Genomic DNA, 57,167 nt, shown 5'->3' with positions numbered 1-57,167 from the left:
CGCGGCGGCGAGGTAGAGCCCCGCGCCCACGAGGACCGTGCCGCGCGGCGAGAGCAGCGCGATCAGGAGGCCGCCGGCGGCGAAGCCGCCGATCTGGCAGATGCCGACGGCCATGTTGGTCACGGAGCGGCCCAGCAGGAACGCCTCGCGGGGCAGGATCTCGTTGAGGAGCCCGTACCGCACCCCGCCGCCGAGGGAGGCGGCGAGCCCCTCGGCGAAGAGGATCGCGAAAACCGCCCAGGTCGGCAGCCCGGGGATCGCCAGGGCGGCGGTGCCCAGGGCGAAGAAGAGCCCGATCCCGGCGATCGCGGCGCGCGGCGGCAGCCGGTCGGCGGCGGAGAGCAGGGTGGTCGCGCCGAGCAGCTGGGCGAGCGAGGGCCCGAAGAGCGCGAGCGCCGCGAGGAACGGGGAGCCGGTCGCGCGGTAGACGAGCGTGGCGAGACCGAGCCCGGCGACGGTCTGGGCGGCGATGTGCACGGAACCGGTGAGGAAGAGCGGGGTGAACTCGGGGATCCGGAAGAGATCGCGGTAGCGGGGCATGCGGGGAGTCTCGGGCGGGGACCCGGGTCCCGATATTGTTTCGCGGAGGAGCGAAACGACGGGGGCCGGTATGGGCTGGTGGCAGATCGGCACGGACTCCCTCGCCGGGAGCAGATTCGTCGTCTCGCCGCTCGCCGAGACGGTCGCCGCGCTCAAGACCCTGCACGCGGCCAGCGGTGCCCACCCGGGCGAGCGGGCCTGGCTGACCGCCCGTCTGCCCGCCTACCGGGCGCGGCTGGCCGCCGAACCGCTCGACGCGCTGCTCGTCCGGGCGGCCATCGGGCCCACCTGGAACGCCGACTTCCTGACGCCGACCCCGACGGGTGACCGCGAGCGGTCGTTCGAGGAGGAGGTCGAGGCGGTCCGCGCGGTCGAACCCACCTACGCCGTACCGCAGTTGGAGGTCGCCGTCGGGGGTCCCGTACCGGAGCCGCTGCGGTCGGCGCGGGACCTGCCGCACCGGCTCGCCGGCGTCCTGGAGTGGGTGTGGCGGGAGACGGTGCTGCCGGACTGGGCGCGTCGGCGCCGGGTCCTGGAGGCCGATGTGGTGGCGCGGACCGCGCAGCTGGCGCGGGACGGGTGGGCGGCGGCGCTCGACGAGCTGTGCCCGGGGAAGATGCGCTGGCTGGGCGACGGGCGGCTTCAGGTCAACCCGCGCGCGTATCCGCCGAGACGGTTCGACGGCGGCCGGCTGCTCTTCGTGCCGGTGACACCGAACAAGGGCTGGGTGTCCTGGGAGGGCACGGAACGGTCCGCGATCGTGTACGCCTGCTCCGGCGCCCTGGCGGACGCGACGGGACCGGTCGCACCCCAGGCGCTCGGCGCGCTGCTCGGAACGGCGCGCGCCGGAGTCCTCGTACGGCTCGAGTCACCCAAGTCCACCAGCCAGTTGGTGGCGCTCACCGGCCAGGGCCTCGGCTCGGTGGGCCGCCATCTGAAGGTGCTGCTCGACGCCGGGCTCGTACGGCGGGGGCGGGCGGGCCGCTCGGTCCTGTACGAGTGGACGGAGGCGGGCGCGGTGCTCGTACGGGCACGGGGGCGAGCGGCAGGCGCGTGAACGCCGGACGGCCCCCGCCCCGGTGCTCGTCGGGGCGGGGGCCGTGTCACGTCTCACGGATCGTCCTGATGCGGCCTGCCCGGCAGATCGGACGGCTTCGGCCGATCAGACCTGGAGGGCCTTGATCGCGGTCGGCGCGTGGCCGGGCTCGGTGGCCAGGTCCTCGAACTCGGTGACGTCGCTCATGTCGACCGTCTTGCTCATCGCGATGTTCGTGATGCGCTCCAGGATGGCCTCGACGACGACCGGGACCTGGTGCTCGACGGCCAGCTTCTTGGCCTCCTCCAGCGCCTCGCCGAGCTTGTCCGGGTCGGTGACGCGGATGGCCTTGACGCCCAGGCCCTCGGCGACCTTGACGTGGTCGACGCCGTAGACGCCGATCTCCGGGGTGTTGATGTTCTCGAACTCGAGGTTGACCTCGAAGTTGATCCCCAGACCGCCCTGCGCCTGACGGATCAGACCCAGGTAGGCGTTGTTCACGAGGACGTGGACGTACGGGACCTTGTGCTGGGCGGCGACCGCCAGCTCCTCGATCATGAACTGGAAGTCGTAGTCGCCGGAGAGCGCGACGACCGGGGTGTCCGGGTCGGCGGTGGCGGCGCCGATCGCGGCCGGGATGGTCCAGCCGAGCGGGCCGGCCTGGCCGCAGTTGATCCAGTGGCGCGGCTTGTAGACGTGCAGGAACTGGGCCGCGGCGATCTGCGAGAGACCGATGGTGGTGACGTAGCGCGTGTCCGGGCCGAAGGCCTTGTTCATCTCCTCGTAGACGCGCTGCGGCTTCATCGGGATGTTGTCGAAGTGCGTACGGCGCTGGAGGGTGGCCTTGCGCTCCTGCGCGGAGGCGGCCCAGGCGGAGAAGTCAGGCAGCGTGCCGGCGGCCTTCAGCTCCTTGGCGATCTCGATGAAGAGCTCCAGGGCGACCTTGGCGTCGGAGGCGATGCCGTAGTCGGGGGCGAAGATCTTGCCGAGCTGGGTGGGCTCGATGTCGACGTGGACGAACTTCCGGCCCTTGGTGTACGCCTCCAGGTTGTAGCCCGTGTGGCGGTTGGCCCAGCGGTTGCCGATGCCGAGGACGAAGTCCGACTCCAGGAAGGTCGCGTTGCCGTAGCGGTGCGCGGTCTGGACGCCGACCATGCCGGCGGCCAGCGCGTGGTCGTCCGGGATGGTGCCCCAGCCCATCAGGGTGGAGATGACCGGGATGCCGGTCAGTTCGGCGAACTCGACGAGCAGGTCGGTGGCGTCGGCGTTGATGATGCCGCCGCCGGCGACGATCAGCGGGCGCTCGGACTCCAGGAGGAAGCTCAGCGCCTTCGCGGCCTGGGCGCGGCTGGCCCGCGGCTTGTAGACCGGCAGCGGCTCGTAGGTCTCCGGGTCGAACTCGATCTCGGTCAGCTGGACGTCGATCGGCAGGTCGATGAGGACCGGGCCCGGACGGCCGGAGCGCATCAGGTGGAAGGCCTGCTGGAAGACGCCGGGGACCTGCGCGGCCTCCAGGACGGTCGTCGCGGCCTTGGTGACCGGCTTGGCGATCGTGGCGATGTCGACGGCCTGGAAGTCCTCCTTGTGGAGCTTCGAGACCGGGGCCTGGCCGGTGATGCAGAGGATCGGGATCGAGTCCGCGATGGCCGAGTACAGGCCGGTGATCATGTCGGTGCCGGCGGGGCCGGAGGTACCGATGCAGACCCCGATGTTGCCGGCCTTGGCACGGGTGTAGCCCTCGGCCATGTGGGACGCGCCCTCGACGTGGCGGGCCAGCGTGTGGCCGATGCCGCCGACGTTCTTGAGCTCGCGGTAGAAGGGGTTGATCGCCGCGCCGGGCACGCCGAACGCGGTGGTGACGCCTTCGCGCTTGAGGATCTCAACGGCCGCTGCGGCGGCGGTCATACGAGGCATGGGAGTGCTCCTGCTTCGGCCGGGCGGATCCAAGCCCACCGGTCGGCTCAGGGAGCCCGGACGGCTTGTTTCCGTAATGCGGAAATACTGTTCTGCTATACGGAAGCAATGTAGGTCGGGCTCCGGAGAACCGTCAAGAGAGGTCCGCGCAACGGACTGCCACGGACCACGGAAGTGGCCGAACACCCTCCCCCAGGCGTCCGACGGGTGGACGATGGGACCGAGCGACAGGGGGATGGTTGTGGGCGAGTCGGTACCGGTGCGCTGCCCGGAGTGCCTGCGGACGCAGGCGTACGCGGCACCCGTCTTCCCCTGCGCGTGCGGAAGCCCGGTGGCCCCACCGGTGACGGCCGGCGCGACGGCGGAACCGATCACGCACCGCAACTGGACGGACGCATGGGTCGCGGTCCGCTGCGGAGCCTGCGGGCGCGAGGACGACTGGCCGCACCCGGAGGTGGGCTGCCCGTGCGGGACGGTACTGCGGGTGCCGGTACGGGCCATGGGGGAGGCCGCGGAGCCGGGGACGGGTTCCCCCTCGGACTCGGGGTCGGGATCCCGTACGGGTACGGGATCTCCTACTGGTGCGGGTGCGGGTGCGGGTGCGGGTACGGGCTCCGCCACCGGTACGTCCGGGGCCGCCACCGGTACGTCCGGGGCCGCCACCGGTACGTCCGGGGCCGCCACCGGTACGTCCGGGGCCGCCACCGGTACGTCCGGGGCCGGGACCGGTACGTCCGGGGCCGGGACCGCCGGCCGGGCGGCGAGGCCGACCGGCTCGGAGTGGTTCGGGCCGGGCCCCGGGAACAGGCGCGACGCGCGCGCGGGCGGGGCGTCCGGTACGCCCGGCGCATCGGACTCCTCCGGCACCACGGATACGACCGGGGGCACACCCGGGGGCATATCCGGGGGTACGACCGCTGCCGGACCGGCTCCCGGAGCAGCCCGTACGGGTTCCGGGTCCGGGTCCGGGTCCGGCTCCGGGTCACAGCCCGGCCCCGGGTCCGGGTCCGACCCCGCCCGGCCGCCCCGAGCCGCCCCGCCCCGGCCGTTCGCCGAGCGCTACCCCGCGCACATCCCGCTGCCGCCCACCGCCCCGCGACCCGCTCCGGTGCGCGGCGCCTTCCGGCCCGTGACCATCCGGACCTCGCGGGACGCGGTCGCCGCGGCGGCCGGGTATCTTCGCTGGCTCGGCTTCCGGGACGTGGTGCAGCCCGAGGACCGGCCTGCGTCCGGGGTGGATCTGCGGGCGCCGGGGCTCGTCGCGCAGGTCGACCCGAGCACCCGGCCCACCGGGCTGCGGGCGGTCGAGTGCCTGTGGCTCAACGGGCTCAGCGCATCCGCCGTGAGCGTCTTCTTCTCGCTGGCGGGCTACACCCCTGAGGCACGTTCGCGCGCCGCCGAGATCGGGCTGCCGCTCTTCGTGCTCGACCTGACCGGCACCCCGCAGCCGGTGAACAACGCCGCCGACGAGCTGGCGGCGGACGGCGCCTGATCCGGATCCGGCCATTCACGCGTGATGATCACGCTCTCCCGGGCAGAACACCCTCGGGGGTGGGCGTCATGCCGACGGGGATGTGGTGGTTCATCGGAGCGGCCTGCGGGCAACTGCTGCTCGGCGCCGCGCTGTTGCGAACGCGCAGCCGGGAAAGCGGAACGGACGATCCGCCTCCTCCGCAGGCCCTCGCGCTGCTGCGGGGCGGACGGCGGGCGGCCGTCACCGTGGCGCTGGTGGCACTGCACCAGCGCGGAGCGGTCGCGGCGGGCCGCAAACATACGATTCGGGCCAACGGCGGTCCCGGGCGCACCCGGGACCCCGTGCAGCTGGGCGTGCACGGGGCGCTCCACCGGGCGTTCCCGCTGCGGGACCTCGTGGTGCGCCCCGAGGCGCGGCGGGCGGTGGACGCGCTGCGCGGGGAGCTGCGCGGGGCGGGGCTGTTGCTGCGGCCGCTGCGGCTTTGGACGGCGAGGGCGCTGCTCGGCTGCGTACCGCTGACGATAGCGGCGGGGGCGTACGCGACGGGCGCGCCGGGAGCCGGTCCGTCGGTGGCGCTCGTGACGGGGACGGTGCCGGTGCTCCTGGCGGTCGTACTGCTGCGGCTGCCACCGGCGACCCCGGCGGCGCGGCACCTGCTCGCCGGGCTGCGGGAGCGGTATCCGCTGCCGACGCACCGGCGCGAGGTGACGGACGGGTGGCTGGTCCAGCTGTACGTGGCGCTGTACGGCGATCCGGCGCTCGCGCTGTTCCTGCCGCGTTTCTCACGGGACGGCGGGCTGCTGGCCCGGCCCGGGGAGGTGGACCGGAACCGGCCTCCGGGAAACCGCGGACCGGATTCGGGGGACGGTCGGCGGTGAGGCCGCGCCATACTGTCGTATGCGCATCAGAGCGGCCGTACCGGCCGAACTCCCGCTGCTCCAGGACATCGAACGGGCGGCGGGCGAGCCGTTCCGCACGCTCGGGATGGCAGCGATCGCGGACGACGACCCGCTGCCCCTGGACGTCCTGGAGTCCTACCGCTGTGCCGGCCGGGCGTGGGTGGCGGTGGACGCCGCCGACCGCCCGGTCGCGTATCTGCTGACCGACACCGTCGACGGCGCCGCCCACATCGAGCAGGTGTCGGTGCATCCGGACGCCGCGCGCCGGGGTGTCGGCAGGGCGTTGATCGAGCACCTGGCGGCAAGCGCCGGGGAACAGGGCCTGGCGGCGCTGACCCTGACGACGTTCACCGAGGTGCCGTGGAACGCCCCGTACTACTCGCGCCTCGGCTTCCGCCCGCTCACCGACTCCGACCCGGCCCTCACGGAGGGCCTTCGGGCGATCAGCCGGGCGGAAGCGGCCCACGGCCTCTCGGTCTGGCCCCGCGTCTGCATGCGCCGGGAGGTCGTCTAGCACGGCGGGGCGCCTGGCCGGGGCGGTCGTCCGACGGGGAGACCGCCTGGCCGGGGCGGTCGTCCGACGGGGTGGCGCGGGGGCGTCCAGGCGCTCGGCGGTCCAGCCGGGAGGCTCCTACGGCCTGTCCTCCCCGTACCTCTGCCGCAGTTCCACCTTCCGCACCTTGCCGCTCACCGTCATCGGGAACCCCGCGAGGATCTCCATCCTGCGGGGGATCTTGTAGTGGGCGAGGCGGTCGCGGCAGAAGGCGGTGATGTCGTCGAGGGTCGGCGGGGCGGCCGGGTCGCGCGGGATGACGCAGGCCAGGATCTCCTCGCCGTAGCGCTCGTCGGGGACACCCACGACCTGGACGTCGGCGATCGCGGGGTGCCCGTAGAGGAACTCCTCGATCTCGCGCGGGTACACGTTCTCCCCGCCCCGGATGATCATGTCCTTGATGCGGCCGACGATCTGGACGTAGCCGTCGTCCCGCATCACCGCCAGGTCGCCGGTGTGCATCCAGCGGCCGGAGTCGATCGCCTCGGCGGTCTTCTCCGGCTCCTCCCAGTAGCCGAGCATCACGCTGTAGCCCCGGGTGCACAGCTCGCCCGCCGCGCCGCGTTCCACGGTCAGGCCGGTCGCCGGGTCGACGACCTTGACCTCGACGTGCGGCATCACCCGGCCGACCGTGCCCGTGCGGCGTTCCAGGTCGTCGTCGCGGCGGGTCTGGGTGGAGACGGGCGAGGTCTCGGTCATGCCGTAACAGATCGACACCTCCGCCATGTTCATCTCGGCGACCACCCGCTTCATCACCTCCACCGGGCACGGCGAGCCCGCCATGATGCCGGTGCGGAGGGTGGAGAGGTCGTACGCGGCGAAGTCGGGGAGGTTCAGTTCCGCGATGAACATCGTCGGCACCCCGTACAGCGAGGTGCAGCGCTCCTCCTGGACGGCCCGGAGGGTGGCCGCCGGGTCGAACGAGGGCGCGGGGATCACCATGCAGGCGCCGTGGGAGGTGGCTGCCAGGTTCCCCATCACCATGCCGAAACAGTGGTAGAAGGGCACCGGGATGCAGATCCGGTCCTGCTCACTGTAGGCGATCATCTCGCCTACGAAGTAACCGTTGTTGAGGATGTTGTGGTGGGAGAGGGTGGCCCCCTTGGGGAAGCCCGTCGTCCCCGAGGTGTACTGGATGTTGACGGGCTCGTCGCAGGACAGCGGCTCCGGTCTCAGCTCCCCCGGCGTACGCGCGAGGAAGGCGTCCCAGCCGGGGTCGCCGAAGTAGACCGCCTCCCTCAACTCCTGGCATTCCCCGGAGACTTCCTCGACCATCGCCCGGTAGTCGCTGGTCTTGCGGGCGAGCGAGGCGAACAGCAGGCTGATGCCCGCCTGCCGGAGGACATAGGCCAACTCGTGTGAGCGGTAGGCCGGGTTGATGTTGACCATGACCGCACCGATGCGGGCGGTGGCGTACTGGACGAGCACCCACTCGGCGCAGTTCAGCGCCCAGATGCCGACCCGGTCACCCTTGCGGACCCCGCTGCCGAGCAGCGACCCGGCCAACCGGTCCACGTGCGCGCCGAGTTGGGCGTACGTCCAGCGTCGGCCCGACGGCACGTCGACGAGCGCCTCGCGGTCCGGCCAGGCGGTGACCGCCCGGTCCAGGTTGGCGCCGATGGTGTCGCCCAGGAGCGGCGTCCCCGACACCCCGTGGGCGTAGGCGAGTTCCCCGGCGGCGCTCATGCGAGGTCCCCTTCCACGTACTCCGTGCCGCCGCCCTCGGCGGTGAGCCGTCGCAGCTCCACGCGCCGGATCTTTCCGGAGACGGTCTTGGGCAGCTCGGCGAACTCGATGCGCCGGACGCGCTTGTACGGGGCGAGGACCTCGCGCGAGTGGGCGAAGAGGACCTTCGCGGTCTCCGCGTTCGGCTCCCAGCCCGCCGCGAGGACGACGTACGCCTTCGGAACGGCGAGCCGCAGCGGGTCGGGCGCGGGGACGACGGCCGCCTCGGCGACGGCCTCGTGCTCCAGGAGGGCGCTCTCCAGCTCGAAGGGGCTGATCTTGTAGTCGGAGGCCTTGAACACGTCGTCGGCGCGCCCGATGTACGTGATGTAGCCGTCGGCGTCCCGGGAGCCGATGTCGCCGGTGCGGTAGTAGCCGCCCGCCATCGCCTCCGCCGTGCGCTCCGGGTCGCCGTGGTAGCCGGTCATCAGGCCCACCGGGTTGGCGGACAGGTCGAGACAGATCTCGCCCTCCTCCACGTCCGGCCGGCCGCTCACCGGGTCGACGAGGGTGACCCGGAAGCCGGGGCTCGGGCGCCCCATGGAGCCCTCCTTGAGGCGCTGGCCGGGGCTGTTGGAGACCTGGACGGCGGTCTCGGTCTGGCCGAAGCCGTCCCGGATGGTGACGCCCCAGGCGCGCCGTACCGACTCGATGACCTCGGGGTTCAGGGGTTCGCCGGCGGCGACGACCTCGCGCGGCGGGGTCTTGAGCTGGCTCAGGTCGGCCTGGATCAGCATCCGCCACACGGTCGGCGGGGCGCAGAAGCTGGTGACGCCGTTCCGGTCCATCTCGTCCATCAGCCGGGCCGGGTCGAAGCGCGTGTAGTTGTGGATGAAGACGGTCGCCTCCGCGTTCCACGGCGCGAAGAGGTTGGACCAGGCGTGCTTGGCCCAGCCGGGCGAGGAGATGTTGAGGTGCACGTCGCCGGGCTTGAGGCCGATCCAGTACATCGTCGAGAGGTGGCCGACGGGGTACGAGGTGTGGGTGTGCTCGACCAGCTTGGGCCGGGCGGTCGTGCCTGAGGTGAAGTACAGCATCAGGGTGTCGTCGGCGAGGGTGACGCCGTCGGGCTCGAACACGTCCGACTCGTCGGCGGCGTGCTCGTACCCCAGCCAGCTCACCCCGTCGCCGCCGACCGCGATCCGCGTGTAGTCCCCGGGGACGTCGTCGAACTTCGCGGTGTCCTCGGCGCGCACGATGACGTGCCGGGCCCGCCCCCGCTCGACGCGGTCGCGCAGGTCGGCGGGGCCGAGCAGCGGGGTGGCGGGGATGAGGACGGCGCGCAGCTTCATCGCGGCGAGCGCGGTCTCCCACAGCTCGGCCTGGTTGCCGAGCATGACGACGATCCGGTCGCCCGCGCGGACGCCCTGGGCCCGCAGCCAGTTCGCGACCCGGCTGGAGCGGGCGGACATCTCGGCGAAGCCGACCTTCGTCTCGGAGCCGTCCTCCTCGACGAGGTGCAGGGCGGTCCGGTCGTTGCCCTCGGCGATGACGTCGAACCAGTCGAGCGCCCAGTTGAACCGGTCGGACCGGGGCCAGGCGAAGCCCTCGTAGGCCGTCTCGTAGTCCTCGCGGTACTGGAGCAGGAAGTCCCGGGCGGCCCGGAACCCCTCCGTCGCGCTGGTCGCGCTCGTAGCCGTCATGCGTCCTCCTCGTTGCGGGACCGGTCCCGGACATCGTGTAATCAGTGACCCAGGTCTCACTACCCCCGTTCGGGGGTGAAGGAGTGGTTCCGTGTCCGAGCGGATGGAAACGGTGGAGCTGCGTACGGCGCTGCTGCGGCTGCGGCGCGCCAGCGGGCTGCCCGTCGTCTTCGGCGGACTGCTCCAGGAGGGCCGCACGATGCGGATCGCCGAGCTGAGCGGGGCGGTGACGCCCGCGCTGTGCGGCCTCGCGATCTCGACCGGCTCCGGCCTGGGCGGAAAATGCCTGGCGCTGTCGCGGCCCTGCGCGGTCACGGACTACCCGTCGGCGCGGCACATCACCCACGAGTACGACCTCCCGGTCTCGGCGGAGGGCCTGCGCTCGGTGATCGCCGTCCCCGTCGTCGTACGGCGCAAGGTGCGGGGCGTGCTGTACGGGGCGCTGCGCGAGTCCCTCCCGATCGGCGAACGTGTGTTCGATGCGGCGATGGCGGCGGCCCGCGACGTCGAGCAGGCCCTCGCGGTACGGGACCACGCACGGCAACTGCCCGCACCGCCGGACCCCGGGCCTTCCTGGGAGGAGGTCCGCCAGGCGTACGGGGAGCTTCGCGAACTGGCCCCGCAGGTGGTCGACCCCGGCCTGCGGGACCGCCTCCTGGCAGTCTGCGGCCGTCTCGAATCGGCCTCGGGCGCGGCTCCCACGACCCCCGGCATCTCCCTGACCCCACGCGAGACGGACGTCCTGGCAGCGGTGGCCTCCGGCGCGACGAACGCGACGGCGGCCGACCGCCTGGGCCTCCGCCCGGAAACGGTGAAGGGCTATTTGCGCTCGGCGATGAGGAAGCTGGGCGCGCACACACGGATGGAGGCGGTGGTGGCGGCACGGCGGGCGGGGGCGCTGCCGTAACGGCCGGGGCGGGGGGGGGAGCCGGGACGGGGAGGCGTGTCGCGTCAGGACCCGGGGGGCCGTCGTGCGCGGCGGTGCCGCTACGGACAGCACCGGCAGCGGTGTCAGACAAGGTAGTCCCGCGCTTCCCGCTGGGGGCCGCGCAGCAAAGCGCTGATGGCCTCGTACGGGTTCGCTCCCAGGAAATAGGGACCGGTGTGGTGCATGGGGAAGAGGCGTCCGGTCTCGTCGATGAGGACCATGGCCCCGTCGGACGTCTCGAATCCGACGGGAAAGAGCTTCCTTCCCACATTTCCCGCGAGTTCGGCGACGTCCTCGCCGCTCTCCTCGTAGATCCAGTGCGGGGTGCATCCGACGGCGTCCGGCGGCGTTCCCGGAATCACCAGGCTCAGCCCACCGAATTCCCGGACGAAGTCCTGGGCGGCCGGGAAGGCCTCGACCGGGTGCCCTTCCTCGGCGAACCGGTCGATGACGAGACCGAGGAGCCCGGGCAGCTGCGCTCCGATGTCGCGCCCGCGTGACCAGCCCGCCTCGGCGAGGACCGTCTCGACTTCCTCGGTTGTCATTCTCGGCATGTGCGGGCTCTCTCTCAGTGGTGCGCGATGACGTCGGCGAGGGGGAATCCTCCTACAGGACCGACAGGGCGGTTCGTACTCGCCGTGCAGCAACCGATCTGCTCCGGGGCGCACGGTGCCGATCTGAACCGAAGGGACGCTGGCCCCTTCCATGGCCTTCTTCACGCCGTCCGGTGCGACGGTCTTCACGCCGTCCGGTGCGACGATGCCGGTGCCGTCCGGATCCGGCACCCGTCTCCCCGTACCGTTCGTCAGCTCTCCGCGTGGACGATGTCGTACGGAGTGCCGGGAGGCGTCATGAGCCGGAGGATCCGCTCCGCCTCGGAGGCGAGGGCGGCGCGTGCCGCGCGCGGCACGCGTGCGAAGGGTTCGATGGTGAGCGTGGTGCGGTCCTTGCCCTCGTCGAGGTGCCAGATTCCGGCGAGGAAGCCGTCGACGAGGAAGACCCGGTGCGCCTGGTTGCCGGTCCAGCTGCGGGAGCGGTACTCGGCCGGGACGACCCGGGTGCGGTCCGCGTGCGAGAGGAGGAGGTTGTCGAACTCGGGCAGGAACCGGGGCGGGGCCGGGGTGTCCTCGGCGGGGCGGGGCGCGTCGGGCAGGTCGAAGAGTTCGGTGCCGTGCTCGTCCTGGAAGACGAGCAGCCCGGGCCTCAGTCGCTCGAAGGCGGGGCGGAGCCGGGTGAGACCGCACCAGGTCTGCATGTCCTTGACGGAGGCGGGCCCGAAGGCGCCGAGGTAGCGCAGCACGGTCTCGTCGAGGTCGGCGGCGTCCCCCTCGGGCTCGCCGAACCACACGTCGGTGGTGGTGAGCGCGACCTGCCCGCTGCGCCGCCAGAGGCCGCGCGGGGTGACCTGCACCATCAGCAGCAGACAGCGGGCGGCGATGCCGAGCGACTGCGGGTCGGCCTCCGGCCATTCCTGGAGCAGGTGCTCCCGCAGCGCCTTCAAGGTCCGGGGCTGCTCCTCGACGTACGCGGTCGCCAGGGCGGTGAGCCGGTCGAGGTCCACCCCGTCGAGCCCCTTGCGGAACATCTTCAGCTCCCGGTCGATGGCCCCCGCCTGGACGAGGCGGCGCAGCCCGACGGCGTCGCGGGGGGTGTGGGTGTGGACGGTGGACCGCAGGGAGACGATCCGGGCGACCCGCCGGGACTCCATCACGGCGGACAGGTCCTCGGGCCGGAACCCGTCGAGCCGGGCGGCGAGCGCGTAGTACGGGGGCTTCGTGTTCTGCGCCTGAAGCCCGACGAGGTGCCCGACGGCCTGCTCGACACCGAGCGGGGCGGGGCGCAGGAGCAGCTGCCGGTAGAGGGTGGCACGGTTCAGGGCGCGGGGGCCGAGCACGGGGTGGGTCGTCTTGGGGGCCATGACGAGCACGCTATCGAGGGATGAGGACGGGTTCTGTCCGCAATGAGAAGTCGGGGGCGGGGCTGAGCGGGGGGCGGGGTCCGAGGCGACCCGCACGGACCTCACGGAACCCGACCGACGGAACCTCGCGGAACCCCACAGGGGCGATTCACCCCATATATCCTGCTCTCGGCCCAAAGATTCAGGAGGTGTACGACGATGTCCGACCGCCGCCCTCGCCCGGCGTGGCGCCGCCGGCCCGAACCGCCACCCGCGGCCTCGTCCGCACCTCCGCCCCCGGAGCCGCGCGCGGAGGGGGAGCCGAGCGTGGTGCAGTCGACGCTGTACCGCGACGGGCACCGGGTCTCCTCCCCCACCACGCTCGCGGAGACCTTCCGCCAGCTGCGGGAGCACCCCGACGGCATGGCGTGGATCGGCCTGCAGCGCCCGACCGCGCAGGAACTCCACTCGCTGGCGGCCGAGTTCGACCTCCATGAACTCGCGGTGGAGGACGCGATGGAGGCCCATCAGCGACCGAAGCTGGAACGATACGGCGAGACGCTGTTCGTGGTCCTGCGGGCGGCCCGCTATCTGGACGCCCAGGAGGAGGTCGACTTCGGCGAGCTGCACGTCTTCGTGGGCCCGGACTTCCTGATCACGGTCCGCCACGGGGCGGCTCCGGACTTCTCGACGGTCCGGCAGCGCATGGAGCAGGATCCGGCCCTCCTCGCGCTGGGCCCGGAGGCGGTGCTGTACGCGATCCTCGACGCGGTGGTCGACGGCTACGCGCCGGTGGTGGCGGGCGTCCAGAACGACATCGACGAGATCGAGACGGAGGTCTTCGGCGGCGACCCGGCGGTCTCGCGCCGCATCTACGAACTCTCCCGGGAAATGGTCGAGTTCCAGCGGGCGACCCGCCCACTGGTGGGCATGCTGCACGGCCTGATGGCCGGCTTCGCCAAGTACGGCACGGACGAGGAACTCCAGCGCTACCTCCGCGACGTGGCCGACCACGTGACCCACACGAGCGAACGCGTCGACGGCTTCCGCCAGGCCCTCACGGACATCCTCACGGTCAACGCGACCCTGGTCACCCAGCAACAGAACGCGGAGATGCGGGCACTGGCGGAGGCGGGCTTCGAACAGAACGAGGAGATCAAGAAGATCTCGGCCTGGGCCGCCATCCTCTTCGCGCCCACGCTGGTGGGGACGATCTACGGCATGAACTTCGACTCCATGCCCGAGTTGCACTGGGGGCTCGGATACCCCTTCGCGATCGGTCTGATGGGGGTGGTCTGCGTCAGCTTGTACGCGATCTTCAAGCGGCGGGACTGGCTGTAGGAGGCATGGGGGCGCGGCCCGCACGGTTCGCTCCCGCGCCATCCGCACGAACCGCCCCTTTCGAAGTCGGCCGATCGTCAGCCTGCGTCCGACTGCTCGCTCGATGGAGTGCCTCGCCAAGGACTTCGTCAACTGGCGGCTGGCGGAGGTAGCCGATTCTCCTACCCCCACGCCGACGCCGCCACCGCGGCGCAGATGATGGGGTGGTACTTCCTGCCGTTCGACGACCAGCTGGACGGGGAGCTCGGCCGCGATCCGCGACGGGTGGCGGAGTCTGCGGAGCGCTGATCGACACCGTGCACGGGTGCCCGGCGCGGAGCGCCATCCCCCCCACCGTGCGGGCGTTCACCGATCTGTGGAGCCGGATGAAGCGCGACTACGCCGAACTGGCCGGCCGCGAGATCGGGGCCGTCACCGCGTCCTGGCACAAGGGCCGGGTCCTCGACGTCTACCCCGTGATGCAGGAACTCGCCCTGCGCATCACCGTCGCGACGCGCTGGCGCCTCGTGCCCGCCTCCACCCGCGCGCCCCCCGAGGTGGCCGGTGCGGCGCTCTCCCCGGACCTCCTGGTCATGACCCCGCGGCCCCGGGCGGACCACCGACCGGCGTGATCCGCCCCTCCCCCGAACCGCCTGACGCAAGAGGACACCATGCTCGGACAGGTACAGAAGACCAACATCGACCGGGTCTTCGACACCCTCGACGTCACCCGCGACGGCGTCATCGGCGTCGACGACTTCCAGATCACGGCCCAGCGCATGCGCTCGCTGCGCCCGGACATGGACGCGCGGCTCCTCACGGAGATCGAGGAGACCTTCGCCGCGTGGTGGGAGACGATCCGTGAGGCCGCCGACGCCGACGGCGACGGACGGAGCACCCGCGAGGAGTTCGTCGCGGCCTCCCAGCGGGGTCTGGACAAGGGCCCGGCCTACGTCGACAAGATGATCAAGGTTTCGGAGGTCACCTTCCGCGCGGCCGACGAGGAGGGCGACGGCCGGCTCACCCCGGTCCAGGTCGAGCGGATCTACCGGGCCTTCGGCGTGGACGGGATCCCTCAGCGCGGAGACTCGCCGCGGGCCGGCCGGCGCCGGGGTGGTGATGAGCTTGGCGCCCGGGGCCGGCGGAAGCGGGTAACGTCCGGTGAATCCGTAAATCACTTCACATCACCACCGGGAGAACCCGTGACCGACAGCAAGAACATCAACAACCCCGTGGGCCAGGGCGGCGGCCCGCGCAAGAAGCTCTCCCGCGCCGAACGGCAGAACAACGGTCCGCACCGCAACCGCGACCGCCAGGGTGCCGCCGACCAGAAGGCGGAGCTGGTGCGCAAGATGCGCGAGAAGGTGCACGCGGCCGAGGGCGCCGAGCAGGCGGACGAGGACACCGCAGCCGGCTGACGGACCCCTGCACGGGGCGGCACCACACGGGCCAGCGAGCCGGTCACCCCGTCTCCTCCACACCGCCGAAGGCCAGGGCGAAGATCCGGCGCCATCTCACCGGCGGTACGGCCACGGGGACGCCCGGACGGTCGCGGGGCACCAGCACCCGCAGGGCCCCCGGGCGCAGGGTGCACACCACCGGAGTGGGCATCCGCAGGGCCTCGCCGTCGACCGCCACCGGGATCTCGGCCTTCTCGGCGGTCACCTCGACCCGCTGTGCGCTCATGACGGTCAGCCCCGTGGACTGCGAGCCCCGTACCGCCAGGTCGGCCGCCTGAGCCGCGTCCTCCACCCGGATGCCGAGCACGCCCAGCTCGCCGTCGTCGAGGCTGGACCGGCGGCCCGAGCCGCTGAGTTCGTCGGGTGAGACATACGGGTTGTTGCTGATCAGCAGCGCCTGCTGGGAGGAGAGCGCGGTGTCGTCGACCCGCGCGTCGAGCCGTCCCACCCCGTCGCCGAGCAGCAGGTCCGGCATCAGGGCCAGCGCCGTGCCCGTCTTGTCGTCGCGGTACTCCGGGTGCTGGACGACATCGGCGTACACCCCGAAGGACACCGTGTTCACGAACGCCCGGCCGGACACGTCGCCGAGGTCGATCCGCAGTTCCTCGCCGTCGGTCAGCGCGTCCAGACAGCGGGAGGGGTCGGAGCGGTCGAGGCCCAGGTCCATGGCGAAGTGGTTACGGGTACCGGCGGAGACCACCAGGAACGGCAGGTCGTGCTCGGCGGCGACCGCCGCGACCAGCGCCTGCGTACCGTCGCCGCCCGCGACCCCCAGCAGGTCCGCGCCCCCGGCCACCGCCTCCCTGGCCAGCTCGGCGACGTCTGCGGGGGCGTCCGGGTCGAGCAGGATCACCCGCGCGCCGAGACCCACCGCCCGTTCCACCAGATGGAAGCGGCCGACCTTCCCTCCCCCGGACTTCGGATTCATGATCAGGACCGGTCGTCCCGGCGGGGCCGCGGGGGTCGCCCGCGACGCCTTATCCGGTCGCGATCTGCGCAGCGCCGCCCGTGCGCAGAACAGCGCCACGGCCCAGCACAGACACAGGAACACCGCCGTCAGCCACAGACCCTTGTAGGTGAAGAGCACCACGACGGCGGCCGGGGCCGCCGCCGCGACGAGCGCCCCGAACAGCCGCACGGCCCCTCGGTGCGCCACGAACCACCACACACCCGCGGCGCAGGCGACGAGCCCGAGGAGTCCGGTCCCGACGACCAGCAGCCCGCCCCTCCCCACCGCCAGTACGAGCGCGAGCAGCGAACCGACCACCGCGAGCAGGGCGAGACGCGCGAGCAGTCGCGCGGCCCCACTGCCGTCGGAATCCGCCGCGCGCGTACCGCCCCTGCCCATGGCGTCCTCTCCCTCTCACCGGCGGCGCCCGGACACGAGCCCCGCCCGAGCGCGGGCATCACCCGGATGCGAACCCCGCCCGGGACACCAGCCTGCACACTCCTGGGCGCGGCGGCATCCCGGTGGGGCCGTGGGTATGACACGGATGGCCGGATCGGCGGAGGGAGGGAGGGAAGGAAGGGAGGGAGGGAGGGAGGGAGGGAGGGGACGAAGAGGGATGGATCGGATCGGATCGAATCTACGGAGGGAGGGAAGTGTGGGCGGACGGGCCGGCGCGCGCCGCGCCGGAGCCCTCGCCCCTCGACCCTCGCCCCTCGCCCCGCGCTCCTCGCTCCTCGCTCCTCGCTCAGATGACGCCCTGCGCCGCCATCGCCTCCGCGACCCGCAGGAAACCGGCCACGTTCGCGCCGAGCACGTAGTCGTCCGCGTTGCCGCCGTACGCCTCCGCCGTCGCCCGGCAGTCGGTGTGGACATCGCGCATGACGGCGGAGAGGCGCGCCTCGGTCTGCTCGAAGGTCCAGCTGTCGCGCGCCGCGTTCTGCTGCATCTCCAGGCCTGAGGTGGCCACGCCGCCCGCGTTCGCGGCCTTCCCGGGGCCGAAGAGGACGCCCGCCTCGCGGAACAGCTCCACCGCCTCGGGGGTACAGGGCATGTTCGCGCCCTCGGCGACGGCGCGGACCCCGTTCTTGACCAGGGCCACGGCGTCCTCGCGGCGGACCTCGTTCTGGGTCGCGCAGGGCAGTGCGATGTCGCACGGCACGTCGTAGACCGTGCCCCGGTCCGAGAAGCGCGCGCTCGGCTTCGCCTCGGCGTAGTCGGAGATCCGGGCCCGGCGCACCTCCTTGACGTCCTTGAGCAGCTCCAGGTCGATGCCGTCCTCGTCGACGAGGTAGCCGGAGGAGTCGCTGCACGCGACCACGCGACCGCCCAGGGCGTGGACCTTCTCCACGGCGTACACGGCCACGTTCCCCGAACCGGAGACGACCACCCGGCGCCCGTCGAATCCCTCCCCGCGTATGGCGAGCATCTCCTGCGCGAAGTACACCGCGCCGTACCCGGTGGCCTCGGTGCGCACGTGCGAGCCGCCCCAGCCCACCGCCTTGCCGGTGAGGACGCCGGCCTCGTAGCGGTTGGTGATCCGTTTGTACTGGCCGAAGAGGTAGCCGATCTCGCGCCCGCCCACGCCGATGTCACCGGCCGGAACGTCGGTGTGCTCGCCCAGGTGACGGTAGAGCTCGGTCATGAAGGACTGGCAGAACCGCATGACCTCGCCGTCCGAGCGGCCCTTGGGGTCGAAGTCGGAGCCGCCCTTGCCGCCGCCGATCGCCATCCCGGTCAGCGCGTTCTTGAAGATCTGCTCGAAGCCGAGGAACTTCACGATGCCGAGGTTGACGCTCGGGTGGAAGCGGAGGCCGCCCTTGTACGGGCCGAGGGCGCTGCTGAACTCCACCCGGAAGCCCCGGTTGACCCGTACCTTGCCCTGGTCGTCCACCCATGGGACTCGGAAGATCAGCTGCCGCTCGGGCTCGACCAGTCGTTCGAGGATGCCGGTCTCGGCGTACTCGGGGTGCCGTTCGAGGGCTGGGGCCAGGGAGTCGAGCACCTCGGCGGCTGCCTGATGGAACTCCGCCTCCCCGGGGTTACGCCGGCGGACCTCTTCGTAGACGGCCTCGATGTGTGAGCTGACGTTCATGGCGGAGTCTCGCCTTCCCTGTGTCCGATGGTTCCCTGGCTCCTGTCGCGCGATACGCGCATCTTGCCGGAGACCCGGCCCGAGCCGCCGAGGGGTCCGGCATCCGGTCCCCCACCGCCCCAGGCCGCCGTCGCCTCGGGCCGTCGTCCCCTCGGGCCCCACCGCCCCAGGCCGCCGCTCCCGGCCCCCACCTTCCCCGTCAGCGCGTCGTCGGCACGGTCGGCGCCGCCGCCCCGCGGTGCCTGATGTTGACGACCGCCGCCCTGGCCAGCGCCGCCGGGCTCAGGAAGCGCAGGGGGCCGATCAGCCGGGAGGCGAACAGATACATGTGGCGCGCCACCGCCTCGTCGCGGGCCGCCGCCGAGAACACCAGCCGCTCCATGGGGTTGAACGGGCGCCCCTTCGCGAAGTCGGCGGCCAGGTACTGGTGCGGGCGCAGCCGGCGCCGGTGCACGCGCGCGTACCGCAGGAGCGACCGGTCGAGGTCGCCGCGACCGGCCGCCGCCGGGGCGACCTCCTCCGCCAGCCAGCGCGCGGACTGCAGGGCCCATCCGCATCCCACGCCCCACAGGGGGTCGCCGGTCAGGGCGGCGTCACCGATGAGCGCGAGGCCCGGCGCGGTCGGTTCGCGGCTGAGGAGCGGGTGGTCGATCGTGCCGATGATCTTCGATACGCGCTCGGCGGCGTCGACGGGCGGTGCTTCGGGCAGGGCGCGGACGAAGTCGAGGAAGCTGCCCTCCAGGTCCTCCCGGAAGGCCGGCAGGCGCGCCTTGTCCGGGAGGACGGCGAGGACGGTCACCCCGTCGTCGTTCGGGAAGGCGTACGCCATGTCGGGTTCGAGGAACCACGTCTGGCCGATCCCACCGCGCAGCGGAAGGCCTCGGAAGTGGGCGAGATAGCCGAACCGCCCGTTCTCGTACGTCCGGGTGGGCACTCCGGCGAACTTCGCCACGGGCGAGTCCTTGCCGTCGGCGCCGACCACGAGGCGGGCCCGGATCTCCCGCTCGCCCCCGGACGTCGACGCGCGCACCCCGACCGTACGCCCCCGGGGCCCGTCCTCCCGGAGCAGCCCGGTCACCTGGTGACCGAGGAGCAGATCGACGCCGGGCGTCTCCGCCGCGCGGGACCTGATGAGCGGATCGAGGACGCTGCGCCGGATGTTGTACGCGTACGGAAGCTCGGGTCCGGTCGGCGCGGCCCTCGGTTCGATCCACCCCCAACGGGTGTACCAGCGGGCCTCGTTGCGCACGGCTCCGGCCTTCTCCAGGGCGGGCAGGAGGCCGAGTTCGTCCAGGACCGGGTGGGCGTTGGCCGTGAGGGAGTGGGTGCACAGCACCTTGTACGCGGCCGGGTCCGAGCGGCGTTCCAACAGGGCGACACGGACGCCGCGGCGGGCGAGCAGGATCGCCGCGGCGCTGCCGGCGAGGCCGGCTCCGCCGATGACGACGTCGTACTCGTCCCCCGCGGTCCCAGGCTTGGTCATGCGCTGATCTCCCCCTCGGCTTCGTGGCACCGTTCGTGAGAACGGCGTGGCGCACCAGAGCTGTCAGGAGCATGACCGATTGTCAAGGGCGGGGTCGGGTGCGGCGGGGCCGGCCGGACGGCCGTTCTTGCCGGTCGTCGGCAAGAACGGAGGCGCCCGGGTGCGCGTCAAGAACCTGTCAACGACCCGTACGGGACCCGTAAGTTCGCTGGCGGTGCGCCGGAAAGCCAGGTCGGCGCCCTGGCCCGGGGAGTACGCGGTGAACGACGACGAACCCGTCTTCGAGAAGAGCAAGTGGGGTGCGAACCGCTACTGCTACAACCCCCGCAACCCCATCGGCTTCGGCCTGATCATCGCCAGTTCGGTCTTCGCGATCCTCATGATCGTCCTGATGGAGAACCGCGCCGACCCCTTCGAGCCCTCGCCCGAGCCGACGTGGAGCCCTTCCACGTACACCTACGATTTGTTGTTCCCCACACCGTCACGGAAGCCTTCGTGAAGCCGCGACGCCGTCACCGAAGCCTTCGTGAAGCCGCGACGCGGTCAGCGGCCCGGCGTCCCTGACGAACACCAGGCCGTCCATGGTCGGCAGGTGGGCCGGGTCCAGTGGGGCGTAGCCGAACCAGGGGGATTCGCGGGGCTGGGGTCGTGCGTCGGTCAGGGTGGCGGCGAGCCGGGACGCGTCGACGACCGCGCGGTCCTCCGGGAGGGCGTACAGGAGTCCTTCGACGGTGTCCGGCGGCGGTGCGCCGACGCCCTGGTGCCGGATCGTACCGAGGGCCGTCGCCACGAAGGCGTACTCCTCACCGAGCCGCGCGTTCACCAGCGCGCCCGCGCCCCACCACTCCAGCGGCGTCCCGCCGAACCGCATGCCGCTCTTCTCCCGCTGGAGATGGGTGTTGTGACCGTGGACGAACACCGGGCCGCGGGCGACGAGGGCGAGGAGGTTGTCGGCCATCATCCGGTCGCGCAGGCCCACCAGGCGGGTCAGCCGGGCCGGGGAGTCGTCGGCCATCCATGAGTGGTAGCGCAGCAGGCCGATGGCGGTGCGCCCGTACAGGCGCGCCCGGTCCCACTCCTCCGGCGAGCTCTCCGCGATCAGATGCGGTGTTCGCTCGTCGAGCAGCGCCACCAGATCGTCGGCGAGCAGCCGCAGTTCCCCCGCCTCGGCCGACCGTCCCACGGACCGGGCCGGGTCCATCATCGCGGCGGGTTCGGTCCACCGGTCGTCGGGCCCGAGCAGACGGTCGAGGGCCTCCGCCGTACAGGGGAGCAGGTACGCGTCCACCCGGGCCGCGAGATATCCGTGGAGTGCGGTGAGGGCCTGCCGGGGAGCGGCGGCGGCGGTGATCTCCAGTGGGCCGTCGAAGCCGGCGAAGCGAAGCTTCTCGGAGGCGGGCCGGCCTTCGTTGTGGGCGCGCATCCACCGCACGAGTGCGCGGTTGGCGGGGAAGTCGCCCCAGCCGTGACTGAACCCGTTCTCCATGACCTCGTCGAGGGTGCCGGCGCCCGAGGTGACGTGGTCGTCCACGGCCAGGCCCCGCAGGCAGTCGGTCTCCAGGGCGATCGTCCGGTGGCCCTCGTGCTCGACGAGGTATCGGAACAGCTCGTTGCGGATGTCGAGGAGGGCTTCCTCGCCGTGGGTGGGCTCGCCGAGGGCGAGCAGCCGGGGCCGGGCGGGGAGCAGCCTCATGACGGCGGCTCCGTCGAAGGGAACGGAGAGGGAGGTGTCGGAAGCCATGACTTCAACCGTATCGTTGAAGCTTCGATGGAAACTTTTCCCGCGAAACGGGCGGTGTCATGGGGCAGAGCCTTCAAAACCCTCAAAGCCTTCGAAGCCCGCGCGGCGGTGCGCGGCTCAGGCCGGTGGATCTGGCTCGCGCGCACGGCCTGTCCACGCAGGCGGTCAGGAACTACGAGGAGGCCGGCATCCTCCCGGCCGCCGCCCGCACCCCCCACGGCTACCGCACCTACACACCGCTGCACGCGGGCGCCCTGCGCGCCTTCCTCGCCCTGGTGCCCGGGCACGGCCACCGAACGGCGTCGGCGATCCTGCGGGCCGTGAACGAGGGCGCGGCCGACGAGGCCTTCCGCCTCATCGACGAGAGCCACGCCCAGCTCCTCGACGACCGGCGCACCCTCCAGGCGGTGGAACGCGCCCTCCGCGACCTGGACCCCACGGCGGCCGTGTCCGCCCCGGCCGTCTCGTCCCTGTCCGGGCCCGGCGGTGTGTTCATCGGGCCGCTCGCGGCGAAGCTCGGGATCCGGCCCGCGACGCTGCGCGTCTGGGAGCGTGCCGGGCTCGTGCGCCCGCGCCGAGACCCCCGGACCGGGTACCGGGTCTACGACGAGGTTGCCGTACGGGACGCCCGGCTGATCCACCAGCTGAGACGGGGCGGCCATCTGCTGGAACAGATCGCCCCGCTGATCACCCAGGTGCGGACGGCGGGCGGGCTGGAGCCGCTGGAGGCCACCCTGCGCGACTGGCACGACCGGTTGTCCGCCCGGGGACGGTCGATGCTGACCGGGGCGGCGGAACTGGAGGCGTACCTCCGCGAACGCGCCTGAGTTCACGCCCCGCGCGCCCGGGCCCGCTCCCGACGCAGCACCGCCCGCGCCCGGCGTCACTCGCACCGTGTTCATGTGCAGGTGCAGCACCTCGCGAAGCCCGCGACGCCGTTCGTCGCTTCCTCCAAGCCCCCTCTCATTCGCCATGTAGGGTCGCACGGGTTTGTTGCAGATAAGAGCCAGACCCCCCTACCGTGTCGCACATGCCGTCCGGGGCGGTACCAGAGCAGTGACCGGACACCATCTCCCTCGCGTCCCCCAAGGAGTCACCCGCCTCATGTCCCTCGCGCTCACCCTCACCAGACGCCGCACCGCCGCCGCCGTCCTCACCGCGGCCCTCCTCGTCCCGCTCGCCGCCTGCGGCAACGACTCCGAGAAGGACACCGCGGGCTCCACCGCCCCCGGCTCCACGCCCTCCGGCTCGGCGAGCGCCGCGCCCGCCGCCGACCTGACGGTCCTCGCCGCGGCCTCCCTCACCGATGTCTTCAAGACCGCCGGTGCCGCGTACGAGAAGTCCCACCCCGGCACGAAGATCACCTTCTCCTTCGCCGGTTCCCAGGAACTCGTCGCCCAGGTCGCCCAGGGCTCGCCCGCCGACGCCCTGGTCACCGCCGACACCAAGAGCATGGACAAGGTGAAGGCCGACACCGGCACCCCGACGGTCATCGCGAGGAACCGGCTCGTCATCGCCACCGGCGAGGGCAACCCGTTCAAGGTCGACGAGCTGAAGGACCTGGCCGACACCAAGCTGAAGGTCGTCCTCGCCGCGCCCGAGGTCCCGGCCGGCAAGTACAGCAAGAAGATCCTCGACGCCCAGAAGATCACGGTGAAGGCGGTCTCCCAGGAGCCCAACGTCCGTGCCGTCCTCAGCAAGGTCGAGCTGGGTGAGGCCGACGCCGGCCTCGTCTACAGGACGGACGCCGAGAGCGCCGAGGACAAGGTCGACGCCGTCGAGATCCCCGACGCGCAGAACGCCATCGCCGAGTACCCCGCCGCCACCGTCAAGGGCTCCGAGCACGCCGAGGCCGCCGCCGCCTTCGTCGCCTGGCTGTCCTCGCCCGAGGCGCAGAAGATCCTCCAGGACGCGGGCTTCCAGAAGCCGTAACGACGGATCACCGGCCGACCGGCGGGCCGCTTGAGACGCCGCCACCTTCCCGTGGCCAGGGGGCTGCCCGTTCCGGGGGGGGGGGACGGGCAGCCCCCTCCGCCGTTCTCGCCGGACGGCCTGGTTTCCTACCTCGTGCAGGACACCGTTCCCCTACGTCTTCCAGGACACGCGATGAAACGATCAGGCGTCCGCCGTACGCCCCGAGCCCGCACGCCCGTCACCCTGGTCGTGCCCGCGCTCCTCGCCGTGGCGTTCCTGACCCTCCCCCTGATCGGCGTCCTCGTACGGACCGAATGGGACGAACTCGCCGATCACCTCACCTCGCCCGGGACCGTCGAGGCGCTCCGTCTCTCGCTCGTCGTGTCGTTCTGGGCCCTGGGACTCTCGCTGCTGCTCGGCGTCCCGCTCGCCTGGCTGCTCGCCCGTGTGCCGCTCCCCGGCAAGGCGGTCGTGCGTTCCCTCGTCCTGCTGCCGATGGTGCTGCCGCCCACGGTCGGCGGTGTGGCCCTGCTGCTCGCCTTCGGCCGGCGCGGGCTGCTGGGGCCGTGGCTGGAGGGCACCTTCGGCATCACCCTGCCGTTCCACACCTCGGGGGCCGTCCTCGCGGCCACCTTCGTCGCGATGCCCTTCCTCGTCATCAGCCTGGAGGGCGCCCTCGGCGGGCTGCGGCCCCGGTACGAGGAGACCGCCGCGTCCCTCGGCGCCCCGCCGGTGCGGGTCTTCTTCACCGTCACCCTGCCGATGGTCGCGCCCGGCCTGATCGCGGGCGCGGCCCTCACCTGGGCGCGGGCGCTCGGCGAGTTCGGCGCCACCATCACCTTCGCGGGCAATCTGCCGGGGACCACGCAGACCCTGCCCCTCCAGGTCTATCTGCTGCTCCAGGACGAGCCGGAGGCCGCGACCTCCGTCTCCCTGCTGCTGCTCGCCATCGCGATGGCCGTCCTGATCGCCCTGCGCGGACGCTGGACGGGGACCCCGGCCGACCGCCGTGCCCGCCGCCCACCGGACACGGGTGACGAACCCGGCCCGGCCGCCCCGCCGGACCTCTCTTCCACTCCCTCCCCCGAGGCGGACGAGCCGCACGGAGAACAGCCGCAGGAGAGGCAGCCGTACGAGGAACAGCACTGGGCCCTCCACGCCGACGTCACCGGCTTCACCCGGCTGGCCCTCGACGCAGGACCCGGCACCACCATCGCCGTCGTCGGCCCCAACGGCGCCGGCAAGACCACCCTCCTGCGCGCCCTCCTCGGGCTCACCCCCCGCGCCCACGCCACGCTCCGGCTCGGGGACACCGACGTCACCGACCTGCCCCCGCACCGGCGGCACGTCGCCTGGGTGCCCCAGGACGGCGCGCTCTTCCCGCACATGAGCGCCCTCGCGAACACCGCGTACGGGCTGCGCGCCCAGGGCGTCCCGCGTGCGGAGGCCCGGCGGGAGGCGGGCATCTGGCTCGACCGGCTCGGCGTGGGACATCTGGCGCACCGCCGGCCCGCACAGCTCTCCGGCGGCCAGGCCCAACGCGTCGCCCTCGCGCGGGCGCTGGCCGCGCGGCCCCGGCTGCTCGTCCTCGACGAGCCGCTCGCCGCGCTCGACCAGACGACCCGGGCGCATGTACGGCACACCCTGCGCACCCATCTCGCCGGTTTCGGCGGGGTCTGCCTCATCGTCACCCACGACCCGGTCGAGGCGGTGTCCCTGGCGCAGCGCGTCCTGGTGCTCGACGAGGGGCGCGCCCTCCAGGACGACTCACCCGCCGAGGTCACCCGGCACCCCCGGTCGCCCTGGGTCGCCCGGATGCTCGGGCGCAACGCCTGGCCGGGGACGGCGACCCCGGAGGGCCTCGCCCTCGACGGGGGCGGCACGCTCGTCGCCGCCGAGCCGCCGGCGGCCGGCACCCCGGCCCTGGCGATCGTCGCGCCCGAAGCGGTGTCGCTGCACCGTGAGCGGCCCGGCGGCAGCCCTCGTAACGTCTGGCCCGGCACCGTACGGGAGATCACGACGAGCGGCAGCAGGCTGCGGGTGCTGGTCGCCTCGGACCTGGCGCCCGATCTCGTCGCCGAGATCACCCCGCAGGCGGCGGCCGAACTCGGCCTCGCCGACGGGGTGTCCGTATGGACCAGCGTGAAGGCGACCGAGGCGACGATCGTTCCGCTGTGACCGCGTGAACGACCCCGGCGCCGTACGGAGACCGCGCGAACGACCCCGGCGCCGTACGGAGACCGCGCGAACGGCCGGGGGCGCTGGGGCGCCGGTGCGGAGGCTGGCGCCGAATGAGTGGACTCGCCGGGGAGCGGCCCTGGCAGGGGGTCTTCGTCGCGGGGTGCCGGTGGTGATGTTGCGGTCCATGACCGAGACAGTGACCCGGAAGAGGCGCTCCGCCGTGCGACGTACCCGACGTACCCCCTCCCGCAGATTGTTCGCCGCGACGCTGCTCGTGGCGTCCGTGCTCGCCCCGATGACGGCGGGCCCCGCCCTACCCGCGCAGGCCGTGCCCGCCCGCTCCGTCCACGCCGTGACCGGCGAGGGCTACGGCGAGGACGACCTCTCCACCGGCGGGTTCGGCCCGGAGCTGACCGCCCGGCTGGACCGGACGATCGAGGACGTCCGCAGGAAGGCGGGCATCCCCGGTGTCGTCGTCGGGTTGTGGATGCCCGGCAAGGGAAGGTACGTGCGTGCCACCGGCGTCGCCGACACCCGCACCGGGCAGCCGATGCCCGTCGACACCCGTATCCGGATCGGCAGCGAGACGAAGACGTTCACGGTGACCGCGCTGCTCCGGCTGGTGGACGAGGGGAAGATCCGGCTGGACGACCCGATCTCGGACTACATCCGGGGCGTCCCCAACGGCGACGACATCACACTGCGCCATCTCGCGGAGATGCGCAGCGGGTTGTTCCCGTACACCGCCGACCCCGACTTCGTCCACGATCTGCTGAGCCGGCCGGAGCGCCCGTTCAACCCGTGGGAGGCGGTCTCCTACGGGTACCGGCACGCGAACACCTTCGCTCCGGGCGCGAAGTTCCAGTACTCCAACAGCAATCTGGTGCTGCTCGGACTGGTCGTCGAGAAGGTCAGCGGCCGGCCGCTCGGCAAGTTCCTCCACGAGCGGGTGGTCCGCCCGGCCGGGCTGCGGCACACCTTCCTCCCGAAGGGCGCCGAGTTCCCCGAGCCGCACGCGCGCGGGTACACCGACCAGACGCTGACCGGGAAGGTCGCGGACGCCACGGACTGGAACCCCAGCTGGGCCTGGGCGGCCGGCGGGATGATCTCGGACCTGCGCGACCTGCGCCACTGGGCCAAGGTCCTCGCCACCGGGGAGCTGCTGAGCCCCGCGGCCCAGGCGCAGCGGCTCAAGACGCTGCCGACCGGATTCCCGGGCACCACCTACGGCCTCGGGATCCTGGAGACGAACGGGTGGATCGGGCACAACGGCTCGATCCCGGGGTACGAGACCGTGACGGTCTATCTGCCCTCGCAGAAGGCCACCCTGGTCGTCATGATCAACACGGACAGCCTCAGCCAGGGCCAGGAGCCGTCGACGCTGCTCGCCCGCGCGATCACCTCGGTCGTCACCCCGAAGAACGTCTACGCCGGCGGGATCACCCCGCGCTAGCCGGTCGGAGCCGGGCTCACGACCTCGCGACGAGGGCCAGGGCAAGGGGGAAACCCTTCTCTTGCCACTTCTAACGTATAGCGCATGGGGGGCCTTGCGGCAAGGCCCCCTTCGTACCGCAGAATCGCTGGTCTCAGCCCGGCCGGGCCCCTCCCGGCCCGGCCGCTGACCTGGCCTGCAGATACGGAGATTCACGAAGTGCATCTGATTTCGTCGGTGGACACGTCGTACGGCACCAGTGCGTTCGACCTTCCCGACCGGCTGTCCTCCAAGGCCGACCCGGCCCTGATCGCCCGCGACGAGAAGCACTTCGCGGCCGTCGAGGAGAGCCTCCGTCAGTCGATCGACGAACTGTCCGACCGGCTCGACGCCACGCGCAGGGCGCCCGGCGGCGCCGGCCGGGAGGCCATGGACCGGGACGCGGAGATCCACCGCCTCACCGGCCGCCTGCGCACCCTGCGCCGCTTCGGCCTCGATCTGTGCCTCGGGCACATCGTCGCCACGGACGACCCCGAGCCCGTGTACATCGGTCGGCTCGGGCTCACGGACAGCACCGGCCGCCGGCTGCTGCTCGACTGGCGCTCCCCCGCCGCCGAGCCCTTCTTCGCCGCGACCCACGCAGGGCCGATGGGGCTCGTCAGCCGCCGCAGGTACCGCTGGGCCGACGGCCGCGTCAACGACTACTGGGACGAGGTGTTCACCGCCGACGGCCTCGAAGGGCACGCGGCGCTCGACGACCAGTCCGCGTTCATCGCCAGTCTCGGCGGCAGCCGTTCGCCGCGCATGCGGGACGTGCTCGGCACCATCCAGGCCGACCAGGACGCCATCATCCGGGCCGGCTCGCGCGGCACGCTCGTCGTCGACGGCGGTCCCGGCACGGGCAAGACGGTGGTCGCCCTGCACCGCTCGGCCCACCTCCTCTACTCGGACCCCCGGCTCGGGCACCGCAAGGGCGGCGTGCTGTTCGTCGGACCCCACCAGCCCTATCTGGCGTACGTCGCCGACGTGCTGCCCAGCCTCGGCGAGGAGGGCGTGCAGACCTGCACCGTGCGGGACCTCGTCGCCGAGGGGGCCCGCGCGGCGGCCGAGACCGACCCCGAGGCGGTTCGGCTGAAGTCGTCAGCGGGCATGGTCCGGGCGATCGAGACGGCCGTCCGCTTCTACGAGGAGCCGCCCGCCCGGGGGATGACGGTGTCGACCGACTGGGCCGACATCCGGCTGAGCGCGGACGACTGGGCCGAGGCCTTCGACGCGCCGGAGTCCGGTACGCCGCACAACGAGGCGCGCGAGCAGATCTGGGAGGAACTGGCCAGGATCCTGCTCGCCAAGGTCGACGGCGAGATCCCCTTCCACCTGTTCCTGCGGTCCCTGCGGCAGGACGAGGAGCTGGTCAGGGAGGTGCACGGGGCGTGGCCGCTGCTGGAGGCCGCCGACCTCGTCGGGGACCTGTGGTCGGTGCCCGCGTACCTCCGCACGTGCGCCCCCTGGCTCGACCGCGAGGAGGTGGCGCTGCTCCAGCGCACGGACGCGCAGGCGTGGACGGTGTCCGACCTGCCCCTCCTCGACGCGGCGCGGCAGCGGCTCGGCGACCCCGAGGCGGCCGTACGCCGCAGGCGGCAGCAGGCCACCCTCGCGGCGGAGAGGGCCCGCATGGCCGATGTCATCGACAACGTCCTCGCGGCCGACGAGGACGGCGAGGGCGCGGTGACGATGCTGCGCGGGCAGGACCTGAAGGACAGTCTGGTCGACGAGTCGGTGGTCGCCGGGACCGAACCCGACCTGCTCGCGGGCCCGTTCGCGCACGTGGTCGTCGACGAGGCCCAGGAGCTGACGGACGCGGAGTGGCAGATGCTGCTCCTGCGCTGCCCGTCCCGCAGCTTCACCGTCGTCGGTGACCGCGCCCAGACCCGGCACGGTTTCACCGAGTCGTGGCAGGAGCGGCTCGAAAGGGTCGGGCTCGACCGGATCACCGTGGCGTCCCTGAGCATCAACTACCGGACGCCGGAAGAGGTCATGGCGGAGGCCGAGCCGGCGATCCGGGCGGCGCTCCCGGACGCGAACGTGCCGACGTCCGTGCGCAGCAGCGGCGTCCCGGTCGTCCACGGTTCGGTCGCGGAGCGCGACGGCATCCTCGACGACTGGCTGGCCTGGCACGCGGACGGGATCGCCTGTGTCATCGGTGACCCCGGCTTCCGGGGCTCGGCGCGGGTCCGCTCGCTGACGCCTTCGTTGTCGAAGGGCCTGGAGTTCGACCTGGTCGTGCTCGTCGACCCGGAGCGGTTCGGTGAGGGCATCGAGGGCGCGGTCGACCGTTATGTCGCGATGACCAGGGCGACCCGGCAGCTCGTCGTCCTCAGGAGCGCGTGAGGGCTCCGGGGTCTGACGCCGTGGGGCGAACCGGGCCCGTGCGTGGGCGCGCCACGGCGGTTCCTGCGATCAGATGACGTATCGATAGGTTCCATGACTCCTACATGCGAGCCCGTGCCCACCTCCGTTCCCCGTGACCCACGTGACCTCCGGGACGCACGTGACGCTCGTGACGCGGTCGTTCCCGGTGGGGAGTGCCCCGAGGTCGCGTCGCTGGTCACGCCGTATCTGCGGATCATCCGTTCCGTGCTGACAGCAGCCGAGGCGGAACGGTTCTTCATGCGGGCGCTCGCCGCGCACGAGGAGGAACGGCGACGGGCCGGAGCACCTCAGCTGGGGTTCAGCGCGTACCTCTGGGACGGTCTCGGCGGGACGTGGGGCGGGTCGCTGGCGCAGACCTCCGCGTGGGAGGCGATGCAGGCGATCCGCCATGTCGTCCGCAAGGCCCCCCGCGCCGACCTCGCCGCCTATCTGCACCTCGGACTGCGGCTGAGCGGCGAGAACCAGGTGCCCGTGGGCGCCTGACGGCGCACGGACGGCCGTCGGCGCCCGACCGGTCGCCGGACGGCCGTCCCCGCTCCGGAGAACTCCGTCTCCCCTCCCCCGCATCCCGCCGGGACGGGGAGGACCTCGGCCCGGGCGGCACCCAGCTCGTGGTGCCCTCCGACCGCTGCGGAGCCCGGTACGTCAGCGCGGTCACCGGCATCTGGATCGGCGCCTGCCGGGCACCGGAGCCGATGCCGGCCTGACGTCGCGACTCCCCGGGCGTACGTCGTACCCGGGCGCGCGGGGACGAAGGAGGCGCGGGGCGGGACGCGCGGGGCCCGGACGGCGCTCCGGGCGGACCCGCGCGTAGCGTGAGCTCGTAGGCTCCGTCGTCTCTCACCACTGGAGATCCGCCTGTGTCCAGCGCCGCCCGGACCCGTACCGCCGTCGTCGAGTCCCTCATGCAACGCTTCCCCGGAATCCCTCCGGAGGCCGTGTTCAAGGAGGACCTGCTGCGCGGCGGGCTCGCCTTCGACCCGTCCGCGCTGAGCGGCAACGAGGGGGGCGAGGTGAAGCCGAAGTCGTACTTCATCTTCTCCTTCGACCACCGCACGCTGCCGGAGCTCGGGGAGGCGGCACTGAACCGTCCGCCGGAGGAGATCGTGCTGACCGGCGGTCCGTACGGGCTGCGGCGCACGGTGGTCTCGGTGCGGGTCAACCCCTCCTCCCCGTACCGGGTGGCGCCGGACGCCGACGGCGCGCTCGCGCTCTTCCTCGACGGGATGAGGATCGCGGACGTCGGTCTGCCGCCGATGCCGGAGTACTACCGGCACCCGCTGACGAACGGCAAGTCCGTGATGGAGGTCGCGCCGACCATCCAGTGGGGGTACCTGATCTACCTCACGGTCTTCCGGGTCTGCCAGTACTTCGGCGCCAAGGAGGAGTGCCAGTACTGCGACATCAACCACAACTGGCGCCAGCACAAGGCGGCGGGCCGCCCGTACACCGGGGTGAAGCCGGTGGACGAGGTCCTGGAGGCGCTGGAGATCATCGACCGCCACGACACCGCCCGTACCTCGACCGCGTACACCCTGACCGGTGGGGCGGTCACCTCCCGGGTCGGCGGGAAGGACGAGGCCGACTTCTACGGGCAGTACGCGCGCGCGATCGAGGAGCGTTTCCCCGGCCGCTGGATCGGCAAGGTCGTCGCCCAGGCCCTGCCGAAGGAGGACGTGCAGCGCTTCCACGACTACGGCATCCGGATCTACCACCCCAACTACGAGGTGTGGGACCGGCGGCTGTTCGAGCTGTACTGCCCCGGCAAGGAGCGCTACATCGGCCGGGACGAGTGGCACCGCCGGATCCTGGACTCGGCGGAGGTCTTCGGGCCGCGCAACGTCATCCCGAACTTCGTCGCGGGTGTCGAGATGGCGCGCCCGTCCGGCTTCCTGACGGTGGACGAGGCCATCGCCTCCACCCGGGAGGGCCTGCGGTTCTTCATGTCGCGCGGGATCACGCCCCGGTTCACCACCTGGTGCCCGGAGCCGACGACGCCGCTCGGCAGGGAGAACCCGGACGGCGCTCCGCTCGAATACCACCTGGGTCTCCTCGAGGCGTACACGGCGACGCTGGAGGAGTACGGGCTGACCGCCCCGCCCGGGTACGGGCCTGCGGGTCCCGGCCAGGCGGTGTTCTCGGTCAGCTCGTTCATGGACGCGCTGCCGCCCGCTCCGGGCGAGTGAGACGAGGAGAGCCGGTGCCCCGCGGGGCACCGGCTCTCCTTCGTGTACGGGGTCAGGCGGCGAGTTCCGCCTCGTGCTCCGCCTCGGCGGTGGCCGCCGGCTTGGTGTCCCGCATCACCAGGGTGGCGAGGACCGCCGCCGCGAGGACACCGATCGCGCTGATGGTGAAGGTGGTCGTCATCGAGGAGGTGAAGGCCTCCCGGGCGGCGGCGATCAGACCGGGGTCGCCCTGGGCGGCGGCCAGCGCGCCGCCGATCGACCGCTTGGCCTGCTCGGGGGCACCGGCCGGCATCTCGGCGGAGAAGGTGCTCGCGAGGAGCGAGCCGAGGATGGCGATGCCGAGCGCCGTACCGGCCTGCTGGATGGTGTCGTTCAGGGCCGAGCCGACGCCGGCCTTCTCCTCGGGGATGGTGCTCATCAGGGCGCCGACGGCGGCCGGCATCGCGAGGCCGGCGCCGAGGCCGAGGAGGCCGAGGGCGATGGCCGGGACGGTGAAGCCGGACTCCGCGTCGGCCGTGGTCAGCACTCCGAACGCGGCGGCCATGACCAGCATGCCGGCCAGGATCAGGACGCGGTTGCCGGTCTTCGCGGCGAGTCCGGCACCGGCTCCGTTGCCGATCAGGGCGGCGACGGCGAGCGGGACGAAGGCGAGGCCCGCCTTGACCGGCGAGTAGCCGAGGACGAACTGCAGGTACTGGGTGAGGACGAGGAGCAGGCCGCCGTTGCCGATCTGGACCAGGGTCAGCGAGAGCGAACCGCCGCTGAAGTTGCGGTGCTTGAAGAGGACCAGCGGCACCATCGGCTGAGGGGTGACGTTCTCCCAGACCACGAAGCCGCCGAGGGCGAGTACCGCGACCGCGAGGGTGACCAGGGAGTGGCCCTCGAAAGCGCCGTGCTGCGGGATCTCGATGATCCACCAGATCAGCGCGGTCATGCCGACGACGGAGAGGATCGCGCCCAGCGGGTCGGGCTTCTGCCACGGGCCCTTGGACTCGGGCATCAGGGTGAGCGCGGCGAGCACGGCGAGGGCGACGACCGGGACGTTGATGAAGAAGATCGAGTGCCAGGAGAAGCGGTCGATCAGGACGCCACCGAGGACCGGGCTGCCGACCAGGCCGAGCATCGACACCGAGCCCCAGGCCGCCATCGCCCTGGGACGCTCGTCCTCGTCGAAGACGGTGATGAGGATGGACAGGGTCGAGGGCATGATCAGCGCGCCGCCGACGCCCATGGCGATCCGGGCGGCGATGACCTCGCCGGGGCTGGTGCAGACGGTGGCGGCGAGTGAGGCCGCGCCGAAGAGCAGCAGGCCGAGGACCATGACCTTCCGGCGGCCGAAGCGGTCACCGAGGCTTCCCGAGGTGAGCAGGAGTCCCGCGAAGACCAGGATGTAGGAGTCCAGGATCCACTGGATGTCCTGGGCGCTCGCCCCGGTGTCCTCGGTCATGGACGGCACCGCCACGGTCAGCGCCATGCTGTCGACCACCAGGACCAGGGTGCTGAGGCACAGCACGACCAGGATCCACCAGCGGCGTGGGTTGCGGGTTTCCATGGGACTTCCCCCTCGGCTTCGGCCGTTCCCGTCTGCCGGGGGCGGCTCGTCTCCTTCGATGCGAACACTGTACGCAGCTGCGCACGGTGTTCGCAACCATCATCGCTGTACGCTGATGCGAACGTCGTACGCAGGGTGCGGGCGGCGCGGCACGACGAAGGAGGACCATGGCCGCCAAGGCGAATCCCGTACCGTCCGTGTGGACGCGGCAGCAGACCGCCCCCGATCAGCCCGCCCTCAGCCGGGCCGCGATCGTCCGCGAGGCGGTCGTCATGCTCGACGCCGACGGCATCGAGGCGCTGAGCATGCGCAAGCTCGGCGCCCGCCTCAACGCGGGCGCGACCTCGCTGTACCGCCATGTCGCCACCAAGGACGAGCTGATGGAGCTCGCGGTGGACGAGGTCGCCGCCGAGATCACCGTCCCGTCGCCGGGCGGCCCCTGGCGGGCCGCCGTCGCCGGGGCCGCCGGGTCCTTCCGCGCGACGGCCCTGCGCCACCCCTGGCTCTCGTCGACCCTCGGACAGGCCGGGCTCGCCTATCTGGGGCCCAACCTGATGGCGTACTCGGAGCGGCTCGCCGCCTTGTTCACGGCCGCCGGCTTCCCCGAGCCGAGCCGCGCGATCGACACCGTCCTGTCGTACGTCATCGGCATGAGCACCACGGAGGCCGCCTGGCTCACCACGGTCGCCCGCTCCGGGGACTCGGAGGCGGATTTCATCGCACGGCTGATGCCCGCCGCGCAGCAGGCGGCGGCCGGCCACGACCACCTCGCCGAGGCCTACACGGAGGCCGCCGCCCAGGTGACGGTGGACCCGGTCGCCCTCAGGGACGACAAGTTCGCCTACGGCCTGGAAGTGGTCCTGGACGGACTGGAGATGCGACTGCGGGGGTGAGGGGACGGGGGCCTCTCAGGGGGCACCCCGCGGGACCCGCAGCCCCCGCAGCCCCCGCGGGACCCGCAGCCCCCGCGGCCCCCGCGGCCCCCGAGGCCCCCGAGGCCCCCGAGGCCCCCGAGGCCCCCGAGGCCCCCGAGGAGGTCGTCCGGGTCAGACGCGTAGTTCCCTCGCCTCGAAGCGGCCTTCGCCCAGGACCAGGACGAAGGAGACCTGCTGCCCCTCGGAGAGGCCGCGCTCGCCGCCCTCGATGTCCTCGGCCCTGAAGTAGACCTGCTCCTCGGAGCCCACGGGGACGACGAATCCGTAGCCGCCGGCGCGGTTGAAGGAATGCACGAACCCTGTACTTCTGCCCTCCACGGCGGCCTCCTCGTCGTCACCGGCGACGCGGCCGAGGGGTAAGGGGCCGGCGCCCGGCCGCATCCGCGTCTCAGAGGAGATGTACCCCGCCGGCCCATGGTTCGCCCGTCGCGAGGGCGCCCCGGGTCACGTACCGGAGACTCCCCACCATCTCGTACAATGTTCAACAGAGGCCTGGTGCCGGAGATCCCCCGTGTTCGGCACCAGGCCTCGTCGACTTCTCCCCCGGCGGTCTCAGACCGCCCGGCCGCCCGGATACGCGATCCTCGCCGTGATCCGCGCGATGCGCCGAGCCGACTCCTCGGGGTCCGCCACCGGCTGGACGATATGGCTGACGGTGAGCCGCACGATCGTCTCCACCGCGAGGCCCCGCGACTCCTCGTCGACATCGGGCCAGGCCTCGGTCGCGTACGCCTCCAGCATCGCCGTCGCCGTGGCGAAGACCGGTTCCGGGCGGGTGGTGAGATAGGCGAGCAGATCGCCCTCGCCGCCGCGCGCCGCCAGCAGGACGCTCTTGATCAACGGGTTGTCGACCGCCTGCTGGAGCGTGAAGCCGACTCCGGCCGCCGCCGCGGCCTCCAGACGGCCCCGGTGGGCGTCGAGTTCGCGCTGAATGCCGAGGAGGAAGCCCTCCAGCTCGCGCTGGACCAGAGCGTTGCCGATGGCCTCCTTCGAGCCGAACTCGTTGTAGAGGGTCTGCCGGCTGATCCCGGCGGTCCGCGCGATGGAGGTCATGCGCAGCCCGCCCCAGCCGTCGGCGGCGACGAGACCGTAGGCGGCGTCGAGCACCTGCTCACGCAGCAGAGACCGAACACTCTCGCGAAATCGTGTCATCGTGCCCCCACTTTATCCATCGGCCGATGCCCAGGGCATTGACGCTTCACCGTCAGGACGTCTAAAAGATGGACATCAGGCAAGTGAAGTGTCCACCGTGTGTCCATCCCCGTGAGGAGCCGGCATGGCCCTGCACAGCGACCCTCCCGCGACACCGACGACCCCCGCCCGCTGGCGCGACCCCAAGCGCTGGCTCTGGCTTCTCGGCCTGCTGATCCCGGCCTTCCCGTTCCTCTCCTGGGGCCTGGTGTCCGCCACCGGGCTGCGGGTCTTCTGGTGGACCGGGGTCCTCGTCCTGTACGCGGCCTTCCCCGTGGTCGACCACCTCATCGGCAAGGACTCGGCCAACCCCCCGGACAGCGCGCTCGCCCACCTCGAACAGGACCGCTACTACCGCTGGTGCACCTATCTCTACCTGCCCCTCCAGTACGGCGGTCTGGTCCTCGGCTGCTGGCTGATCACCCGGGGCGATCTCGCGCTCGTGGACCGGATCGGACTGATGTTCACCCTCGGCGGCGTCGCCGGCATCGCGATCAACACCGCCCATGAACTGGGGCACAAGACGGAGTCCCTGGAGCGCAGGCTGTCCCGGATCGCGCTCGCCCAGACCTGGTACGGACACTTCCACGTCGAGCACAACCACGGCCACCACATCCGCGTGGCCACCCCCGAGGACCCGGCGAGCGCCCGACTCGGCGAGAGCTTCTGGCGGTTCCTGCCCCGGACCGTAGCCGGCAGCCTGACCTCGGCCTGGCGTCTGGAGAAGCGCAGGCTCGCCCGCAGGGACCGCTCCGTGTGGAGCCCCCGCAACAGGGTCCTCGGCTCCTGGTCGCTGTCGTTCGCGCTCTTCGCCGCGCTCGCGCTCGCCTTCGGGCCGGGTGTCCTGCCGTACCTCGCGGGGCAGGCGGTGTTCGGCTTCTGTCTGCTCGAAGTCATCAACTACACCGAGCACTACGGCCTCAAGCGCCAACTCCTCGCGAGCGGCCGGTACGAGCGCTGCGCCCCGCGCCACAGCTGGAACAGCGACAACATCGCCTCCAACGTCTTTCTCTACCACCTCCAGCGGCACAGCGACCACCACGCCCACCCCACCCGCCGCTACCAGGCGCTGCGCCACTTCGACGAGGCCCCCGAGATGCCGACCGGGTACGCCGGGATGATCGTCCTCGCGTACGTCCCGCCGCTCTGGCGCAGGGTCATGGACCCCCGCGTACTGGCGCACTACGACGGCGACATCACCCGCGCCAACCTCCAGCCCTCCCGCCGCGCCCGGCTGCTCGCCCGGTACGGGACGACCACCTGATCCCGCCCGCCGAGGCGCCTCACAAGGCGCTCGCGGGACCCCTCCCGAAATCCCTCATGAGTCGACCAATCAACCGCTCCCTGACCGAAATTCGATCAATCGACACATGCGCATTGACTCGATCATCGGCCCCACCTAGCTTCTGGCGGCACCAGACCACGAGAAAGGTGTCGCTTCATGACCATGGAGGCATCCCCGCGGCGCGGAGCGGCCATCGGCGGGCTCGTCGCCGTCGCGCTCGCCCTCTCCGGCAGCGTCGCCCTCAGCGCCGCGCCCGCCTCGGCCGCCGGGAGCACCACGTACGTGGACTGCTCGCGTCCGGCCCCGGGCGACGGCGGCCAGGCCGCGCCGTTCAACAGCGTCGCCCAGGCCAACGGCAGGACGTACGCGGCCGGTGACACGCTCGCCTTCGCGGCCGGCACCACCTGCACCGGCTCCCTCGCCCCCAAGGGCAGCGGCACCGCCGCCGCGCCCATCACGCTCACCGGCTACGGCACCGGGGCGCTGCCCGTACTCGACGGCGGCGGCGCCCAGGACGTGGTCTCGCTGACCAACCAGGACCACTGGCGGATCACCGGCCTCAAGCTCACCAACCCCGCCGCCATGCTCGCGCGCCGCGCCGGGCTGCGGATCTCCGCCACCGACGGGACGGCGCACCGGGGCTTCGACATCGACTCCCTCGTCATCGACCGGGTCGCCGGGCAGACCAGCAAGAACAGCCCCACCACCGAGGACTTCGTCCAGTCCGCGGGCGTCGTCACCGGCGCGAGCGGCACCGGCTCGGTGCTCCACGACGTCCACGTCCACGACAACCAGGTGAGCAACACCGGCGGGGGCGGCCTCAAGATCCGCGTCGGCGCGATGGCCGTCAAGGGCTCCGGGGTCCTCATCGAGAACAACGTGATCAAGGACGTCGGCGGCGACGGAATCATCGCGAGCTACGCAGACGCGCCGATGATCCAGTACAACAACGCCTCCGGCGTCGGCAACGGCGTCTACCCCTTCTCCGGGGGCAACTTCGCCGGTATCTGGGTGCTGGGCGACCGCGACCCGACCATCCAGAAGAACGCGGTGTACGGGATCACCCGGATGTCCGTGGCCGACAGCCAGGCGTTCGACTGCGACTGGGGCAACACCGGCACCTGCACCATCCAGTACAACTACAGCCGCGACAACATCGGCGGCTTCTTCCTCGACTGCGACGGCTGCGGCACGACCGGCGGCGCCCAGCAGGTCATCCGCTACAACATCTCCGAGAACGACTGCCGAATGAGCAGCGCCGGCGCGGGCCGGTCGGCGCTGCACCTGTACAACAACGTCTTCTACTGCACGGACAAGAAGTTCAGCATCACGCTGCCCGACGAGAGCGTCGTCGAGAACAACATCTGGGTGGGCACCACCGACTCCCGGCTGCCCACCGGAGCGGGGATCTCCTGGCTCTGGAACGTCTTCCAGGGGGTGCCGAGGCCGACCGCCAACGGCATCGTGGGCGACCCGGGGTTCGTGAACCCCGGCACCGGCGGAGACACGATCCGGTCGGTGGACGGCTACAGGCTCCGCGCCACCTCGCCCGCCCTCGGCAACGGCTCGGTGATCAGCGGCAACGGCGGCCGTGACTACTGGGGGAACCCGGTCTCGTCGACCTCCAAGCCGCACCGGGGCGCGTACAACGGGCCGGGGTTGTAGGCCGACGCCGCTCCTCGGCCCGGACCGGCTCGGCTCTTCCCGGCCCGACCCGCCCGTCTCGGCTCGGCCTGGCCCGAGGCAAGGAGGTGCCACGGCGCGCCGTCGCTCCCGTGAGCACCCGGTCGGGGGTGGGGCCGGGGGGAGACGGCGGTGCGCCGTGGCACCGGTCTTGGGGGGGTGCGGGTTACGAGGCGATGCTCGGGTCCGGGCCGAGGGCGGCGGCCTCTCCTCCGAGGACGTCGGCGGCGCTCGCGGGGCCGCCCTCGTCGGGGCGGACCACGCAGGAGAGGGCGGTGGCCTGGCGAAGGGTCTCCGTCAGGTTCTGCCAGTCCAGCGCGGGCCGGGTGTCGGGGCGGCCGTGGACGAGGGAGGCGTTCCAGCGCATCCGGGGCACGCCCGGCAGCGGGCGCAGTCCGCCGGCCTCCTGGTGGGAGGCGGCGAGGGCCATGGGGAGCATGGCGCAGCCCAGGCCGGACTGGGTGGCGGCGCGCACGCCGGCCATGGAGCCGAGCTCGTGGATCTCGGGAGGGCTGTCGCAGCGCAGGCGGAGGAACTCGGGCAGCCAGCGCTGCGAGGGACAGTCGGGGTCGGCGATGACGACCTGGCGGCCGAGGTTGCCGCGTCGTTGTCCGACGCTCGTGACGGGCACGAACTCGACTTCCTGGAGGCGTACTTCGGTCAGCTCGTCGGGGCGTTCGGTGTGCAGCTGGTCGGCTAAGAGGGCGGCCGGGTCGTCGGCGTCGACCACGGTGAGGACGAGGGCCCCGTCGATCGCTCCGGACCGGAAGGCGTCGTGGACCTCGGCGGTCCCCATCACCCGCAGGGCGAGCTGGACGCCGGAGAGCAGCCGCCGCCCGAGGTGGGTGACCCGGGCGAGCTGCTGCCCGTACGCCAGGGCGGGGACGATCCCGACGGTCAGCCGTGGCGGGTTGGCCGCGGGCCGGCGCAGGGCGGTCTCCATCTCGCTGACGAGGGTGAGGATCTGGCGTGCGTAGTCACGCAGGACGGTTCCGGAATGGGTGAGCCGGACGCCGTTGGGAAGCCGCTCGAAGACGGGTTCGCCCACCTGCCTCTCCAGGGCACGCATCTGTGCCGTGACGCTGGACTGCGAGTACCCGAGGCGTCGCGCCGCCTGGGTGAAGGACCCGGTCAGGGTCACCTCGCGGAAGGTCCGAAGGGTTCTTGCGTCGATGTCCACGTGAATTCCCCCCTGCCGCGCAGGCGGCAGTTCCTCGCACCAGGTGGATGGTCGGCCACCCGCTTCGATCGCCCCAGTCGGTCTGTCTCACAACCGCCGCAGGGGTGCCGGACGCGTTCGCGCCCGGCACCCCTGCTCGGCCGCGAAAACTCTACTCGGCGAGGTGGGCCGGGACCAACGGAAAGTCCAAGTCCGGCTGCGCAACGTGATTGAAGAAGTTCGACAGCACGTTCAGCGCGACGTGGCCGACGATCTCCGCGATCTCGGCGTCGGTCACGCCGGCGGCGCGGGCGTCGGTGAGGGACTCGTCGGTGACGCGGCCCCCGGTGGCCATGACGGCGCCGGCGAAGCGGAGCACCTGGTCCATGTGCGGGTCGCCCGCGTCGGTGCCGCGGCGGGTGTCGAGCAGTTCCTGTTCGCTCAGGCCGACCTTGCCGCCGCGCAGGGTGTGCGCGGAGACGCAGTACGTGCAGTCGTTGCGCTGCGCGATGTAGAGCGCGAGCTGCTCACGCTGCCGGGCGCTGAAGCTGCCGCCGACCAGGGCCTCGCGCATGGCGAGGTAGCCGCGGAGCGCGGAGGGGCCGTTGGCGAGGGCGGCGTAGAGGTTGGGCAGCTTGCCGAGCTGCTTGAGGGTGCCTTCGAGCAGCTCGCGCTGCTCCTCGTTGGCGGTCTCGACGGTCAGTTGGGGCAGGCGGGGCATGGAGCTCTCCTTGAGCCGGACCAAGATGGAACTGATCGGTACCATCCAGACGGTACTGACCGGTTCCGTCTGGCGCAACGGGAGGCGGCCACTCCGCCTTTCGCATCGGAATCCCCTATACGGCACCGAGTGGTACCGTCTGGCATGGCCACGAACGCGAAAGAACGGCTCCTCAGTGCGGCGGAGCGTCTGTTCTACGAAGAGGGGATCCGGGCCGTGGGCATCGAGCGGATCCTGTCCGAATCCGGAGTCGGCCGCGCCTCCTTCTACCGCCACTTCCCCAGCAAGGACGACGTGGTCGTCGAGGTGCTGCGGCGGCGCGACGACATGTGGCGCGCCTGGCTCGACGGCCGCATCGCGGTCAGCGGGCGCTCACCCGAGGAACTTCCGCTCGCGCTCTTCGACGGCCTCGCGGAGCGCTTCGCGGCGGCGTCGTTCCGGGGCTGCGCGTTCATCAACACGATGGTGGAGACGGCCGATCCGGACAGCCCGGCGCACCATGTGGCCGCCGAGCACAAGGAGAAGGTCATCGCCGTCCTCGACCGTCTCCTCGCCGAGGGCGGCTACCGCGACCACGAGGCCCTGGCCCGCCAGCTGGCGCTGCTGGGCGACGGGGCCATCGTGACGGCGGTGCGCGAGGGCACGGCGGAGGCGGCGGAACGCGCCCGGGGCGTGGCGGAGGTCCTGCTGCGCACGGCGGAGCGGGAGCGGGCCGGGGCATGAGGCCGCGCCCCCACGGGACGTGGGGGAGCGGCCCGAGCGGTCGCGGGGCTCCGGCGTCAGTGGTCGCGGGGCTCCGGTCTCAGTGGATCCTGTGCTCGGTCCAGAAGGGGCCGAGGTCCTTGCCGGTCGCCGCCTGCGCCGCGCGCTTGAAGTCCTCGGTGGTGGCGACGCCCAGCCAGTGGTCCCGTACGTAGCCGCGCAGCATCGCCGCCGTCGCCGGGCCGCCCAGGACGCGTTCCAGGTCGTGGAGGGCGCAGGCGCCCCGCCCGTAGACGACCCTGACGTACTCCGAGCGGCGGCCGTCGGCATAGTAGGACATGGGCCGGGTGAGGGCGGCCGTTTCGCTGGGCCACTCGCCCTGGTCCTCCCAGCAGGTGACGGTGGGCTCGCGGTAGTACACCTGGTTGGCGTACTGGGCGAAGGACTCGTCCAGCCACGGCGAAGCGAACTGGTCGTTGCCGACGATGCCGTAGAACCACTGGTGGGCGATCTCGTGGACGACGGCTGAACCCTCCGGCTCGGTCCACAGCAGGACGAGGCCCGGGAACTCCATGCTGCCGAACTCGTCGAAGTTGTCGCTCATGACGAGGTCCAGCTCGCCGTACGGGTAGCGCCCGAACCGCTCGCCGAACGCGTCGACCGAGCCGACGGCGGCCCGCAGGTCGGTCGCGACGCCCTCCGGGGCCGTGGCGGCGGTCCAGTAGGCGTTCAGCCGGATGCCGCCGGGCGTGGTCACCGTCCGCGTCCGGAAGGGGCCCGCCGCCCAGGCGAAGTCCCGTACCCCATGCGCGACGCTGGTGGTGACCGTACGGCCGGGGGCGCCGGCGCGCCGGGTGGTGGTGCCCGTCGCGGGGACCTTGAGCGCGGTGGGGTGGTCGAGGACGACCCGGAAGTCACCGGCCAGGGTGAAGAAGCTCTCGCCGAAGCCGACGTCCGGGTCGAGGTGCGCGCCCTGCGCGTCGCGCACGGACAGCAGGGGCAGCGCGTTGCCGAGGTAGCGGTGCGCGCCGTCCCTGCCGAACCGGTGGACGCGGTCGGGGACGGTGATCGACACGTCGAAGGACACGCTGGCCCGCGCCCCGTACGGCAGCGGCGCGGGCAGGTCGATCCGCAGCGCGGTGCAGCCGACGTCGAGCGGTCGCGGGGTGCCTCCGACGACCCCGCCGACCCGGACCGGGGACGGACTTCCGGGGGTTCCGCAGCCGTCGGTGCCGTTCCCCCACAGCCGCAGGTCGACCGAACTCAGGGGCTTACGGGTGGCGTTGCGGAAGGACACCGTCTGGCGGCCGGTCCAGTGCGAGCCGTCGCCGTCGGCGCGCAGGGCCACGTCGTACGAGGGCCGGTCCGGCGTCGCCGCCCGCACCGGGGCGGGGCCCGAGGGGTCCTGCGCGGCTGCCGCCCGGGGGACGAGCAGAAGGAGGGCCGCGAGGGCGAGCGAGGCGGTCCGCCGCCTGAGCAAGGTCATGGCAGGCACGGTAGAGCGCCCGAGCGCCCGGAAGGGAGCCTTCCGACTCAAGTGGCTTGTGAAAAAAGCGAGTTGCTACCAAGCCGGCTGCCGACTTTCAGGGCTTCGGGGTGAGTTCCCCCCGGCGCACCTTGCCCGAGCGGGTGCGCGGGAGGCGGGCGATCACCTCGACCCCGCGCGGGACGAAGACCGGCGCGAGCCGTTCGGCGGCGAGCGTCAGGAGTTCGGCCGCGACGCGTCCGTGCCCGGCCGTGGACGGCTCCCCCTCCCGCAGTTCCACGACCGCGTACGGGGCGAGGCCGCCGTCGGGGTCGGGGCGCGGCACCACCGCCGCGTCGGCCACCTCCGGGTGGGTACGCAGCACGGCCTCGATCTCCGTCGGGGAGACCCGGTGGCCGTGGGACTTGAACACCTCGTCCATCCGGCCGAGCAGCCGGATCGAGCCGTCCGCGCACCGCTCGCCCCGGTCCCCCGTGCGGTAGAGGCCGTCGGCGAAGGCCTCCGCCGTGCGTGCGGGGAGGCCCGCGTAGCCGCGCATGAGGCCGGGCGGGCGTTCCTTCAGGTCCACGCAGACCTCGCCGCTGTCGCCCGTCTCCCCGGTCTCCGGGTCGCGCAGCACGATCCGGTACCCGGGGAGCGGGTGGCCGAGCGGGGCGATCGGCTCGGTGGGGCCGGGGGCGCGGCCGATGAGCGCGGTCGCCTCGGTCTGGCCGTAGCCGTCTCTGACCCGTACGCCCCACGCGGTCTCGATCCGTGCGACCGTCTCGGCCGTCAGGGGTTCCCCGGCGGCCGTCGCCTCCCGCAGCCGGGGGGCTCCGGCGCCCCCGGTCACGTACGGGAGCAGGGAGCGCCAGGCGCTCGGGGGCGCGCAGAAGCTGGTGACGCCGCGCTCGGCGAGGACCCGGGGCAGGGCGGTCGGCGGGAGCCCGCCGTCCGGCGGCGCGAGGATGGTGGCCTCCGCCGCCCATGGCACGAAGAAGCTGGACCAGGAGTGCTTGGCCCAACCGGGCGCGGAGAGGTTGAGGTGCCGGTCGCCGGGGCGCAGGCCGCTCCAGTACAGGCTGGAGAGATGGCCGACGCCGTAGCCGGCGTGGCTGTGCTCGACGAGTTTGGGCAGCGAGGTCGTACCGGAGGTGAAGTAGCAGAACGACGGGTCGGCGGCGCGGGTGGGCCCGTCCGGGACGAAGCGGGGACGGCCGGTGGAGCGGGTTTCGGGGTACGGGAGCCAGCCGGCCCGGCCGGTGCCGGGCGCCGCCGCCATCCGGATGCCCGGCACCGGCAACTCGTCGAGCAGGCCGACGAGTTCGGGTGCGGCGATCAGATGGCGGACGGCTCCCCTGGTGATCCGGTCGGCGGCCTCGGACCGGGTGAGGTCCTGGTATCCGGGGACGACGACGGCCCCGAGCTTGATGCAGCCGAGCAGGGTCTCCCACAGCTCGGTGCGGGTGCCGAGGAGGATCAGGACGCGGTCGCCGCGTACGACTCCGTGATCGCGCAGAGCCACCGCCAACGCGTCCGATCGGGCGGCGAGTTCGGCGAAGGAGACCTGGTCGACGACCGGGACGGCACCGTCCTCCCCCGCGTGGCCGAGGAGTTCGAGCGCGGGCCGGTCGTTGCCCTCCGCGATGACGTCGAACCAGTCCAGGGCCCAGTTGAAGTGCTCGGCGCGCGGCCACCGGAAGGCGGCGTCCGCCGCCTTCCGGTCGCCGCGCAGCCGCAGCAGGAGGTCCCGGGCGGCCCGGTACTCCTCGTGGGCGGCGGTACGCCGGGGGCCGGGCGTACCGTCGTCGCGCGGCCCCGGCGTACGAGCGTCACTCACCGCGCACCCCCGGCCGGCACGGCATCGGCCCGCGCACCCCCGGCCCTCGCGGCACCGGCCCCCGTACCGCCGGATTCCGCACCGCACGACCCCGAAGCACCGAGCAGCGCCTCCGCGATGGCGTCCGCGTCGCGGGTGAAGGAGCCCCAGGGGCCCGGCCGGCCGCTGCCCACCTGGGTGAACCAGCGGGTGTGCTCGCTGGGGATGCCGAGCACATGCGTGCTGGTGTCCACCGAGCCGTCGGCCCGCACCGGGTGGAACGGCGCGTCGGTGCAGTCGAGCCCGCCGGTGGCGAACTCCCCTGCGCCGTCGGTCGCGTTGGTGAACGTGCGGATCTCCCCGTCCACCATCAGACAGCGGATCAGCGGGTCCCGGTCCGCCACCAGGTCGGTGCTCGGCACCCGGGCGTCCACGACGACGTCAAGGGGCACCCAGGAGTTCTCCACCTGTGTCGACTCGACGGCGAACCGCCCCTCGACGGGATCGGCCGTGAACCGGGCACCGGGGCCGACCGGTTCGAGGACCCCGGCCGCCAGCAGCGCGAGGAACTGCTCAGAGCGTTCCTGCGGCGGCCCGGTCGAGACCATGGCCGCGACGGGACCGAACTCGGCGAGGAACCAGCGGTGCGAGTCGGGGTTCAGCCCGCCGAAGTCGACGACGGTGCGGATCGTCTGCCGCACGTCCCGCAGGACGTCGGCGGCGGCCTTCAGGGGGCCGTCGGCGTTGCCCTGGCGCGCCTCGAAGAGGTCGGCCCGCAGCCATTCCGTGAGCACCTTGTGGTACTCGGCCGGGGAGCCGAAGCGCCGGCCGGCGAACGGACGGGCGAGCGCGTCGAGTCCGCTCAGCGGGCGGGCGTCGATCCGGTACCCGGAGGCGATCCGTTCGAGGATCCGGGGGTCGGGCCGGTCACGCAGCGCCTGGGCGGCCCGCTCGGTGAACTCCTCCGCGGCGTCGCGTCCGTGGACCTGGCGGACGCGGGTCGCGAGGAGGACGAGGTTGACCTCGGCGAGCAGCCAGGGCAGCACGGCCGACTCGAAGTCGAGCGGCGCCGCCTCCGCTCGCAGCTCCGCCATCCTTTCAGCGGTGAACAGCCGTGCCTGGTAACGGTGTTCGGGTCCTTTCTGGTTGGCGCCCCGGGTCAGCAGGGGCACTCCACCGCGCGAACCCGCCAGGATGCGGGGCTCCTTGCCGCTGGGCAGGTAGAGCAGGCCGTCGCAGCCCTCGGTGAAGGTGCCGCCGCGGCCGAGGGTCAGCTCGGTGAGGACGTCGTAGAAGGTGAGCCCCATGCCGAGGATGCCCACGCTCGCGCCCGCCGGGATCGCGGCGAGCGGCATCTCGGTCGCGGAGCCGCCGACGATGTGCCGGACCGGCCGGGCGGGGGTGCTGTGCGTCTGGGCGAACCGCGTCCACGCGCGCTGGTCGGCGTCGGGCTCGACGATCGGGTGGCCGGTGGCGAGGACCACCCGGTCGACCGTGAGCACGTCGCCGCGGTCGAGTCTCAGGCGGTGCGGGGAGCCGTCCACGCCTCCCGGAGTCCCCGTACCCGCCGAACCGCCCGCGCCTCCCACCCGCTCCGCGCAGATCACCCGGGCGGGAACGCGGTGGACGGTGAGCGAGGGCGGCAGGGTCTCCTCGATCCGCTGCATGACGTACGTCAGGTAGCGGCCGTAGACGGCCCGGGGCGCGTACCCCTCGGGGTCGGCGCCCACCGGGTCGTCCTCGGCCCACCAGGCGCCGAGGGTGGGTCCGGCACCGGGCCGGTGGGGCCCGTCGTCGGCGGGCCCGGAGAACATGGTGACCTCCTGGGCCGGGGTGTTCATCAGGAACCAGGGCGACTGGTCCGTACGCCAGATCCGTCCGGCCCCCGCCTCGTACGGATCCACCGCGAAGACCTCCACCGGCCGGCCGGGGGGCCCGTCGGCGCAGCGGGCCGCGAGCCGTTCCAGTACGGAGAGGCCGCGCGGGCCCATGCCGACGAACGCGATCCGCAGCGGGTCCGCCGACGGCGCCGGGGCCGCGCGGGGCGCCGGCTCGGGCGGCGGGTTCGTCCCGGCCGCCAGGTCGTGTTCCCTGGCGACCCTGCCGAGCATGCCGGAGAGCTGACGTGAGGTCATCGGAATGGTCCTCCTGCTGGTGGTGAGCAGCGGCAGCGCGCCGAGGTCCGTCCAGTGCAGGCGCCCGTCCGGCGCGACGGTGGACCGGACGGCGCCCCGGTTGTCGGGGTGCAGGCAGAACGGCACGTCGAGCAGACCCCGGTCGAAGGCCTTGAGGAGGGCGACGCCGAGATCGTCGGAGAGCGCGAGGACGGCGGTGATCATGGCCCGCGCCTCGGCGAGCGTCTCCTCCGTGTCGGCCTCCGCGGTCCTGCCCGGGTTCGGTCCGCGCCGGGGCACGGAGCGGGCGGCGTCGGCGGCGATCCGCAGGGCGGTCAGGTTCTCGGCGATGGTCGGGATGCGGTGCGCCTCGGTCTCGGTCTTCACGATGAGACGCTGCGCCCCGCCACGTACGGCCAGTTCGGCGCTGCGCCGCAGCAGCAGCCGCGCCCCCGGCACGGTCCTCGGATAGACGCCCATGTACGTGTACAGCACGATGTGCCGGTCCACGGACGGCGGCAGGAACTCGTCGGCGAGCAGCCGCAGCGCGGTGAGCGCGCCGGTGTCCTGGGCGGGATGGGTCTGCTGGGCGTAGCTGAGGGAGACGCTGGTCGCCCCGTTGGCCGCGAAGAACAGGCACTCCAGGACCGAGACGGCGACGAGCAGCGACGGCGGACAGAGCTGGCCGAGGAGGCAGCCGCCGAAGGATTCGAGATGGGCCCGGCGGCCGTGCGCGCGGCTCTCCTCCGTGAGGAACTGCACGGAGTCGCGCCAGGCGGCGACGGATTCGGCGAGCGGGGTGCGCCCGTAGGGCAGGCAGTACGAGACGGGGCCGCCCTCGGAGGCGGAGAGCCCGGCGGCGGCCATGGTGCGGAAGATGGCCATGGGGTCGGCGGAACCGTGCCGGACCTGGACGGGCGTGGCGCGTCCGGCCGCGGCGGCGACCCGCGCGGTGGTCTTCGGGCCGTGGCTGACCAGCGGGAACCCGTTGAGGGGCTGCCCGGTGCGCAGGGCCGAGGTGGCGGCGGCGTGATCGCCGACGCGGGTGTAGCTGTCGATGGTGAGGGTGGCGACGGTCCGTTCCGGCAGTGCGGCGACGGCGGCGACCCCGGCGGCCATGTCCTCGGGCCCGACCATGCCCATCCTGGGCTGGACGACGAGTTCACCGGCCTCTGCCGACGCCCGGACGAAGGCGCCGAGATCGCCGGGGGCGAGCGGGGGCGAGGCGGAGGTCGTCAAGCCGCGGCCCGCCCGGTACACGCGCCGCCGAGTCCGGCGAGCCGGCCCAGCAGTGCCGTGGGAGGGGTCCCGTCGGCGTACACCTCGTCGTATCCGGCGTCGAGGAGTTCGGCGGTACGGGTGGCGGCGCCCTCCGGTGAGATGCCGAGGAGTCCGCCGATGACCATGGGCACGGAGCGGGTCTTGCGGTCGGCGCGCAGGGCGCGGGCGGCGCGCAGCCCGTCCTGGTGCCCGTGGCCGTTGACGGAGGAGAGGACGACGAGGTCGGGGCTGGTCATCCGGGCGGTGTCGACGAGCAGTTGCTCGGGGACGCACGGTCCCAGGTTGAGCACGGAGTGCCCGTGCTCCTCCAGGAAGAGCTGGAGGTGGACGAGGTTCCAGGTGTGGGCGTCGGAGGAACCGGTGGTGAGCAGGACCCGACGGGAGGGCTCGGGACTGCGCAGGGGCTGATGCCGTGCGGACGGGGTCATGGCGTCTCTCTCCGAAAGGGGTGCGGGGCGGGTGCGGACGGGTGTGCGGGATCGCCCGTACGGGACGGGTCGGGGTGGGGGGAGGGTCCTGCGGGGGTGCCGCCGGGCGGGTACGCCGGACCGTCGCCGGACCGTCGCCGAACGGGGCGAGGGCCGGCGGGCGATCGAGCTGTCGGCGTATGGGGTGCGGGGCCGGGTCGTGCGTGGTGCGGCGCGCGTTGACTGGTGCCTGGTGCCTGGTGCCTGGTGCTTGGTGCCTGGTGCTTGGTGCCTGGTGCCTGGTGCTTGGTGCGGACGTTCGCCGTACGTGGTGCGGGCGGTCGCCGTGCGTGGGGCAGGGCGGTCGGTGTACGGGGGAGGGGCAGGGTCGTACGGGTGCGGGGCGGGTGTCGTACGCGGCGCGGGGCGGGTGTCGTACGCGGCGCGGGCCGGATGTCGTACGGGGCGCCTGCGGGTGTCGTACGGGGCTCCGCCCGGCCGCCGGACAGCGCGGCGGCGGGCGTGCGCCGAGGCCGCCGGGCCCGCACGGGGTCCGGTGGCCTCGGGTCGTCCTGAGGGGTCAGGCGCCGCCGGTCCCGGCACCGACGCCGGTGGTGATCTCACCGGCCTCGGGGGTGCGGGAGGCGGCCGGCCGGGCGCGGACGGCGAGGACGGTGCAGCCCTCGGCGCTGGACATCTGGTGCCGGGTGCCGGGCTCCTCGACGACGAGGTCACCCCGGTGGAAGCGGCGCCCGTCGCTGTGGTCGAGGGTGCCGTCGAGGACGAGCATCAGCTCGTGCCCCAGGTGCTCGTGGAAGTCTCCGTGGGCGCCGGCCGGGAAGCGGAGGAGCAGGGACGCGGAGTCCTCGTCCTCGGCCGGGTCGGGGCCCCAGAGCACGACGTACTCGACGCCGACGCGGCCGGGTTCGGTCCACGGCACCCACGGCAGGTCGGTCTGGTCGAAGCCGTCGCGGAGCACGTTGCGGAAGACGGTGACGTCAGGCACGGGTGGAGACCTCCGATGCGGCGTCGCGCTGGGCGACGATGGACGGGATGCCGTCGGGGCCCCAGGGCCGGGGCCCGTTGACGATGGGGGCGCCGATGAGGGAGCCGAACTCGCGCCAGGCACCGTCGTAGTTGCGGATGTCGGCGAGGCCGAGGAGTTCGCTCAGCACGAACCAGCTGTGGGCGGAGCGCCAGCCGACCCGGCAGTAGACGACCGTGGGGGCGTCGGTGCGCACGTCGGCGTAGACGGCGGCCAGCTCCTCGTCGTCACGGAAGGTGCCGTCGGCGCGGACGGCGCTGTGCCAGGGGATGTGCTCGGCGGAGAGGGCGTGGCCGCAGCGCACACCGAGGTCCTCGGGCACGCCGGGCGGGGTGTTGCTCTGCCCGAGGTACTCCTCCAGGGAGCGCACGTCGAGGAGTTGGTGGCGCCCGATGTGGTCGAGCATGTCCTCGCGGCGGGCGCGGACCGTCTCGTCGACGGCCGGTACGGGGTACGCGACGGGCTCCCGTTCCGGGACGTCCTGGGTGAGGGCGGCGCCGAGCGCCTCCCAGCGGAGTCGGCCGCCGTCGAGCAGCCGCAGTTCCCGGTGGCCGTACAGACGGAACTGCCAGAACGCGGCGGCGGCCCACCAGTTGTTGTTGCCGCTGAGGAAGACGACGGTGTGGTCGGCGGATATGCCGTGCCTGCCGAGGAGTTCGGCGAAGGACTCGGGTCCGATGACGTCCCGGCGCACCGGGTCCTGGAGGTCGCCGGTCCAGTCCAGGCGGACGGAGCCGGGAATCCGGCCCAGCAGGCTGCCGCCTTCGGTGATCTCGACGAGGACCGTGTTCTCGTCCCCGGCCGCGGGGTTCCGCAGCTGTTCCATGATCTGCTCGCAGCTGACGAGCAGTCTGTCTCGGTTCACGGGCGCTCCGTTGAGGGTCGGTACGCGGAGGTACGGGCGGACGGACGGACGGGGGATGCGGCGGACGCCGGGGCGGGCGCGTTCACCACCGGCGGGCCGGGGTCACCACCAGTACGTCGGGTACTTGCCGATGACGCCGAGGCGGGAGGCGATCAGGCCCACGAGGACCAGCAGGGCGCTGCCGACGGCGAGCAGGAGGAGGAAGCGCAGGGGCGCGGGATCCTGGAGGACGGCGAGCACGGCCGTGGCGGCGGCGGGCGCGTGGACGGCCCGGAGCAGCAGCATCAGACCGACGCTGAGGCCGGCGGCGACGGCGGCCACCCAGAGCGAGTGGCCGAAGAGGGCGACGGCCACGAGGCCGAGGACGCCGGAGCCGATCTGGCCGAGCAGCACGCCCCGGGGCTGGGCCGGGGGCAGCGCGGGGGTACTGCAGATGATCATGGCGGTGGCGGCCAGCGGGGCGATCATCAGCAGATGGCCGGTGGCCTCGCCGAGCGCCACCAGGATCACCAGCGACACCACGGTCGCGAGGGTGCCGAGTGCGGCGGGCCGGGCGCCGGGGAAGGGCGGGGCGCCGCCCGCCCAGCGGCTGCGGGCCGGCGGGGCCGCCGCTCCCGCGGGGGTCTGGGTCTGATTGCTCACGGTGTTCTCTCCTTGGCGGGGCGGGTGGGCGGAAGGGGCGGGGCGGCGAGGGCGGTGCGGGGCCGCACGGGAGGGGCCGTGCGGGAGGGGCCGTGCGGAGGGCGGCGGGGCCCGGCCGGAGCCCGCGGGAGCTGCTCCCGCGGGCTCCGGCCGGGTCGCCGGGCCGACGGGCGCGTCAGCGGTGGCCGCCGCCGAAGTAGCTCATGGCCCGCCGGTACACGACCGTGCCGATCCGGTGCCCCATCTCGATGCCGGGCTCGTTGTCGAAGCTCCAGTGCATGCCGCCGTAGACCCGGGAGATGCCGGCCTGGTTGGCGGCCTCGCTGAACGTGGACCAGTGCAGGTCCACGTCGGTGCGCGGGGTGAGGCCGGGCTCGACGGTGGAGGCGCCCGCCTTGAAGCGGTACGAGTCGCCGAAGGAGTCCGAGCCGGTGAAGCGGCGCAGGAACTCGGCGGCGGCGCCGGAGAAGGTGCTGTGCCCGGAGACGGTGGCCGGGAACGGCGGAACGGCCACGTACGCCTGCCAGTCGACGCCGTCCATGGTGACGGTGCCCTGGCCGGGGCCGCCCCAGGTGCGGATCTGACGGCCGCGCTGGTCGTACGGGATCAGGGTGGAGGGGCGCGCGAAGTCGTACTGGGCCTTGACGGCCCAGGAGCCGATGGCGGCGTCGCACTCGGCCATGTTGAGGCCGAAGAAGATCTGGGCGTCCTCGTCGACACCGTGGCCGTCGCGGGCGGAGACGTAACGGCCCCACATCTGCTGTGCGCCGGGCGGGGTCACGTCGTCGTTGAGCCAGAACTCGGCGATGGCCTTCTGCTCGTCCGTCAGGTTGGCGCTGATGTCGAGGAGTTCCTCGATGGCGGCGGTCATCCGGACCGAGGGGTACGGGGGCGGGGCGGCGATCGTGAACTGGTCGGGGCTGGTCAGCGCGAAGGGCTGCATCACCGCGAACTGCGGGGTGAGGTAGCGCTGCGTCTTGCCGTTCACTATCAGCGGCGTCCAGTGGGCCGGCTCCGCGACCGTCGACGGGTCGAAGGCCCCGGCGACCTGCGGGGTGTTGCGCGGCTGGTAGCCGGTGGTGTCGGAGTACGCGGGGGTGCCGAGCTGGTTGGCGCCGTCTGCGTGCCGGTAGTCGAGGACCGCCTGCGCGGTGCGGCGGCCGATCCAGGCGGGGCTGTTGCGGCGCGGGGCGGTCCGCTCGGGGTCGTAGCCGAGGCCGCGCAGCATGCCGTCGATGGCGACCTTGTACTCGGGGTACAGGTCGAGCATCGCGAGGTGGGCCGCGTAGCTGATGGCCTCGTTCTTGTTGTCGAGGGTGCGCTCGGAGCGGGGCCGGCGCAGGGCGCCGCCGAAGCGGGTGCCGACGGCACAGTGGTCGTAACACGCCCAGGCGTCGTAGATGGCGTTGTGGATGATCGCGAGGGCGCGGGCGTTCACGGTGGCGGGGCCGAAGCGGTTCCCCGCGGCCTGGTAGCGGCCGAGGATCGCGTCCATCGCGGCCTGGTTCCAGCGGATGACGACGCTGGGCTCGGCGACGGCACCGGGGGCACGGCGCCCGGTGCGGGTCTCCGCCTCGAAGCTGGTGGGGACGCCCCAGGCGACGGTGCCGGGCAGGGCGAGCACCCCGGCCGCGGCGGCGGTCGTGGTGAGCACCCGGCGCCGGGTGAGCGGTGTGCGGGCCGCGGCGGTCGTGGACGGAGCGGGGGCGGCGGGTCGGTGGGACATCCGTGGATTCCTTCACATGGTGCCGGGAGCGGATGGACGCGGTCCGGGTCCGTGGATCAAACACAAACTCGAACAGACCTCAGGCTGGCGAGAAATGATCGCGTCCGGCAACGCCCGATCGACTTCTTCCATCGCAGGCATGCAAGGAAGCGATGGGCGTCGCGGGGGTCCTCGGGAGGTGGCTAGCGTGGCCCCACGGCGTCCGACCCTCCTGCCGCGATTTCGGCGTGATCCGAGCGGTCCGCCGCCCGGCTCCGCCCCACCCGGCCTCGATCCGCCCCGCCCGGCCCCGTCCGGCCCCCGCGTCGACTCGTGATGGAGATGCCCGCGCATGACCGTTTCCTCCCAGGTGATACCCACCGCCACGACCACCACCGCACCGCAGCCCGCCACCGCCACGCAGCCCACCACCGCACCACAGCCCTCCGCCGCACCGACGCCGCCCGGCCTCTTCGACCGTCACGCGCCACGGCTCCACCAGTACGGCCTGGGCATGCTCAGGGCCGGGATCGGCGGCGTCTTCGTCTGGTTCGGGGTGCTCAAGATCATCGGACTCAGCCCGGCGGCCGAGCTCGTCGTCGCCGTGCTGCCGTTCCCGGCGGGCGACTGGTTCGTACCGGCGCTCGGCTGGGCCGAGGTCGTCCTCGGCCTCTGGCTGGTCTCGGGCCGGGCCCGCGCCCTGGCCCTGCCCGTGCTCGTCGGCCACCTCTGCGGCACCTTCGCCGTCCTGGTCCTCACCCCGTCGGCGGCGTTCGCGGACTCCAACCCCCTGCTGCTGACACTGGTGGGCGAGTTCGTCGTCAAGAACGTGGTGCTGCTCGCGGGCGCGGTGGTCGTGACGACCCGTCCGCGCCCATGAGCACACTCTGCCACTGACGCCCGGTCACTCCCGAAGTCCCCCGGGGCCCGACGAAAAGCCCTTACAATACCAAGCAGTCGGTTTTGATCTCGTCGGACGATGCCTGGTGCTTCTGGAGCCGTTGGTGACCAAACAAGAGCGGGCCACCCGCACCCGCGACGCGCTGATCAGGTCGGCGGCCGGCGAGTTCGACCGGCACGGTTACGCCTCGGCCAGACTGTCCACGATCAGCGCGGCGGCGGGTGTGAGCCCCGGCGCGCTCCACTTCCACTTCGAGAACAAGGCGGCGGTCGCCGCCGCCGTCGAGCACGAGGCCTCCAGCAGGCTCCGCAGGACCGCCCGAATCGTGTACCGGCAGCGGTCCAACGCCCTGCAGAACCTCGCCGACACCTCCCACGCCCTGGCCCGGCTGCTCCGCGAGGACGTCGTCGTCCGGGCAGGGTTCCGGCTCAGCTGCTCCCGCAGCTGCCACACCGACCTGAACCTGCGCCAGGAATGGCAGGGCTGCGTCCTGCAGCGGCTCGCGGAGGCGGCCGACGAGGGACTCCTCGCCACCGGCGCCGGGCGTCAGCAGGACCTCACCCGTACGATCGTGGCCGCCACCGTCGGCCTTGAGGCCCTCTGCGGGGACAACGGCGAATGGCTCTCGGCCGAGACCGTCACCGGTCTGTGGCGGACCCTCCTGCCGATGCTCGCGAGCCCCGAGGCGCTCGCCGGCCTGGAACCGGCGGGCAGCGTGGGCGGCACGGGCAGCCCTGGCGGTACGGAGACCATGAGCGGCACCCCCGCCCGCGGCCCCGCCCGCCAACCCGTCGGCTGAGCCCGGCGCGTGCGGCGAGCGCCGCACGGGTCCCCGGCTCCGTTCAGGCGTCCGTGAGAAGTCCGTGGTACCAGGGCAGGTGGCGTGCGAACCCCTCGGTGAAGCCCGGCCCCGGGTCGCAGCCGAGCTCCCGCCAGGGGCGGCCGTCGGCGAACCAGTGGTCGGTGGCCAGCATGGCCAGGTGGTGCTGCGCGAAGGGGAGATCGGCGAGCAGCGCGCGGGCCTCCGCGAGGTCGACCGCCGGGCCCCGGGGCGTACCGGTCCGGTGGGTGAGCAGGCCTTCGGCCGCCGCGAGGAGTTCCCCGACCGGCACCGGCTCGGGGTGGTCGACGTAGTACGGACCCGGTTCGGTCGCGGGTGAGAGCGCCGCGCCCAGCAGGACACCCGCCAGGGTGTCCACATCGATCAGCGAGTGCAGCGAGGCTCCCCCGTCGAGCGGTCCGGGCAGCGCCGCGAGCAGCCGGACCAGGCCCGGCATCAGCTGCCGGTCGCCGGTGCCGTACACGAGGTGCGGTCGCAGGACGGTGCCGCCGGCGTCCATGACGTGCCGCTCCCCCGCCGCCCGGGTGCGGCTGGTCACGGAGCCCGGGGCGAGCGGCAGCGCGCCGGGGGCGGCGGCCCGGAAGGGGCCGCGGCCGTGCACCGACGCGGTGCTCAGGGCGACGATCCTGGTCACCCCGGCGCGTACGGCGACGTCGACGAGGGCCCGGGCGCCCTCGTCGTTGACCGTACGGGCCAGCTCCTCGTCGGCGCCGATCGCCGAGGCGCAGTGGATCAGTACGTCGATCCCCTCGCAGGCCCGGCGCAGAGATTCGGGGTCGCGAAGGTCGCCCGGGGCGGTTTCCGTCTCAGGGCCGGGCTTTTCCATCGGTCCAACCGGTTTGCCCGGCCCCGTCGATCGAGCCGGGTCCGCCGGTCCTGTCGGCCGGTTCGGGCCGGTGAGCGGGCGGCGGGCGAGCAGGCGCACGGTCGCGGGCTCCGCGTGCGCCGCCGCCGTGGCCGCCACCCGGCCGCCGATGAATCCGGTCGCGCCGGTGATCAGAATGCGAGGGCCCATCGTGCCGATCCGGTTCAGCCCGCCAGCCGGCTGCCGAGGCCGGCGCCGGCCACCGCCAGTTCCCGGGACGGGGAGGTGAGCATGCACTGGAAGACGGGGTGGCCGTCCTGGTGGCCGACGACCCGCACGGTGCTCTTCCCGGGGTCGGCGCCGGGCACGGCCTCGGTCTCGATCCAGCAGGGGGTGTCGAGCTCCGCGTACCGGGAGAAGGAGACGTCCATCACGGTGGGCAGGTATCCGCCGCCGCCGAGCGTGATCGCCGCCGCCTGCCGGGCGGCTTCGAGGAGGACCATGCCGGGCACGTGGTCGTTGGGGCGCCGGAAGAGGGTGCTGTGCTCGGTGTTGATCCGCAGCTGCCACTGGCCGGGGCGGGTGCCCGGGCCGAGGACGACGTCCTTGGCGTGTTCGCGGCCGACCAGCTCCGGCGCCGTCGCCGTGATCAGCGGGACGGGCCGGCCGAGCGCGGCCATCCGGTCGCCCCTGATCCTCCGGTACGCCGGAGCGGAGGTGCAGCGCGCCATGGCCCTGCCGATGCCGAGGAAGCGGCCGTCGCGGGTGAGGACCATGGTGGTGCGCAGGTCACGGAGACGGCCGCCGCGGCTGCAGAGGTCGGAGCAGATCACGTCGACGGTGACGTCCGAGGAGAGCCCGTCGACGGTGAGCGCCTCCGGATCGGTGTCGTAGGAGAGGCCCCACATGACGAACTGGTCGTCCACGGGTACCCCGAACTCCGCATGAGCGATCAGCATGGTGGTCTGGCGTATCGTCTCGGCCACCAGTACGGGGTCGTGCCGGTCGTCCGCCACCGGAGAGAAGAAGGGATGTGAGGCAGGCCAGCGCGCGGAGACGGAGAACCGGTTCTCCTTCAGCCGCGTCCACCCCGTGGGGATGATGTCCGCGGGATCCGCCCGGTGCACGAACTCCCCGGGGACGTGTGACGTCACTCCTCGACGGTTCTGATCCATGGATCCCCCTTGCAACCCCGCGCCCCCGGTGGCGGTGAGTCCGCCCGAATTAGAATACGTACAGCGCGGTTTTCTTTTCAATGCTTCACGTCACACGTTGAGCACAGACAGCGAGACAGCAGGAGGCGCCTTGGCGCAGCAAGCGCGTGCAATCCGTACCCGCCGGGTGATTCTCGAGTCGGCCGCGACGGTCTTCGCGGAGCGCGGCTACGAGCGCACCACCATCGGCGAGATCCTGGTGCGCGCCGGGGTGACCAAGGGAGCTCTCTATTTCCACTTCGCTTCCAAGGAAGACCTTGCCCTCGGCGTGCTCGACGCCCAGATGCTCGACGTGCCGCTCGCCCCGCAGGAGGTCAAGCTCCAGGAGCTGGCGGACCAGGCCTTCCTGCTGACCCATCGGCTGCAGGGCGACGCGCTGGTGCGGGCGAGCGTCGCCCTGGCGCTGGACAGCGGTGCCACCGGCGTCGACCGGGCCGCGCCCTTCCAGGCGTGGATCGACCAGGTCTCGGAGATCCTGATGGTCGCCAAGGCGCGGGGCGAACTGCTGGTCCATGTGAACGTGACGGACACGGCCGAGCTGTTCTCGGGGGCCTTCTCCGGGATCCAGGCCATGTCCCAGATCATGTGCGACCGCAACGACCTGGCTCATCGGGTCTCGGTCCTGCTCCAGCACTTCCTGCCGAGCATCTGCACCCCGGCTCTGCTGACCCGGCTCGACATGACCGAGAGCCGCGCCCGGCAGCTCGGCGCCGAGTACGACGCGAGCCGGCTGCGACGAGAAGAGGGAAGCCTCGCCGACACTCCGGGTTAAACAAAACCGACCGTCCGGTTGTCTGGAGTTCATCTCCCCTGAACCGCACGCCCGGAGCGCCCCGACGCGGAACAGCGTCGGGGCGCTCTGGCGTCATGGCACTGAGTGTGTTTTGCTGAGGGTACTCAGTGCCACAAGCGTCTAGGGGAGCTCCACATCATGGGCAAGGACTTCGACCTGTATCGGCCCTCCGAGGAGCACGACATGCTCCGGGAGTCGGTGCGTGCGCTGGCGGAGGCGAAGATCGTCCCGTTCGCGGCGGCGGT

At 72.6% G+C, this 57,167-nt stretch carries 48 protein-coding genes and 1 pseudogene (1 of these 49 running past the window's edge); 24 read left to right on the top strand and 25 right to left on the bottom strand.

The window, feature by feature from the left end:
* Positions 1-540 carry the 5' end (the start) of an MFS transporter gene (locus ABT154_RS28240; RefSeq protein ID WP_351860353.1) on the bottom strand. The gene continues 753 nt to the left of window position 1, outside the view, so only the first 540 of its 1,293 coding nucleotides appear in the window; the start codon lies at positions 538-540; its stop codon lies off the left edge, out of view.
* 70 nt (positions 541-610) lie between these two features.
* Between ABT154_RS28240 and ABT154_RS28235 the strand changes: the two genes are divergently transcribed.
* Complete coding sequence (locus ABT154_RS28235) at positions 611-1,597, top strand: ArsR/SmtB family transcription factor (RefSeq protein WP_351860351.1); 987 nt, start codon at positions 611-613, stop codon at positions 1,595-1,597.
* A 105-nt stretch (positions 1,598-1,702) separates the two neighbouring features.
* Here the strand turns inward: ABT154_RS28235 and gcl are convergent, their stop codons facing one another.
* On the bottom strand, positions 1,703-3,490 hold the full coding sequence (gene gcl / locus ABT154_RS28230) for a glyoxylate carboligase (RefSeq protein WP_351860350.1): 1,788 nt from the start codon (positions 3,488-3,490) through the stop codon (positions 1,703-1,705).
* Positions 3,491-4,619: 1,129 nt separating this feature from the next.
* On the opposite strand from gcl, the gene ABT154_RS34005 reads away from it, so the two are divergent.
* The 3 genes from ABT154_RS34005 (at position 4,620) to ABT154_RS28210 (ending at position 6,377) form a co-directional block, all read left to right on the top strand.
* Entirely contained in the window at positions 4,620-4,982 is a 363-nt protein-coding gene (locus ABT154_RS34005; RefSeq protein ID WP_502969603.1) for a hypothetical protein, read from the top strand.
* 68 nt (positions 4,983-5,050) lie between these two features.
* A complete protein-coding gene (locus ABT154_RS28215) occupies positions 5,051-5,842 on the top strand; it encodes a TIGR04222 domain-containing membrane protein (RefSeq protein WP_351860349.1) in 792 nt (263 codons plus the stop codon).
* A 19-nt stretch (positions 5,843-5,861) separates the two neighbouring features.
* Positions 5,862-6,377 carry a GNAT family N-acetyltransferase gene (locus ABT154_RS28210; RefSeq protein ID WP_351860347.1) on the top strand — a complete coding sequence of 172 codons (516 nt, stop codon included), beginning with the start codon at positions 5,862-5,864 and terminating at the stop codon, positions 6,375-6,377.
* A gap of 117 nt (positions 6,378-6,494) precedes the next feature.
* On the opposite strand, the gene ABT154_RS28205 is transcribed toward ABT154_RS28210, so the two are convergent.
* Positions 6,495-8,102, bottom strand: a complete 1,608-nt coding sequence (locus ABT154_RS28205; protein ID WP_351860345.1) for an AMP-binding protein — start codon at positions 8,100-8,102, stop codon at positions 6,495-6,497.
* Positions 8,099-9,784, bottom strand: a complete 1,686-nt coding sequence (locus ABT154_RS28200) for an AMP-binding protein (RefSeq protein ID WP_351860343.1) — start codon at positions 9,782-9,784, stop codon at positions 8,099-8,101. The genes ABT154_RS28205 and ABT154_RS28200 overlap by 4 nt, the downstream gene beginning before the upstream one ends.
* Positions 9,785-9,887: 103 nt before the next feature.
* Between ABT154_RS28200 and ABT154_RS28195 the strand changes: the two genes are divergently transcribed.
* Positions 9,888-10,691, top strand: a complete 804-nt coding sequence (locus ABT154_RS28195) for a helix-turn-helix transcriptional regulator (protein WP_502969608.1) — start codon at positions 9,888-9,890, stop codon at positions 10,689-10,691.
* A gap of 104 nt (positions 10,692-10,795) precedes the next feature.
* Here ABT154_RS28195 and ABT154_RS28190 read toward each other — a convergent pair whose 3' ends face one another.
* Positions 10,796-11,257, bottom strand: coding sequence for an SUKH-3 domain-containing protein (locus tag ABT154_RS28190; RefSeq protein WP_351860340.1), 462 nt, complete (start codon positions 11,255-11,257; stop codon positions 10,796-10,798).
* 260 nt (positions 11,258-11,517) lie between these two features.
* Positions 11,518-12,630 carry a winged helix DNA-binding domain-containing protein gene (locus ABT154_RS28185; RefSeq protein ID WP_351860338.1) on the bottom strand — a complete coding sequence of 371 codons (1,113 nt, stop codon included), beginning with the start codon at positions 12,628-12,630 and terminating at the stop codon, positions 11,518-11,520.
* Between the two features lie 198 nt (positions 12,631-12,828).
* Here ABT154_RS28185 and ABT154_RS28180 point away from each other — a divergent pair, with 198 nt between their 5' ends.
* From ABT154_RS28180 to ABT154_RS28170, 3 genes are all read left to right on the top strand, one after another.
* Entirely contained in the window at positions 12,829-13,950 is a 1,122-nt protein-coding gene (locus ABT154_RS28180) for a magnesium and cobalt transport protein CorA (RefSeq protein WP_351860336.1), read from the top strand.
* A gap of 365 nt (positions 13,951-14,315) precedes the next feature.
* Positions 14,316-14,561, top strand: coding sequence for a hypothetical protein (locus tag ABT154_RS28175; RefSeq protein ID WP_351860334.1), 246 nt, complete (start codon positions 14,316-14,318; stop codon positions 14,559-14,561).
* Between the two features lie 570 nt (positions 14,562-15,131).
* Positions 15,132-15,347 (top strand): DUF6243 family protein, encoded by a 216-nt coding sequence (locus tag ABT154_RS28170; protein ID WP_332436654.1) that lies wholly within the window; start codon positions 15,132-15,134, stop codon positions 15,345-15,347.
* A 43-nt stretch (positions 15,348-15,390) separates the two neighbouring features.
* Here ABT154_RS28170 and ABT154_RS28165 read toward each other — a convergent pair whose 3' ends face one another.
* From ABT154_RS28165 to ABT154_RS28155, 3 genes are all read right to left on the bottom strand, one after another.
* Entirely contained in the window at positions 15,391-16,737 is a 1,347-nt protein-coding gene (locus ABT154_RS28165) for a diacylglycerol/lipid kinase family protein (protein ID WP_351860332.1), read from the bottom strand.
* Positions 16,738-17,083: 346 nt separating this feature from the next.
* On the bottom strand, positions 17,084-18,430 hold the full coding sequence (gene gdhA, locus ABT154_RS28160; RefSeq protein WP_351860330.1) for an NADP-specific glutamate dehydrogenase: 1,347 nt from the start codon (positions 18,428-18,430) through the stop codon (positions 17,084-17,086).
* Positions 18,431-18,629: 199 nt separating this feature from the next.
* On the bottom strand, positions 18,630-19,913 hold the full coding sequence (locus ABT154_RS28155) for an NAD(P)/FAD-dependent oxidoreductase (RefSeq protein ID WP_351860329.1): 1,284 nt from the start codon (positions 19,911-19,913) through the stop codon (positions 18,630-18,632).
* Between the two features lie 259 nt (positions 19,914-20,172).
* Between ABT154_RS28155 and ABT154_RS28150 the strand changes: the two genes are divergently transcribed.
* Complete coding sequence (locus ABT154_RS28150; RefSeq protein ID WP_351860327.1) at positions 20,173-20,412, top strand: hypothetical protein; 240 nt, start codon at positions 20,173-20,175, stop codon at positions 20,410-20,412.
* Here the strand turns inward: ABT154_RS28150 and ABT154_RS28145 are convergent.
* A complete protein-coding gene (locus ABT154_RS28145; protein ID WP_351860325.1) occupies positions 20,395-21,654 on the bottom strand; it encodes an erythromycin esterase family protein in 1,260 nt (419 codons plus the stop codon). The two genes, ABT154_RS28150 and ABT154_RS28145, sit on opposite strands and share 18 nt — an antisense overlap.
* Positions 21,655-21,713: 59 nt before the next feature.
* Between ABT154_RS28145 and ABT154_RS28140 the strand changes: the two genes are divergently transcribed.
* The 8 genes and pseudogenes from ABT154_RS28140 (at position 21,714) to ABT154_RS28105 (ending at position 31,797) form a co-directional block, all read left to right on the top strand.
* Positions 21,714-22,481: a TioE family transcriptional regulator gene (locus ABT154_RS28140; RefSeq protein ID WP_351860323.1), complete on the top strand. Its 768-nt coding sequence runs from the start codon at positions 21,714-21,716 to the stop codon at positions 22,479-22,481.
* Positions 22,482-22,758: 277 nt separating this feature from the next.
* The gene (modA, locus tag ABT154_RS28135; RefSeq protein ID WP_351860321.1) at positions 22,759-23,586 is read left to right on the top strand and encodes a molybdate ABC transporter substrate-binding protein; all 828 of its coding nucleotides are present in this window, start codon (positions 22,759-22,761) and stop codon (positions 23,584-23,586) included.
* Between the two features lie 174 nt (positions 23,587-23,760).
* Positions 23,761-25,746 carry an ABC transporter permease gene (locus tag ABT154_RS28130; protein WP_351860319.1) on the top strand — a complete coding sequence of 662 codons (1,986 nt, stop codon included), beginning with the start codon at positions 23,761-23,763 and terminating at the stop codon, positions 25,744-25,746.
* A gap of 256 nt (positions 25,747-26,002) precedes the next feature.
* On the top strand, positions 26,003-27,202 hold the full coding sequence (locus ABT154_RS28125; RefSeq protein WP_502969602.1) for a serine hydrolase domain-containing protein: 1,200 nt from the start codon (positions 26,003-26,005) through the stop codon (positions 27,200-27,202).
* A gap of 198 nt (positions 27,203-27,400) precedes the next feature.
* Complete coding sequence (gene helR / locus ABT154_RS28120) at positions 27,401-29,569, top strand: RNA polymerase recycling motor ATPase HelR (RefSeq protein WP_351860316.1); 2,169 nt, start codon at positions 27,401-27,403, stop codon at positions 29,567-29,569.
* A 246-nt stretch (positions 29,570-29,815) separates the two neighbouring features.
* Positions 29,816-30,094 (top strand): hypothetical protein, encoded by a 279-nt coding sequence (locus ABT154_RS28115; protein WP_351860314.1) that lies wholly within the window; start codon positions 29,816-29,818, stop codon positions 30,092-30,094.
* Positions 30,095-30,174: 80 nt separating this feature from the next.
* Positions 30,175-30,318: pseudogene (locus ABT154_RS28110) on the top strand (molybdopterin-dependent oxidoreductase); the annotation flags it as partial.
* A gap of 198 nt (positions 30,319-30,516) precedes the next feature.
* Positions 30,517-31,797, top strand: a complete 1,281-nt coding sequence (locus tag ABT154_RS28105) for a radical SAM protein (protein ID WP_351860472.1) — start codon at positions 30,517-30,519, stop codon at positions 31,795-31,797.
* A 52-nt stretch (positions 31,798-31,849) separates the two neighbouring features.
* On the opposite strand, the gene ABT154_RS28100 is transcribed toward ABT154_RS28105, so the two are convergent.
* Positions 31,850-33,349 (bottom strand): MFS transporter, encoded by a 1,500-nt coding sequence (locus ABT154_RS28100; protein ID WP_351860312.1) that lies wholly within the window; start codon positions 33,347-33,349, stop codon positions 31,850-31,852.
* A 167-nt stretch (positions 33,350-33,516) separates the two neighbouring features.
* Between ABT154_RS28100 and ABT154_RS28095 the strand changes: the two genes are divergently transcribed.
* Positions 33,517-34,242 carry a TetR/AcrR family transcriptional regulator C-terminal domain-containing protein gene (locus ABT154_RS28095; RefSeq protein ID WP_351860310.1) on the top strand — a complete coding sequence of 242 codons (726 nt, stop codon included), beginning with the start codon at positions 33,517-33,519 and terminating at the stop codon, positions 34,240-34,242.
* Between the two features lie 153 nt (positions 34,243-34,395).
* On the opposite strand, the gene ABT154_RS28090 is transcribed toward ABT154_RS28095, so the two are convergent.
* Both ABT154_RS28090 and ABT154_RS28085 read right to left on the bottom strand, forming a co-directional pair.
* Positions 34,396-34,602 carry a cold-shock protein gene (locus ABT154_RS28090; protein WP_351860308.1) on the bottom strand — a complete coding sequence of 69 codons (207 nt, stop codon included), beginning with the start codon at positions 34,600-34,602 and terminating at the stop codon, positions 34,396-34,398.
* Positions 34,603-34,836: 234 nt separating this feature from the next.
* Positions 34,837-35,436: a TetR/AcrR family transcriptional regulator gene (locus ABT154_RS28085; protein ID WP_351860306.1), complete on the bottom strand. Its 600-nt coding sequence runs from the start codon at positions 35,434-35,436 to the stop codon at positions 34,837-34,839.
* 124 nt (positions 35,437-35,560) lie between these two features.
* On the opposite strand from ABT154_RS28085, the gene ABT154_RS28080 reads away from it, so the two are divergent.
* A complete protein-coding gene (locus ABT154_RS28080) occupies positions 35,561-36,739 on the top strand; it encodes an alkane 1-monooxygenase (protein WP_351860304.1) in 1,179 nt (392 codons plus the stop codon).
* Between the two features lie 177 nt (positions 36,740-36,916).
* The gene (locus ABT154_RS28075) at positions 36,917-38,425 is read left to right on the top strand and encodes a right-handed parallel beta-helix repeat-containing protein (protein WP_351860302.1); all 1,509 of its coding nucleotides are present in this window, start codon (positions 36,917-36,919) and stop codon (positions 38,423-38,425) included.
* 184 nt (positions 38,426-38,609) lie between these two features.
* On the opposite strand, the gene ABT154_RS28070 is transcribed toward ABT154_RS28075, so the two are convergent.
* Positions 38,610-39,623, bottom strand: a complete 1,014-nt coding sequence (locus tag ABT154_RS28070; protein WP_351860300.1) for a LysR family transcriptional regulator — start codon at positions 39,621-39,623, stop codon at positions 38,610-38,612.
* A 151-nt stretch (positions 39,624-39,774) separates the two neighbouring features.
* Positions 39,775-40,323, bottom strand: coding sequence for a carboxymuconolactone decarboxylase family protein (locus ABT154_RS28065; RefSeq protein ID WP_063991913.1), 549 nt, complete (start codon positions 40,321-40,323; stop codon positions 39,775-39,777).
* Positions 40,324-40,467: 144 nt separating this feature from the next.
* On the opposite strand from ABT154_RS28065, the gene ABT154_RS28060 reads away from it, so the two are divergent.
* Positions 40,468-41,046, top strand: a complete 579-nt coding sequence (locus ABT154_RS28060; RefSeq protein ID WP_351860298.1) for a TetR/AcrR family transcriptional regulator — start codon at positions 40,468-40,470, stop codon at positions 41,044-41,046.
* A gap of 79 nt (positions 41,047-41,125) precedes the next feature.
* Here the strand turns inward: ABT154_RS28060 and ABT154_RS28055 are convergent, their stop codons facing one another.
* The 8 genes from ABT154_RS28055 to ABT154_RS28020 all read right to left on the bottom strand — a co-directional run bounded on the left by ABT154_RS28055 (position 41,126) and on the right by ABT154_RS28020 (position 52,389).
* Complete coding sequence (locus ABT154_RS28055) at positions 41,126-42,511, bottom strand: M1 family metallopeptidase (protein WP_351860297.1); 1,386 nt, start codon at positions 42,509-42,511, stop codon at positions 41,126-41,128.
* 97 nt (positions 42,512-42,608) lie between these two features.
* Positions 42,609-44,330 (bottom strand): acetate--CoA ligase, encoded by a 1,722-nt coding sequence (locus ABT154_RS28050; protein ID WP_351860295.1) that lies wholly within the window; start codon positions 44,328-44,330, stop codon positions 42,609-42,611.
* Positions 44,327-47,662 (bottom strand): FAD/NAD(P)-binding protein, encoded by a 3,336-nt coding sequence (locus tag ABT154_RS28045; protein WP_351860293.1) that lies wholly within the window; start codon positions 47,660-47,662, stop codon positions 44,327-44,329. Before ABT154_RS28045 ends, ABT154_RS28050 begins: the two co-directional genes overlap by 4 nt.
* Entirely contained in the window at positions 47,659-48,132 is a 474-nt protein-coding gene (locus ABT154_RS28040) for a cobalamin B12-binding domain-containing protein (RefSeq protein WP_351860291.1), read from the bottom strand. The genes ABT154_RS28045 and ABT154_RS28040 overlap by 4 nt, the downstream gene beginning before the upstream one ends.
* Positions 48,133-48,691: 559 nt before the next feature.
* Positions 48,692-49,117, bottom strand: a complete 426-nt coding sequence (locus tag ABT154_RS28035) for a cupin domain-containing protein (protein ID WP_351860289.1) — start codon at positions 49,115-49,117, stop codon at positions 48,692-48,694.
* On the bottom strand, positions 49,110-50,021 hold the full coding sequence (locus ABT154_RS28030) for a sulfurtransferase (protein WP_351860287.1): 912 nt from the start codon (positions 50,019-50,021) through the stop codon (positions 49,110-49,112). Before ABT154_RS28030 ends, ABT154_RS28035 begins: the two co-directional genes overlap by 8 nt.
* A gap of 102 nt (positions 50,022-50,123) precedes the next feature.
* The gene (locus tag ABT154_RS28025) at positions 50,124-50,663 is read right to left on the bottom strand and encodes an HPP family protein (protein ID WP_351860285.1); all 540 of its coding nucleotides are present in this window, start codon (positions 50,661-50,663) and stop codon (positions 50,124-50,126) included.
* Between the two features lie 175 nt (positions 50,664-50,838).
* A complete protein-coding gene (locus ABT154_RS28020) occupies positions 50,839-52,389 on the bottom strand; it encodes a vanadium-dependent haloperoxidase (RefSeq protein ID WP_351860283.1) in 1,551 nt (516 codons plus the stop codon).
* 331 nt (positions 52,390-52,720) lie between these two features.
* Here ABT154_RS28020 and ABT154_RS28015 point away from each other — a divergent pair, with 331 nt between their 5' ends.
* Both ABT154_RS28015 and ABT154_RS28010 read left to right on the top strand, forming a co-directional pair.
* A complete protein-coding gene (locus tag ABT154_RS28015; protein ID WP_351860282.1) occupies positions 52,721-53,248 on the top strand; it encodes a hypothetical protein in 528 nt (175 codons plus the stop codon).
* A gap of 124 nt (positions 53,249-53,372) precedes the next feature.
* Positions 53,373-54,068 (top strand): ScbR family autoregulator-binding transcription factor, encoded by a 696-nt coding sequence (locus tag ABT154_RS28010; protein WP_351860280.1) that lies wholly within the window; start codon positions 53,373-53,375, stop codon positions 54,066-54,068.
* 43 nt (positions 54,069-54,111) lie between these two features.
* Here ABT154_RS28010 and ABT154_RS28005 read toward each other — a convergent pair whose 3' ends face one another.
* The gene (locus tag ABT154_RS28005; protein ID WP_351860278.1) at positions 54,112-55,125 is read right to left on the bottom strand and encodes an NAD-dependent epimerase/dehydratase family protein; all 1,014 of its coding nucleotides are present in this window, start codon (positions 55,123-55,125) and stop codon (positions 54,112-54,114) included.
* Positions 55,126-55,139: 14 nt separating this feature from the next.
* Complete coding sequence (locus ABT154_RS28000; protein WP_502969600.1) at positions 55,140-56,090, bottom strand: ScbA/BarX family gamma-butyrolactone biosynthesis protein; 951 nt, start codon at positions 56,088-56,090, stop codon at positions 55,140-55,142.
* Positions 56,091-56,187: 97 nt separating this feature from the next.
* Here ABT154_RS28000 and ABT154_RS27995 point away from each other — a divergent pair, with 97 nt between their 5' ends.
* The gene (locus ABT154_RS27995; RefSeq protein WP_351860274.1) at positions 56,188-56,901 is read left to right on the top strand and encodes a ScbR family autoregulator-binding transcription factor; all 714 of its coding nucleotides are present in this window, start codon (positions 56,188-56,190) and stop codon (positions 56,899-56,901) included.
* Positions 56,902-57,167 lie beyond the last annotated feature (266 nt).

Origin of the sequence: Streptomyces sp. NPDC001728 (assembly GCF_040297565.1) — a bacterium.
Classification (GTDB): Bacteria; Actinomycetota; Actinomycetes; order Streptomycetales; family Streptomycetaceae; genus Streptomyces.
This window is presented reverse-complemented; position numbering and strand designations above follow the sequence as displayed.

Excerpts from the sequence above, each read along its gene's own strand:
- ABT154_RS28000 (WP_502969600.1), bottom strand. The coding sequence starts at position 56,090 with ATGGATCAGAACCGTCGAGGAGTGACGTCACACGTCCCCGGGGAGTTC.
- ABT154_RS28235 (WP_351860351.1), top strand. The coding sequence starts at position 611 with ATGGGCTGGTGGCAGATCGGCACGGACTCCCTCGCCGGGAGCAGATTC.
- ABT154_RS28100 (WP_351860312.1), bottom strand. The coding sequence starts at position 33,349 with ATGGAAACCCGCAACCCACGCCGCTGGTGGATCCTGGTCGTGCTGTGC.
- gcl (WP_351860350.1), bottom strand. The coding sequence starts at position 3,490 with ATGCCTCGTATGACCGCCGCCGCAGCGGCCGTTGAGATCCTCAAGCGC.
- ABT154_RS28140 (WP_351860323.1), top strand. The coding sequence starts at position 21,714 with ATGGGGCAGAGCCTTCAAAACCCTCAAAGCCTTCGAAGCCCGCGCGGC.
- ABT154_RS28145 (WP_351860325.1), bottom strand. The coding sequence starts at position 21,654 with ATGGCTTCCGACACCTCCCTCTCCGTTCCCTTCGACGGAGCCGCCGTC.
- ABT154_RS28020 (WP_351860283.1), bottom strand. The coding sequence starts at position 52,389 with ATGTCCCACCGACCCGCCGCCCCCGCTCCGTCCACGACCGCCGCGGCC.
- ABT154_RS28165 (WP_351860332.1), bottom strand. The coding sequence starts at position 16,737 with ATGGGCAGGGGCGGTACGCGCGCGGCGGATTCCGACGGCAGTGGGGCC.
- ABT154_RS28015 (WP_351860282.1), top strand. The coding sequence starts at position 52,721 with ATGACCGTTTCCTCCCAGGTGATACCCACCGCCACGACCACCACCGCA.
- ABT154_RS28095 (WP_351860310.1), top strand. The coding sequence starts at position 33,517 with ATGGCCGCCAAGGCGAATCCCGTACCGTCCGTGTGGACGCGGCAGCAG.
- ABT154_RS28080 (WP_351860304.1), top strand. The coding sequence starts at position 35,561 with ATGGCCCTGCACAGCGACCCTCCCGCGACACCGACGACCCCCGCCCGC.
- ABT154_RS28060 (WP_351860298.1), top strand. The coding sequence starts at position 40,468 with ATGGCCACGAACGCGAAAGAACGGCTCCTCAGTGCGGCGGAGCGTCTG.
- ABT154_RS28210 (WP_351860347.1), top strand. The coding sequence starts at position 5,862 with ATGCGCATCAGAGCGGCCGTACCGGCCGAACTCCCGCTGCTCCAGGAC.
- ABT154_RS28215 (WP_351860349.1), top strand. The coding sequence starts at position 5,051 with ATGCCGACGGGGATGTGGTGGTTCATCGGAGCGGCCTGCGGGCAACTG.
- ABT154_RS28055 (WP_351860297.1), bottom strand. The coding sequence starts at position 42,511 with ATGACCTTGCTCAGGCGGCGGACCGCCTCGCTCGCCCTCGCGGCCCTC.
- ABT154_RS28105 (WP_351860472.1), top strand. The coding sequence starts at position 30,517 with ATGCAACGCTTCCCCGGAATCCCTCCGGAGGCCGTGTTCAAGGAGGAC.
- ABT154_RS28155 (WP_351860329.1), bottom strand. The coding sequence starts at position 19,913 with ATGACCAAGCCTGGGACCGCGGGGGACGAGTACGACGTCGTCATCGGC.
- ABT154_RS28130 (WP_351860319.1), top strand. The coding sequence starts at position 23,761 with ATGAAACGATCAGGCGTCCGCCGTACGCCCCGAGCCCGCACGCCCGTC.
- ABT154_RS28040 (WP_351860291.1), bottom strand. The coding sequence starts at position 48,132 with ATGACCCCGTCCGCACGGCATCAGCCCCTGCGCAGTCCCGAGCCCTCC.
- ABT154_RS28205 (WP_351860345.1), bottom strand. The coding sequence starts at position 8,102 with ATGAGCGCCGCCGGGGAACTCGCCTACGCCCACGGGGTGTCGGGGACG.
- ABT154_RS28065 (WP_063991913.1), bottom strand. The coding sequence starts at position 40,323 with ATGCCCCGCCTGCCCCAACTGACCGTCGAGACCGCCAACGAGGAGCAG.
- ABT154_RS28195 (WP_502969608.1), top strand. The coding sequence starts at position 9,888 with ATGGAAACGGTGGAGCTGCGTACGGCGCTGCTGCGGCTGCGGCGCGCC.
- gdhA (WP_351860330.1), bottom strand. The coding sequence starts at position 18,430 with ATGAACGTCAGCTCACACATCGAGGCCGTCTACGAAGAGGTCCGCCGG.
- ABT154_RS28180 (WP_351860336.1), top strand. The coding sequence starts at position 12,829 with ATGTCCGACCGCCGCCCTCGCCCGGCGTGGCGCCGCCGGCCCGAACCG.
- ABT154_RS28200 (WP_351860343.1), bottom strand. The coding sequence starts at position 9,784 with ATGACGGCTACGAGCGCGACCAGCGCGACGGAGGGGTTCCGGGCCGCC.
- ABT154_RS28185 (WP_351860338.1), bottom strand. The coding sequence starts at position 12,630 with ATGGCCCCCAAGACGACCCACCCCGTGCTCGGCCCCCGCGCCCTGAAC.
- ABT154_RS28175 (WP_351860334.1), top strand. The coding sequence starts at position 14,316 with ATGAAGCGCGACTACGCCGAACTGGCCGGCCGCGAGATCGGGGCCGTC.
- ABT154_RS28085 (WP_351860306.1), bottom strand. The coding sequence starts at position 35,436 with ATGACACGATTTCGCGAGAGTGTTCGGTCTCTGCTGCGTGAGCAGGTG.
- ABT154_RS28190 (WP_351860340.1), bottom strand. The coding sequence starts at position 11,257 with ATGACAACCGAGGAAGTCGAGACGGTCCTCGCCGAGGCGGGCTGGTCA.
- modA (WP_351860321.1), top strand. The coding sequence starts at position 22,759 with ATGTCCCTCGCGCTCACCCTCACCAGACGCCGCACCGCCGCCGCCGTC.
- ABT154_RS28005 (WP_351860278.1), bottom strand. The coding sequence starts at position 55,125 with ATGGGCCCTCGCATTCTGATCACCGGCGCGACCGGATTCATCGGCGGC.
- ABT154_RS28075 (WP_351860302.1), top strand. The coding sequence starts at position 36,917 with ATGACCATGGAGGCATCCCCGCGGCGCGGAGCGGCCATCGGCGGGCTC.